Here is a 57671-nt window from a genome sequence, read left to right as displayed (position 1 = left end):
AAATTTCACTTGAGCAAATTCAACGAAACTTGAAAGAACATGTAATTAATCCTGTTGTTCCAAAAGAATTAATTGATGAAAATACAAAATACTTTATTAACCCAACTGGTCGTTTCGTTATTGGTGGACCTCAAGGTGATGCAGGATTAACAGGTCGTAAAATCATTGTTGACACGTATGGTGGATACGCTCGCCATGGTGGTGGTGCATTCTCTGGTAAGGATGCAACAAAAGTTGACCGTTCTGCTGCATATGCTGCACGTTATGTTGCGAAAAACATCGTTGCATCTGGTTTAGCTGACAAGTGTGAAGTTCAGTTAGCTTATGCAATTGGAGTAGCACAACCAGTTTCAATTTCAGTTGATACATTTGGTACTGGAAAAGTTTCTGAGGAAGTTTTAGTAGATGTTGTTAGCAACAACTTCGATCTTCGTCCTGCTGGAATTATTAAAATGCTTGATCTAAGACGTCCGATTTACAAGCAAACTGCTGCATACGGACACTTTGGTCGTAATGATTTAGATCTTCCATGGGAAAGAACTGACAAGGCAGATATTCTAAGCAAGCAAGCTTTACAATAATAATGAAAAAAGGTCTGATGCACTAGGTGCATCAGACCTTTTTTTTGTATTTTTCTATAAAACATTAAAAGAGCTTTAAACTTTATTTAAGAAATTATAATGTTTATCCGGGATTTATATTGTGAATAATTAATGAAGTTTACTTTTACAATGATATCAAGTTAACATTTATACGTTATGATATAAGCAGGATAAATGGAGGTTGACATAGATGAGAAAATTCTTGTTTGTTACTTTTTTAGCTGTGTTGTTAAGTGGATGTCAAGAATCAGATGAACATAATAGACAAAGTGAGGCAACAAAAGCTGAAACAGAAGATATAGAGGTGAAAGCACCTAAAGTCGAAATTATATCTAAGGAGCATGTTTCTCGTAATGAAGATATTTCGATCGTAGCGAATGTATATTATGGAGAAGAATTAGTTGATGATGCAGAAGTAACGTTTGAGATAAAAGATGAAGAAAAGAAATCTGAAAAGGTAGAAGCGGATTTTATAGGTGATGGTCAATATAAAATAACGTATCAATTTTTAGAAAATGGCCTTTATAATGTGACTGCACATACAAATGTCAAAAGCTATCATACGATGCCAACAAAGGCAATTCAGGTTGGTGAAGGTGGTGCAAATGAATCCACAAATCAAGAAGGAAATACTAGTCATCATGAAGAACATGATGACCAAGGTGAACATCAACATAGTTCAGTCAAAATTATGACAGAGGATTTAGCTGAATTTACGGTAAACAAAGAAGAAGAATTATTTACAATGATAAATAAAGGTAATGATCCTTTAATAGATGCTACAGTTCGCTTTGAGATATGGAAGGAAGGAAACGATCATCATCATTATGTTGATGCAATTGAATCAACAACGAAAGGATCTTATATTTCCAATTTTACTTTTGATGAAGTAGGACTGTATCATATTATTGTTCATGTTGAGAAAGCAGAAATACATGATCATGTTGAGGTTAAAGTGAATGTACAATAAAATGGTGTAAAGAAATATGTATATGTTCTATTTGCTTTTTGTTATGGAATATTACTTCTAGAATTGGAGACCTAGGTCTCTTTTTTTATTTCGCTTTTTTACAACCTTTCATATATGCACATGAAAGGTTGTAAAAATAGCTTTATAAATACTGGTTAATATTCCATTGTTTACAATTTTTTTACTTATCAACTACCAAAAAATGATAAAATGGATGATATTGATAAAATTTTTTTAGTGGAGGAAACGACATATGAATTCATTATTTAATAAACCAAAAGGGTTTGGAGAAATTCTCGATCATACCTTTCGTCTGAGTAAGCAGCGTTTTTCAGATTTCTTTCTTATACTCCTTATTTTAGTAGGACCAATCTATGTTGTTCAAGCTGTTGTTCAATTATTATTCGGAACAAGTTTTTTTAGAGAAACAGGGACTGGCTCAAACTGGTTTGAGCAAGTACTCTCAAGTTTCGAACAAGGTACATATGAATATACTGACACATCTGGAAATCTTGGTGCGGATATTAGTTTAATAGTAGTAAGTTTAATTAGTTTAATATTTTTACCTATAGCTCAAGCAGCTATTATTCTAGCTGTTAACCATATTCGAAAAGATGAAGAATACACAGTAGGGTCAGTGATTAAAGGAGCTTTTTCAAGATTTTGGCCATTGATTGGTAGTAGTATCCTCTTTTTCTTAATCGCTTTTTTCATGATTACTATACCTCTTGTTGTAGTCTTTATTGCTGGTTTTGTATCAGGAGCAATGAATCCGATTTTAGGAATTTTACTAGGCATAATTCTATTTTTAGCATTCGCTGTGGTAATTGCTTACCTATTAACTAGATGGAGCTTTTACTTTGGATCTGTCACATTAAAAGAAGGATCACCAGGTTTTACAAGAAGCTGGAGATTAACAAGAAAACGTGCTTGGCCTTTAATTGGTCTTTATATTATTTTTTCACTTATTACTAGCACTATTAGTGGAGCCTTTCAATTATCGTTTTCTGTTTTATTAGGAAATAGTGTTTTATTAGGGCTTATTGTTAATACAGTTTCTCTAATAACAGCTTTATTTTTTGCAGTTGGGTATGCGGTTATATACTTTGATTTAAAAGTAAGACATGATGCTGATGACTTAAAAGATTTGATTGATGAATATGAAGAACTGCAATAACAATAAGACTTCTAACATGTAAGAGGATCGGTTAATTACCTGAGGGGGGAGTCTGATGCTAAATGATGAAAAAGCAAAAAAAGAACTCCAGGAAATCTTAAATCAACGGGAATATTTGGTGTATGAAGAGAAGCCTCCTGGTTTTATTGAGAAATGGTGGAATTCGGTTGAAGATTGGTTATCTGAATGGTTAGAGGGTCTTTTTCCTACGATAGAGCCTGCTAGTGGAATTGGTGGTCAAGTTTTATTAACTTTAATTGTTATCATGATTTTGCTACTTTTAGGTGTATTTGTTTTTATCATTTTCCGAAATGGAAAACGTAAACGAGCCTTAAGGAAATATCAACCACTTCAAACAATTGATGAAATGAAATGGTCCTATCAAAAGCATCTTAGAGAGTCAGAGAGGCAGGAATTGCAGAGAGAGTTCAATTTATCAACGAGACATTTGTTCTTGGGACTTCTCCTTTATTTTCATGAAAAGGATCTATTAAAAGCGAGAATTTGGAAAACAAATTGGGAGTATTATGATGAATTAATGAAAGTAAATAAACAATGGGCTAACCAATTTTATAATCTAGCTCAATTATTTGACGAGGTTACTTATGGAGAAAGAATCATTGGGGAAGAAGAATATCATCATTTTAAGAAAATTGTTTTAAACTTAATTGAGGATGAAGAATTTCATCATCATTTATCTGAGCAAGGTGAGAGAAATGGGGTGTAAGCTTTGGCAAATGTATCTATAAAGATGAAAAATTGGGTTCTCATTCCTCTTTTTTTACTGATTATTTTATTTAGCAGTTATTTCCTTGCCTCAGGAAAGCCAGAGTATTATCAAAATTATGTTTCAAACTCACCTTCCCCTACAGGAACAAAAGCATTTTTTACTTATTTAGAAAACGAAACAAACTCTGTTACTGCTTGGACTAGACCACCTAATTTACTTCCTGCAGAGGATGAAAATCAAGTACTCGTGATGATTGAACCAGCTTTTGTGCCAAGTACAGAAGAAATGGAAGCTTATAAAAATTATATGGAAGCTGGTAATACGATTATTTTATTTAGTCAAAATCCTAAAGGTTTTTTTGATGTAAATGTTATCTTTGATCAAGAATTACTGCCAGAAGGAACAATTTATGACGACCAAGGAAATAGCTACAAGGCTGAAGTGAATTCTAGTATAACTCTTAAAGCTCATAATGAGGATAAAATTTTATTACATAGTAAATCTGACGGTGTACTAGCTTTGAAACGTTCTTTTGGTGAAGGTCAATTTATTGTTTCAACTAGTCCTGAATGGTTAATGAATAGAAATATTATCAATGATGATCATACATCTCTTATTTTGACATTGATTAATAGCATTGATGGTGAGGATTATTTTTTTGATGAATATACACATGGACAGCAAAACTCCTCTTCATTTATTGCAGTATATCCAAAATGGTTTCTAGTATTACTATTACAAGGATTAATCATAACTATCTTGTTTCTATGGTACCAAGGAAAACGATTTGGACCTATTATAGTAGCTAGAGAAGAGACTGTGAGATTTAGTGATGAGAAAATTAAAGCTATAGCTGCATGGTATCTTAGAAGTAAGAATTATCATGATTCTTTATTGATACAAGCAGATTTCGTTAAGTTACTTCTTAAGGAGAATTGGAGTATTCCATATAGTAAAGCATGGGAAGATGTATTTAGTGATTTAGAAAGAAAGTGGAAACAGCAAAGTAACAAAGAAATTAAAAATTTTCTTGATGGTTTAACTGAAGCTCTAACTAAAAAGAAGCTAACGAAACAAGAATATTTACTATGGTCTAAAAAACTTGATACCTTAAGGAAAGAGGTGGAAGAAGGATGAATTCACACTTAACATCCTTATTTGAAAAATATGAACAACGAATAGTTGGGCAAGATTTAAATCTTAAACTTTTGTTATCTTCTATTCTAGCTGGTGGACATGTGTTAATAGAAGGTGTACCAGGAACAGGTAAAACACAAATGGTTAAAACATTGGCAGGACTTTTGGGTGGAGAGTACAACCGAATTCAATTTACTCCTGATCTACTTCCTAGTGATATAACTGGAAGTACAATTTATAACATGAAGGAAGGTTCTTTTCAAACCTTGAAGGGACCGATTTTCACAAATGTACTGTTAGCTGATGAAATTAATCGAACTCCTGCTAAAACACAAGCTGCTTTGTTAGAAGCGATGGAAGAAAAGCAGGTAACCATTCAAGGTGAAACCTATCAATTATCAGAAATGTTCTTTGTCGTTGCTACACAAAACCCAATTGAATTTGAGGGAACATATCCTTTACCAGAGGCACAGCAAGATCGGTTTTTATTTAAATTATTAATAGACTTTCCAACTTTTGAAGACGAAAAGCAAGTGCTGAAACAAGTATTGGAAAATGATATGAAAAGTACGTTGAAACAAATACTCAATATGGAAACATTTTTAATGATAAGAAATGAGATCGAACAAATAACCTTGAGTGATAGTGTTCTAGATTATATTATGCAACTTGTAAGAAGAACGAGGGAGACAGATTCAATACAATTTGGAGCAAGTACTAGAGCTGCTATCTCAATAGGAAAAGCAGGAAAAGCTTGGGCGTATCTATCAGGACGAGATTATGTCACACCAGATGATATTAAAATTGTTGCAAAGCCAAGTTTAAGACATCGAATTCAATTATCTCCACATGTAGAATTGGAGGGAACAACCGTTGATCAAATTATTGAAGAACTTGTGGGGGCGACTCCTGTTCCGAGATAAAGGAATCCTACCTACAAAGAAATTGCTTGCTTTTTTCCTGATAATATCTAGCGGATTGCTCCTTCTATCAATCTGGGAAGTATCATGGGTTGTGTTAATCTTAATTAATCTGTTTTTTTTATTGCTTAGTTTAATAGATTTAGCTTTCATACCAGCTACTAAACAAATCATTGTTGAACGCAGAATTCCTGATGAAATGGAAAGAGGGATTTCTTATCCTATTTCAATCAATATAACAAATCACTCTAAACATCAAGTTAAGTTTAGAGTGATAGATGGAATTCCTCAATCCTTTCAAAAGGATTTTCCTATTATGGGATTTGTCCAAGGAGAAAGTTCAACAACTGCTTCTTACAAGGCAATTGCAAAGGTAAGAGGTATGTATGCTGTAAAAGAGATTTATATTAGATATAGAAGTTTATTGGGGCTATGGGAAAGGCAAGCCAAAACACATCAAGAACATACAGTTAAGGTCATTCCAGATTTAACGTCAACGAGAAATTATCTCGAAAGTGCACAGAAATTCTTACTACACGAAGGAATGAAGGTTCGTAAACATAAGACCGGTAGTGGGGAATTTACAAAGATTAGAAGCTTTGTAGTTGGGGATGATCCGCGTAAAATAAATTGGCGTCAGACTGCTAAATTACAAGAGGTTATGACAAATGAATATGAACCTGAACATGGAAAGTATATTACAGTTTTAATTGATTGTGGAAGAATGATGGGTGTTGAGCTTTCGAAAAGTAACAGATTAGAAAAGGCGCTAGAGGCAGCCTTAACACTTATCGCAGCGGCTCTTCAAAAAGGTGATTATGTATCTGTTCTAGCTTTTTCTAAGAACGTAAAGGTTTATGTACCACCTGCTAAAGGGATGGCACATTTACAAACAATTCTTGAGGCAGTTTACAATCTAGAAGTTGATGCTTCAGAGTCAAATTATGCTGCTGTTTTAACATATTTACAGACGGTACAAAAGAAGAGGAGCTTACTACTATTATTTAGTGATGTTCAAACCTTTCTACATGAAGAAAGTGCACTAGTTTATTTAAAACGATTACGTAAACGTCATTTGTTTTTAATGTTAGGTATCGAAGATGAATTTTTGTTGAATGAAGTGAGAGCTGTGCCATCTGATGTACAAAAAGCAATGAAAAAAAGCGTTGCTCAGCAGCAACAGCTTTTTAAGAAGCGCGAAAAAATAAAATGGGAAAAGCAAGGCCTCCAAATGGTGGAAGCAAAAGAGGAGAACCTTGCAACTGTAGCAGTTTCCAACTATATTTCAATGATGAATCAAGGGATTTTATAGATTAGTCAATTTTTTACGTTCAAGAAGTGATCTTCCGATTAAAACATAAAATACTAGTCCGAAAACAGTTAATAGAGCAACAATATATTTTGCTTCTAATGAAATAGGAGCAGGTGTGATATATCCTTCAATAATCCCAGCGATAACAAATAACGGAATGGTTCCAAGTAATAATTGTACAGAATGTTTAGCTTGTTGTTTGAGCTGATATGCTCTTGTATATGGACCAGGGACAAAAAGCTTATATCCCATTAACAAGCCTGCTCCTCCCGCAATAAAAATGGCAGTAAGCTCGATCATCCCGTGTGGAACTATATATGCCCAAAAGTCATATGCTTTATCATGCTGCCAAAACAAAGCAGCTAAAGCACCTATGATAATTCCATTGTAGATTAATAGATAAACAGTTAAAATTCCAAAGGTTATACCACCAGCAAAAGCTAATATAGCAACCTGTATATTATTTGTCATAATGGTGGCAGACATAAAAGGTGAATCTACTGCTCCATCATGATCACCTAAGCTTTCTGGATCAACTCCTTGAGCGATATCAGCAGGTAAAATGGAATAGATGTTAAGTGAATCATTTAAAACTGAAAAATAGCTTCCTACTGCTCCTAATATAAATAAAAGCATAGCAATGATCACAAACTTCCATTGCTTTAAAAATAGTCCGATAAATGTCGTACTAAAAAAATACCGAAATTGTTTAATACTTGAAGTTTGGTCTTTATACAATAAATTATGAGCTTTAGAAACAAGTCCATTTAAATATGTTGTAACATCTTCTGTAGGAAAATAAGTTTGGCTGTATGAAAGGTTTTGCGCTGTTTTTTGATATAGGCGATTAAATTGCTCGATATCATTACCAGTCAATGAACGCCTTTTTTTACTTAATAAAGAGATAAGCTGTTCAAGCTGCTTCCAGTCATCTCGATGTTGTTTCATAAACTGCTTGATATTCATCGTTCCACCTTCTTATCTAAATATATGTATATATCACTTTACCTATTTAATTATAGTGATATTATAGAAAAATAGAAACCATATTAGGGAAAAATATCCAAGAAAGTAGTGAGTATGTTGCAGCAACATGTTGATATAAAAACACCTGAATATGTTTCATTAAAATTTCAACCTGCCGGGTTAGGAAGTAGGACGGCAGCACTACTAATTGATCATCTTATTTTAACGATCGTTAGTGTGTTGATACTGATTGGAACATTTATCCTGATGTACGATATGCCTGTTGAGTTTATTTTTATGTATGAATTCTATTCCTATCCATTTGCCATTACCATCATTGTTCTTTTCGTTTTAAATTGGGGCTACTTTTTTGCGCTTGAGTTCTTTTATGGTGGAAAAACATTAGGTAAGAAAATGATAGGAATACGTGTTATTCAGGATAATGGACATAGCTTAACTTTATTATCTAGTTTTATTAGAAATTTATTAAGAATAATTGATACCCTACCAGCAAATTATTTATTGGGAATGATTATGATTTTCTTTCACTCAAAACATAAAAGAGTTGGAGATATAGTTGCGGGTACAATTGTTATTCATGAAAGAAAAGCTAAAAATAGTAAGAAGCTTTCACCAATTGAGAAGGAAATTGCTAGGAAGGGTCTGAGAAAAGAAGATCTTGTGATTGAGGAATGGGCATTAAAATCGTTAACATCAAAGGAATGGGAATTGCTCAAGGTTTATAGTAATCGTATTTTGCAATTACCAGTAGATGAAAAGATGCAATTAACAGAGAGAATTGGAAATATTGTGTTTCCCAAAATTGGTATGGATGTTATTGGGAAAACAAATGAAGAAGTTGAAAATAACTTATTGATTCTTTATTTGATTTTAAAGGATGAGTGGGAATTTGAGTTGTGATTTTTGGGACAATGCACTTTGGGGTATTGTTCTTTTGCTGAAAAAAATGCTTTTTGACTTTGTTGCTTCTGAATTTATTTGTTAGTAGTAACTGGTTCGTTACATTTCGCTGCAGACACTTGCTTTCCGCGGGGAGGAAGTCAAGCCTCCTCGGCTTCGCCTGTGGGGTCTTGACCTTTTTTCTGCACCCGCAGGAGTCAAGTGTCTTCCGCTCCATTTCACTATAAACAACAAACTCCAATAACTTCAATAACTAAGTTATTGGGGTGTTTAAAAAAAGGTGAATCATTGTGATTAATTCACTTGTTTTTTCAGATTTTCTTATTAAACATATAATGGATCCCTGCAAAAAATGATCTACTCACATTCAACCAGACGTCCCAATCCTGTTAAATATTCTAATAATTGTATATGTTGATTTCATACTTTTAAATCATTCTCCTAGCTCTATTGTCAATAAAAAATATTGTCACCATAAGTTTGTTTGCAAGTTTTTATCCAATCCTCAATCCAATCCAGTCCGGTTAATTTATCGAAAAAATAACAAGCGTGAATTCGTACGTGAATTCACGCTTGTATCTTTGTAATTTACTTTTTGCAGTGATTATTTGTCCCCGATTAATGTAATGATTTCATGAGGTATTTAAGCATATCTAAACTGATCTTTTTCTGTTATTGCGTCTTCATATTCTTTTAGCAATTCTTCGAAAATATGGTCCCATGTTTGAGTTAATGCGTATTGTCGGGCTTCTTTTTTCATATTTTCTCGTAGTGCTTTGTTTAGTAGTAATTCTGAAATACGTTCTTGGAATTCTGTGACATTTTTAGGTTCGCAAAGGTAGCCGGTTTTTTCGTGTTGGATAATATTTTTAACTCCGCCAGAATTAGATGCTATTACAGGTGTTCCAGATGCTAATGCTTCTAGTACGACATTTCCGAATGTTTCTGTTGGAGAAGGAAAAATAAACAAATCTGAGGATGCATATATTTTTGCCAGCTCAGTACCTTTCAAATACCCTGCAAAAGTCATGTTATTTGGTGCTTTTTTCTTCATCTCCTCTTTTGATGGACCATCTCCTACAATTAACCAATGTACATCATTTTTAATTGAATCAGGAAGCTGATTTGTGATATTCATTAGTGTATCAATATCTTTCTCCGGAGCTAATCTTCCTACATATGTTAAAACAAACTTTTCTTTAATCTTATAGTTATGGCGAACTTCATTATGGGAATAATTCGGATGAAATAAATTGCAGTCTACACCTCTACCCCATATACGTAGTTTAGAAAAGCCTTTTCTCTTTAATTGCTCTAACGTTTCATTAGAGGGAACAAAGATTTTGCGATGTGGTTTATGAAACCAATGCATATATTTCCATAAAACTTTTGATAAAAATTGAAGATCATAATATTCAAGGTATTGATCAAAATCAGTGTGATAAGATCCAACAATAGGGATATTTAATTTTTTAGCGTAATGTAAACCACATACTCCAATATTAAAAGGTGTTGCGACATGAATTAAATCAGGCCTGAAGCTTTGTAGCTCTGCTTTGACTTGTAGCATATTTGGTAATGCCAGCCTACATTCTGGATATAAAAAAAAAGGTAAGCTTGTGAAACGATGAATATGACTTGAAAACATTGATTCTTTTGTACTTTCAGGTGCAAAAACTCGAAATTCATAATTGTTTTTTTCTAAGTAGTCAGTAAGTCGTTTTAATGTACGTGCAACTCCATTAACATCAGGTGCAAAAGTATCTGTGAAAATAGCTATTTTCATCGAATCCCCCCGGTTACACTTATAAGTGAATCGTATTTGCAAATATGACTAATGGTTATTTAGAGCAGTTCACTCATATTGGAGCAGTATAGAATAATTCAGTTAGTATAGTGTATGTTAGAAAGCCTGAAGAGCTTCCAAGTAAACATCCAGCTAAAACATCTGAAGGGTAATGAAGTCCTAAATACATTCTTGATAAGCCTATGCTTACTCCAAGAGGAATTAATATCATAGTCAATTGAGGCATATATAAGATAAAGGGTATAATAACCGAAAAAATCGCCGTCGTATGGCCTGATGGAAAAGAATGATCCTCTAATGGATTAGCTGGGACCTTTGTTTCAATAAGTGAGATATAAGGTCTTTTACGCGGATAGAGCTTTTTAACCAATGCAACAGGAAGATGACTAATAAGTAGTGCTGTTGCACTTGCAATAGCTGTTGCTTGAATATGACCTCTAGAGAAAATAATGATGCTCAAAGTGATGGCTATTGTGGCAATGGCGCCTCCAAGATGTGTTATATTGCGAAAATAGAAATTCAATAGCTTTTGGTCATACAATTGATTTACACTTCGAAAAAGCTTGCATTCAAAATCATACATGTTGGAGATAAGCTTTGTTTTCATTGATTTAGACACTCCTTTAGTTAACCTCTCTTATACTATTTTAGTTCAGAAATATTTAGTTAATAATAAGAAATTGTAAAATATTCCTTCACATAATTTTCACAAAGTTAATGTTATTTAAATAAAAGGTTACCCTGTGTTTAATATAATCATTCACATCAATCACTACGCACAATGGGAATGTAACTCCTAGATCGATAATTGGACATTAGGAGTTTTATTCGGTATTCAAAAAAATTAACAGACCATTAAAGAATTTAGTAGTCTTTCTATAATTATGACTATTTGAAGAAAGTTATATAGAGATTTGTGAATAGATTGAGAAGGAGAGTTTATGACAATTTCATAAACAATCATGGAAATAACGTGTATGTTCATTCAGAGGGTGGTACCATTATTGGTGTGGTGATTAGTACAATTTAGTAAACGAAAGGCAATTGGATTAACCAATTGCCATGTTAATTATTACTTCGTTGTTTTCTGAAGAGATTTGTAATACTTCCCTTTTTCAACATATTCTTGACGAATACGATCCATGTCATGTAAATCATCAATTGTTAAAGTTCTAACAACTTTTGCAGGTCTTCCTAGTGCTAGTGAGTTGGGAGGAATCTTTTTACCTGGCGGAACAAGACTGCCTGCTCCAATAAAGGCTCCTTCTCCAATTTCTGCTCCGTCTAAAATAATAGAACCCATACCGATCAAAGCCTTTTCACGAATAATTGAACTGTGTAAGATTACACTATGACCAATAGTCACATCATTTTCAATAATAAGTGGTTTATTGGGACTTTGATGTAAGCAACACAGATCTTGAATATTCACTCGATCACCAATAATTGTAGGTGCTACATCACCTCTTATCACTGATTGAAACCATATGCTTGTTTCATCACCAATAACAACATCTCCAGTGATCGTTACATAATCAGCAATAAAAGCTGAATCTGATATTTTTGGGCTTTTATCTTTGTAAGGATAAATCATGTTTGTTCGTCCTTTCTTATGGGAATAATATACTCTTTATCATTATTTTTATTATAACAAAGGCTCTATAAAACTTAATAGGAGCGATTGGTAAAATGAATCAGACTTATTTTCAGGTTATTGAATAGGAGGCAGCAAAAATGTGGAAATGGGAAGCTGAAGTAGAGATAGCTAAGGGTGTAATCGTCATTGTTCATGGAGCTGCTGAACATCATGGTCGTTATAAATGGCTTGTTGAAATGTGGAGATTAGCTGGTTACCATGTCATTATGGGCGATTTACCAGGTCAAGGAACATCTACGAGAAGAAGAGGACATATTCAATCCTTTGACGAATACATTATAGAGGTTAATGAATGGATTAAAGAATCAAAAAAGTACAATCTGCCTTTATTTTTAATAGGACATAGTATGGGTGGTTTAGTTGTTATTCGTTCTTTACAGGAAAAACATCAGGAAGTAAAAGCCGTAATATTATCTTCACCTTGTTTAGGGATCTTATATAAGCCAAATAAAGCATTGGAACTTGCATCAAGAGGGTTAAATATTATTGCACCCTCTTTTAAGGTTGAGTCAAATTTAAATGTTTCAATTGCAACGAGGAATAAATCTGTGCAAGATAATGATGAAAATGATTCTTTATATGTGACAAAGGTTTCAGTTAGATGGTATCGTGAACTGATACATGCAATGGAAGAGGCACAAAAGCAGGTCGATAAATTCCAGAAAGTTCCTTTGCTACTTATGCAAGGAGGAGCGGATAAAATTGTTGATAAGTCACTTGTAAAAGAGTGGTTTAACAAAGTTGATCTTCTTGACAAAAGCTATAAAGAATGGGAAGGCTTGTATCATGAAATTTTTAGTGAGCCAGAACGCGAACAGGTATTTGAGAGAGCGAAGAACTTCTTCGATACTCATTGCTTGAATGATAGACCAAATGATCAATCTGATACTTAAAATATAAAAATTTATAAATAAGAGGTGACACCCCCTTTGACAGTACCGCAGCATCCATTAAGATTAATGACGAAAGTGTATCGTGAAATTTTTCCAATTGTTCATTTTTACATTGGCCATTGGCGAGAATATGCAGAAAAAATTCCTAATAAAGAGTTAAGAACTCAAGCAATCAATAGTATAAATGAAAAAGAATTTCACTGTGAGGGTGGAGGAATATTAGCAATTATCTCTGGTACACATAAACAGCAATGTATTGAATTTATTGTTGCTTATCAAACGATAAGTGATTATTTAGATAACTTATGTGATCGAAGTACATCCTTGGATCCAGAGGATTTCAGAATGCTGCATCAATCTATGCTTGATGCTTTAACCTGCGGAGCCCCTTGTAAAAATTATTACCAATACAGAGAAGATCAAGATGATGGTGGGTATTTACACAGTCTTGTTCAAACTTGTCAAAATGTTTTAGCTGATTTACAGCATTATCCTATCATTGCTAAGCACCTTATTGAATTATCTGGTTATTATTGTGATCTTCAAGTACATAAACATGTGAAAAAAGAAGAACGTGTACCAAGACTCGAAAATTGGTTTCAAAAACATAAATCAAATCTTCCTGACATGGAATGGTATGAATTCTCAGCATGTACTGGTTCAACATTAGGTATATTCTGTTTAGTTGCGTATGCTTTCCAGGGTGATTTTGAAGAAAAGCAGGCCTTGCAAATTAGGAATAGCTATTTCCCATATATTCAGGGATTACATATTTTACTGGATTATTTAATTGATCAAGATGAGGATGAGTTAGGTGGTGACTTGAATTTCTGCAGTTATTATTCCTCTGAATCTTCTATGATGAAAAGGCTAGAGTACTTCGTGGAAAAAGCCGATGACCACTTAAAGGGGATACCACATGAAAATTTCCACAAATTGATTAACCGAGGATTATTGGGTGTTTATTTATCTGACGATAAAGTAGCTACACATAAGGATCGTAATAAACTTGCTAAAAAGCTAATTAGACTTGGTGGAATGACTACTTATTTCTTTTATTTTAATGGAAGAGCCTATAGAGCATTTCAAAAGTTGAATTGGAAAAAAAGCTCTTAATAGTTTTTAAAATTTAGTTTGTGTTTGATGAGAAAATTTAAAAAGGTTTTATCTTTACACCCCTAAAAGTTAGAGTGATCTAATTTTTAGGGGGATTTTTTGTTACATGATTAACATTTTTCTATGGCAACGATATATGGTGGGTTATTCTGTTTGTTTAAAAATTGATATTGAATAACATGCGCAACTTGTGGATCAATTGAAGTGACGTAATTCATCAATTCATCTCGTTCTAGTTTTCCTTCAGTATGACCATGATAGATCACGATAACAATGATGCCCTCTCGCTTCATAAGCTTTAATAACTGCTCAATAGCTGATTTTGTTGTATCAGGTAAAGTAACAATTGAGGGGTCACCACCTGGTAAATATCCAAGGTTGAAGATTGCTCCCGAGACTTCGCCAGCAAGATGGTGAGGAATAACTGACGTAACTGTTTCATGTCCTTGTTGTACAAGAGTCACACGTTCTTTTAGCTTCTCAGTTTTTAGCCGTTCAATCGCATTAATAATAGCCTGCTTTTGTATGTCAAATCCATAAACATGTCCTTTTTCGCCTACTGTTTTCGCTAAAAAAACAGTGTCATGACCATTTCCTACAGTTGCATCTACAACAATATCCCCAGTATTAATGGAATTTTGTAATAGCTGTTTTGCAAACGGTAATATTCTCTGTAGCTTCATATTATGCTTCCCTCAGATTGTATATAATATTTTCCTTGGAAGCTGTTACGTCTTTTTAATTCAGCATCAATTGAATTTAAAACATCCCATTTATTAACACTCCACATCGGTCCAATCATTAAATCAATGGGACCATCACCTGTAATACGATGGACAATCATTTCTGGTGGAATAATTTCTAGTTGATCACATACAAGATTTACATAATCTTCTTGTGATAAAAACTCTAATTTGCCTTTTTCATATTGTTTAACCATTGGAGTTCCTTTTAATAAATGCAATAAATGGATCTTTATTCCTTGAACATCAAGTTGTGAAACAGCTTTTGCTGTTTCCATCATCATTTCATTATTTTCTAATGGTAAACCGTTAATAATATGGGAACAAATTCGAATTCCATGTTTTCTTAGCTTATTGACACCTTCTATATAGCATTGAAAGTCATGTGCTCGATTGATTAAAAGCGCAGTTCGTTCATGGACAGTTTGTAAGCCTAGCTCAACCCATAAATAAGTTCGTTCGTTTAACTCAGCTAAATATTCAATCACATCATCTGGTAAACAATCTGGTCGTGTTGCTATTGAAATACCTACAACACCTTCTTGATTTAATACCGATTCAAACTTTTCTCTTAAAACCTCTACTGGAGCGTGTGTATTTGTATAGGCTTGAAAGTAGGCCATATACTTACCATCTTTCCATTTATGATGCATTTTATTTTTAATTTCATTAAATTGAGTCACTAAATCATCAGCTCGATTACCTGCAAAATCACCAGATCCAGCTGCACTACAAAAAGTACAGCCACCATGTGCAACTGTGCCATCTCGATTAGGACAATCAAATCCACCGTCTAAAGCCACTTTAAATACTTTATGTCCAAAATGCTGTCGTAAATGATAATTCCATGTATGGTATCGTTTATTATCAGTTGCAAAAGCAAACGGAGAAGCTTGATTCATAGCAAATCCCTCCTTTTTCGTATCGCTCATGAATATTTCATCTAAATATCTTATCATGATGCCTTTTAAAAAAATAGACATTTGGATTGTTACCATTATTTAAAACACAAGTTTTTAAGAGTACTGTTCATAATAAAATATGATGAAGCTTTCATTAACTTCATATCGTTTGGAGGAGATAAAGATGGCAACAAGACAATCCGTTGACGAATATTTGCAAAGATGTACAGACGCCCTTGATTACGCTCGTGATCAATATAAAACAGGTATGAAGCAAGAACATTATAATGAGACAGAATATACAAAAGCTCTTCAACAATTAGAAGATGCGGTAAATGATATTAACCACCTTTCTTTAAGTGCGAATGATCAACAACAAGATCAGCTTTATCGCATGAGATTACAATTACAGCAAGTGCAAAATGAAATGATATTGAAGGGGGATACTGAACGATGAAAAAACGTTCCAAGCAAAATAACCCTGAGCAAAAAACGAAAAATGGAATCAATAATAAAGACTTAGAGGTTGGTCAAGATTTTGATCCTATAAAAGAAACAAAGGTTAAAAATGCCAAAAAAGGTCAACCAATAAAATCAAAGCAAAGAGTTGAAATGGAATAACATGAAAAAGGACCTTCTATGGTCCTTTTTTCGTGTTAACTCTTCTACATAAAATACTTATTGACAAATAGTTACCAACATATTATCGTACTATGTGTACTACATTATATAATACACTTAGTTCAATTTTAACTTGAGAGAAAGAAGGGAGAAACGATCATACAAATAGATCCGAGAAGTTCTACTCCCATTTATGAACAAATCATTCAACAAATGAAAGAGCTTTGTTTTAAAGGGTTATTAAAATCTGGTGACAAGCTACCATCAGTCCGGGAATTATCAACGATGATTATTGCTAATCCAAATACTGTTAGTAAGGCTTATAAGGAATTAGAAAGACAAGGCATTATTGAAACTTTACGAGGACGAGGGACATATGTTTCCGAAAATGCAAGAGTATCATTAGATGAAAGGAAGATGGAAGTGATAAAGGAACAATTAAAGCCTTTGATTATCGATGCATTTTATGCGGGTATTGATTTTAACCATATTCATGAATGGATTGATGAAATTAAGAAAGAAGTAGGGGGAGAATCCCATGCTCGAAATAAAGAATCTCACGAAAAAAATTGACAATATTGAAGTCGTAAAAGATATCAATTTAAAATTAAAGTCTGGTGAAATTTTTGGTTTACTAGGACGTAATGGATCTGGAAAAACAACATTACTACGATGTATCCAACAGATCTTGAATGTAGACCAGGGTGAAATTTTATTTGAAGATATATCGATTATAGATCATCCACTAATAAAACGTAATGTGGTTTATATGCCCGTGCAAAATCCAGCATTTGATCGCTATACATATAAACAATTAGTGAGGTTGTTACGTACCATTTATCCTGATTTTGATGTGACCTATGCTAACGAATTAGTAAATCGTTATGATTTACCAGAAAATAAAAAATACAGAGAATTATCAACAGGCTTAAAAAAGCAATTATCTTTGATTTTATCATTTTCCATCAGACCAGCTGTTATTATGCTAGATGAACCAACTGATGGAATTGATGCCGTTACAAGACATGACTTACTTCAATTAATGATTGATGAAGTGGCTAATAAAGGAACAACAATTTTAATAACATCTCATCGATTAGAAGATATTGAACGAATCTGTAATCGGATTGCCTTTTTAGAAGACAATCAGTTATCTGAAGTGATAGAAGTTGAAGACTTGAAGGATGATTATGTTAAGGTTCAACTTGCATATGACAATGATGTTGAATTAAAGATTAGAAAAAGAGGGATCCCAATTTTAGAATCAACTGGTGTATTCTACACAGTCATACTAAAACGTGATGATGAGGATAGTCATGAATTTTTAAACCTTCTTGCACCAAGAATTTGGAATGAACTTTCCGTTTCTTTAGAGGAAGTATTTATTGCAAAGTTTGGAGGAAAGAGAAGATGGTAGCGGTGGAATTGATGAAAGTGGAAATGAGGAGAAATTGGATTCAATTACTTATTACTTTTTTGATTCTATCCTTTTTCACACCTTTAAATATTTGGTCTCAACATGTGAATTATCATAGCTATGAATTTGTTGATTTTCTATATATGGAAGTAACGTTTATTTTCATCGTGTTAATCATAGCATTAGCTCTTGTTCAAATTGGCAGTGAACGAAGCAATGGCATATTGGAGTTTACTTGTTCACTACCATATTCAAGAGCTCAAATTTATTTGACGAAATGTTTTTTAGGTTTAAGTGTTATTTTAATAGGTTGGTTACTTTCTTTTACTTTAACCGGGCTTATCCTTCGGTTAAATGAAATGCAAACTACTTATTTTGTAGAATACTACTTAGATGGTTTAGGAGCTATGTTACTATTTTATGCGATCACGATTTCGGCGGGAGCATTTACTGGTACAGCTTTTGCTCAAGGATTAGTAACAATTTCGGTAAGCATTCTTCCTCTATTATTAGTTTTGCTAACTATTATTCAGCTAGATATACTTTTTAATCTCGAAATACCTCTTGATGATAAGTTAAAGAATGTGTATAGCATATCTCCAGTATCTTATCTATCTTTTGATTCTGCTCGTTATTCAGAGCTATACATACCATTTCTTTTAGCATGTTTATTTCTTATCGTTGGTTATTTTGCTTTCATAAAACACCCGATAGAACGGACCGGAGCTTTTTTTACATGGAAATCAATGAACAGACCTGTGCAAATTATTGTCATTTTTATAGGGGTTATAGGCTTTAGTGCGTTTGGTTATTTAACAGATGAACGAATGGTAGGTTATTTGATCGGCGGAGGAATTGGGGCATTTATCGGGTTTATTGTTAGTTATTATCTCATATTTAAAAAGAAAAAATAGCAAAAGTTAATTGGAGGAGAAAATATGATCGAGGTTCATCAGCTAAGCCATTCGTTTAAGGTTGGTAAAAAAGGCAGTGAAAAAGAAATCCCTGTTTTGAAGAATACTTCTCTGAAAATTAATAAAGGAGAAATTGCTTCAATAGTAGGAAGAAGTGGCTCAGGTAAATCAACTTTGCTAAATTTACTTTCAGGCTATATATCGCCTACATCAGGTGATATTTTGATCCATGATACAAATGTTACAGAATTTAATGAAAAGAATGCTTTAAGAAGAGAGATGTAAAGGTATGTTGGTCATTGCTTAGGCAATCGTTAGAAAAACATACTTAATATAAAAATGACAATCAAACCAAATCGAAAAGTAATTTGGTCTGATCGTCATTTTTCTTTAGTAAAGGGTTTTAATTTTTTTTATCGTTGCTAACGATCTCTATTTTTTAGATAATTAAATTAAAAAGAGGAATCAACATGACAATCAAAATTAGATTTTCTAAAGAAAGTGACTTTGAACAATTAATAGATATAGACCATAAAGTTTGGAATATGAAAACAACACCTACAATTATAAAATGGGATTCTCTTAATGAATTTAGTGAGAAAAACCCTGAGGGAAGTCAGCTTGTAGCTATTTTAGAAGAAAGAGTTGTTGGCTATTTAGGATTCCATTATCCAACACCATTGAAAACAAATCAGCATGTGCTAGAAATAGATATTGCTGTTGATCAACATTATCAAGGAAAAGGAATCGGTAGCAAGCTGCTTGATGAATTAATGAAAATGGCAAAGGATAAAAACATTCACAAATTGGCACTTCGTGTTCTTTCATCAAATGAAGGAGCAATAGATTTTTATAAAAAATGCGGTTTTATTGAACAAGGAAGATTAGTAAAAGAGTTTCTAATTGATGGTGAATTTGTTGATGATCTGCTTATGTACAAATTAGTAGAATAGTAAGTAAATACAGCGTTGAAAAGTCGGTAAATTCACATTATTACAACATTAAGTATCTTCATTGCAAAACAAAAGAAAAGGGGCTAATATTCTCAGAAGGATAATAAAAATGTACGGTATTAATCAAAATCGTTATTTTTATACAATATCTTTTCTAGAGGAGGAGAAATATGCCACGTTCCCTTTGGTTGCTTATAATTGGGATGATGATCAATGTGACCGGAGCCTCTTTTTTATGGCCACTTAATACAATTTATATCCATGAACATCTCGGGAAATCGTTAACTGTAGCTGGCTTTGTATTAATGCTTAATGCTGCGGCTAGTGTTATTGGTAACTTAGTTGGCGGTATTTTGTTTGATAAAATCGGTGGTTATAAATCAATACTATTAGGCATTATCATTACGCTCGTGTCTGTAATAACTCTTATGTTTTTTCACCAATGGCCTGTTTACATGTATTTACTTATACTCATAGGCTTTGGATCTGGGATTGTATTTCCTGCTACATATGCGCTTGCAGGTACAGTTTGGCCAGAAGGTGGTCGAAAATCATTTAATGCCATATATGTTGCACAAAATGTCGGAGTAGCAGCTGGAGCCTCTTTAGGTGGAATTGTTGCTTCTGTATCATTTAATTATATATTTATAGCGAATGCAGCACTGTATGCTGTCTTTTTCTTAATTGCATTCTTCGGGTATCGAAATATTGATGGAGCACAAGGTAGCCAAACTTCAATATTAGATCAAAAAGGTGTTGTCAAAAATCGCACAAAATTCACGGCTCTTGTTATTTTATGTACAGGGTACTTATTATGCTGGGTTGGATATGTGCAATGGCCTTCAACAATTTCTTCTCATACACAAAGTTTAAATATTCCTTTACACCAATATAGCTTGTTATGGACAATTAATGGTGTATTAATTGTATGTGGTCAGCCTCTTATTTCCTTATTTGTTAAGCGTTTTGCAAAAACCATTAAAAAACAGATGGTGATCGGATTTGTCATTTTTATTGGATCTTTTATTGTCGCATCATATGCTGAACAATTTACAGGATTTTTAGTTGCAATGGTGATTTTAACAATTGGTGAAATGCTTATTTGGCCTGCTGTTCCTACAATTGCAAATGATTTAGCTCCTAAAGGAAGACAAGGCTTTTATCAAGGCTTTGTGAACAGTACTGCAACTGGTGGAAGAATGATCGGACCCCTTCTTGGCGGCTTTGTTGTAGATTATTACAATATGAATCTACTTTTCTACATTATCATCGGTCTCTTAACAATTGGAATCTTCACAACCATCCTTTATGACAAAAAACTGACTGTAGCGGTAAAAGGGGATCAAACACCAAGCGAAATTGGGGTCTGACCCCTTTTTTGCTTGGTGCAGCAAATGTGGGGGAGGCGGTGGATATGGGTTAGCGAAATTTGTCGAATGATGGAATATACATGAAAGTTGAATGATTAACGTTAAAAGTTGAATGATTATCGCCAAAAGTTGAATGATTAACCTAAAAAGTTGAACGATTACTGAAAAGGACTATATATCGTAGCCAAATATATAGAAAAAACTACATCAAAAAAACTCAATTTTGGTAAATAGCAATTTAAATTGGACTTGTACTATAAATCTCACAGCAATTTATGAGAAGTTTTGTTTTTTTTCTCTTCATGTAGACGTAAACAACCAAGCTTCTTTGACCATTTCCTGCTATTTTGAGAAGTTGCTTTATGATACGATAATAGAAAAAGAGTTTGCTAGGGGTAGGTATAATGTTAAATCAACGTTTTCCATATGCGAAGGAAATTTTTGAAACAGTTATTGAAAACGCTTACGTCTGGATTGTTATTGTTGATGCTAAAGGTAAAGTTATTTATATGAATGAAAATTATTGCCGTTTTTGTGAAGTGAATAAAGATGAAGTGATCGGCCAGCATGTTACCAAAGTAATTGAAAATACAAGAATGCATATTGTGGTTGAAAGCGGAGAAGAGGAAATAGCTGATCTTCAATATATTCGTGGAAATTATATGATTGCAAATCGAATTCCGATTTTTGCAGAAAATAAGGTTGTTGGAGCTTTTGGTACTGTGATGTTTCGTGATACAAAGGAATGGCATGAAATGAACTCCCATGTACGACATCATCTTTCATCTATTCAATCATTTATTGATCAACAAGAAACCACTGGTGCCAAATATACCCTTAATGATATCCATTCTAACTCGTCTATAATGAACGAATTAAAAGATAGAGTAAAATCCATTGCAGCTACCGATAGCTCAGTGTTAATTAGAGGTGAAAGTGGGACAGGAAAGGAATTGTTTGCACACAGTATTCATTTGTTAAGTCATCGCAGTGAAAAGCCTTTTATTAAGGTCAACTGTGGAGCAATTCCAGAGCAGCTACTTGAATCAGAGCTATTTGGATATGAAGACGGTGCCTTCACCGGAGCTAAGAAAGGCGGCAAAAAGGGGAAGTTTCAACTAGCAAATGGGGGAACTATTTTTCTTGATGAAATTGGTGACATGAGTGCACATATGCAGGTGAAATTACTTCGTGTACTTCAAGAAAAAGAGGTTGAACCTGTAGGATCATCTAAAACAATTCCATTGGATGTTAGAGTCATTACGGCAACTAATCGTCCTTTAGAAGTACTTATGGAAAGCAATAGTTTTCGTAGTGATTTATATTACAGAATTAGCGTGATTCCTCTGTTTATCCCTCCACTTCGGGAAAGGCTGGAAGATCTTGAAACTCTTGTGCGGCATTTTATAAAAAAAGTTTCATTACGAACAGGTAAACGAATTTCACTCATTCATGAAGATGTGATGAATACCTTTCAGCATTATCACTGGCAAGGGAATATTCGTGAGTTAGAAAATATAATCGAAGCTGCAATTCATCTGGCGAAATCTGATGTTATTACGCTTGAAAGCATACCAGATTACATAAAAGAAAAAACTATTTTTCAGACAAAAGCAACTTCATTAAAAGAAATGTTAATTGAGGCGGAAAAGAATATTTTACTATCAACATTAAAGAAATTCGAAGGAGATAAAAGAAAAGCTGCAAAAGCTCTTGGAATCAGTAAATCTAGCATGTATGACAAAATTCAAAAGCATCATATAACTTAATTCATTCCAGAAAATCGGAAAACAGTCCAGAAATATGGACTGTTCTTTTTTATGTTGCTGTATAAGACATTACTGATCATGGACAAGTTATCATTTTTGAACCAATTCCAGTAATTCGGAAAAAACCTGTTTCATATGTGTCTATTTTCTTAAAGATTAACAGCATAATAGATGTTGGCACATATCTTGCAATTATATTCATGTATAAGAAAGGAGGAAGAATATGAAACACATTTTTCAATCATTTCACGAAGCAGTTCAAGATGTTCAAAATGGATCAACAATTATGGTAGGTGGATTTGGACTTTGTGGAATTCCTGAAAACTTAATTTTGGCCTTAGTTGAAACAGGAGTAAAAGATCTGACTGTTATCTCCAATAATTGTGGTGTTGATGATTGGGGACTTGGCTTACTTTTGAAAAATAGACAAATAAAAAAGATGATTGCATCCTACGTTGGTGAAAATAAAGAGTTTGAAAGACAAGTGCTAGCAAATGAAATTGAGGTGGAGCTAATACCACAAGGCACGTTAGCAGAAAGAATTCGAGCAGGTGGTGCAGGTATACCGGCATTTTATACGCCTGCAGGTGTTGGTACGCAAATTGCTGAAGGTAGAGAAGTTCGAACGTTTGATGGAAAAGAATATTTATTAGAAACAGCACTAACTGCAGATGTTAGTTTTGTCAGAGCATGGCGAGGAGATCGTCTGGGAAATCTTCAATACAACAAAACAGCTCAAAACTTTAATCCTATGATTGCAGCGGCTGGAAAAATAACAATTGCTGAAATCGAGGAAATGAAGGAGATAGGGGAAATGGCTCCACAACATGTTCATACACCAAGTATATATGTGCAGCATCTGATTGTTGGGGAACAAATAAAACGAATTGAAAGGCTAACAGTTCGACAGGAGGAGCTACTATGAGTAAAGGTACTATTCGCGAAATCATTGCAAGACGTGCTGAACAGGAAATTGAAAGCGGTTACTATGTGAATTTAGGTATTGGTATGCCTACATTAGTAGCAAATTATATTCAGCCTGATAAATTTGTTGTTTTACAGTCTGAAAATGGTTTGCTTGGTATTGGTCCTTATCCAACACAAGAAGAAGTTGATGCAGATTTAATTAATGCAGGTAAAGAAACGGTTACAGCAATTCCTGGTTCAAGTTTTTTTAATAGTGCAGAGTCATTTGCGATGATTCGGGGAGGACATATTGATTTAGCAATATTAGGTGGAATGGAAGTTTCAGAGAGTGGTGATTTAGCAAATTGGATGATACCAGGAAAGATGATTAAAGGAATGGGTGGTGCCATGGATTTAGTTCATGGTGCAAAGAAGATTGTAGTCATTATGGAACATGTTTCAAAAAATGGTCAACCTAAAATTGTTAAACAATGTAGTCTGCCATTAACAGGAAAAGGTGTTGTAGACAGAATTATTACTGATCGAGCTGTGATTGATATAAGAAATAATGGAATGTTCTTAAGCGAGGTATTGGAAGGTTATACAATTGAGGATGTTTTAAAATCGACTGCTGCTAACTTAATAGTTTGTGAGAATGTTAAAGTTTCGTCTTCTTCTTAAGAAAATAGTCAAACAAAGGGGGATTTAACATGTTTAGTATGATCGGCTTAATAGGCGGTTTAGCACTTTTAATTTTTCTAACGATGAGGGGAATGAATTTATTAGTAGCTGGACCGTTGTGTGCTTTGTTTGTTGCGGTGCTTAGTGGGCTACCGCTTTTTCCTCAATTAGTTGGTGAAGGGGAAGCTAACTTTGTAGGAAACTATATGACAGGCTTTTCAGGATTTATCGCTTCATGGTACTTAATGTTTTTACTAGGAGCAATCTTTGGAAAAGTTATGGAGGACAGCGGTGCAGCTGATAGTGTTTCTAAGTGGATTGTTAGTAAGTTAGGAATGAAAAGAGCGGTTTTAGCAATCATTATTGCTTGTGCTGTTTTAACTTATGGTGGAGTTAGCTTGTTTGTTGTAGCGTTTTCTGTTTACCCGATGGCAGTTAGTTTATTTAGAGAAGCGAACTTGCCAAGAAGATTTATTCCAGCAGCATTGGCGTTTGGTTCAGTGACTTTTACGATGACATCAGCTGGATCACCAGAAATTCAAAACTGGATTCCAATTGAATATTTAGGAACATCTCCATATGCAGGCTGGGAAGTAAGTTTAATTGTTGCTGTTTTTATGATGGTATTTGGTTATTGGTGGCTAGGTAAAATGATTAAAAAAGCTATTTCACGAGGAGAAAGCTTTATTGCAAGAGAAAATGATCCTGTAAATGAAGATAAAGCATTACCACATCCTTTAACAGGATTAGTGCCATTAGTAGTTGTTCTTATTATTTCATTTGTATTTCATGACTCCCTCCAGCAATCTGCTTTAATTATCGCATTGCTTGGTGGCGTGATTGCTACTTATTTATTAAATCGTAAATATTTCAAATCATTTTGGAACGCGGTTTCTGAAGGTACACTTGGTGCGTTATTAGCTTTAGGAAATACTGCTGCTGTTGTTGGTTTCGGGGGAGTAGCAAAGGCAGTACCAGCATTTGAGGTTGCGGTAAATGCCATGACAAGTATACCAGGAAGTCCACTTATAGGTGGAGCAATAGCCGTAAGTGTTATAGCCGGTATGACTGGATCAGCTTCTGGAGGTCAAGCAATTGCTTTACCTTTACTCGCTCCTCATTACATGGATATGGGCGTTAATACTGAAGCATTACATCGTGTAGTAGCGATATCTTCTGGTGCGTTAGATTCGCTACCACATAATGGTTATGTTGTAACAACTGTTCGGGCAATTTGTGGTGAATCACATCAAGATGCCTATAACCCAGTAGGGGCAGTCACAGTCATTGTTCCTCTTTTAGGAGTTATATTAGCGATTATTTTATTTTCTTTAGGATTAGGGATATAAAGAAATCTATAGATTCGGAGGTTATTAACGATGGTTTCAAATCAAGTTGTATTAGTTACAGGTGCGGCAGGAGGAATTGGCTTTGAACTAGCAAAAGCATTTGCAAGTGAAGGTGCCATAGTCGTTTTGACCGATTTAAATGAAGCTAAAGTAATAGAAAGTGCAAGAAAAATTCAAAATGAAGGTAATCAAGCTCTAGGATTAAAGTGTGATGTGACAAAGGAGCAAGAGATCATTCAAGTGATTAACACAACGATAGAAGAGTATGGAAGAATTGATACACTTATAAACAATGCAGGCTTACAGCATGTTGCACATATTGAAGATTTCCCAACAGAAAAGTTTGAGTTACTAACAAAAGTGATGCTTGTCGCACCCTTTATTACGACAAAATATGTTTTTCCAATTATGAAAAAGCAGAAATTTGGAAGGATTTTAAATATAGCATCCATTAATGGATTAATTGGGTTTGCTGGAAAAGCGGCTTATAATAGTGCAAAACATGGTGTTATTGGTTTAACAAAAGTAGCTGCGTTAGAAGGAGCAGAGCATGGAATCACTGTGAATTCACTTTGTCCGGGGTATGTTGATACCCCACTTGTACGAAATCAACTTCAAGATTTGGCAAAAACAAGGAATGTTCCTATAGAAGATGTTCTTGAAGAAGTATTATATCCTCTAATTCCACAAAAAAGATTGTTAGCAGCACAAGAGATAGCTGATTATGCTTTATTTTTAGCAAGCAATAAAGCAAAAGGTGTAACAGGTCAGGCAATTGTTATGGATGGTGGGTATACAGTACAATAGAACATTTAACACAAAGCGACTTGTGCTTTTCACGAGTCACTTTGTGTTATTTTCTATTCTGAACAAGTCGTAATTAAGTTACGCCTTTCTAATTGACTTGCATATCCCGACAAATTTATATAAAATAACCTTAACATGTATACGATATGAACGGAGAGAAGGAATAGTAATTAGCAAAAATTGTTTCAGAGAATTGACGGGTGGTGCAAGTCAATCAATTTTGCTTATGAACTCGCCTTTGAGTTACAAATGTGAAAGCCAAAATGGTGAAGTAATGTTTGTCGTCTATCCACGTTACGGATGTCAAAGTGGACATATAATCATTATGTCAATGTTGGGTGGTACCACGGGATTTAAACCTCTCGTCCCTTGTTTGGGATGTGGGGTTTTTTCTTTGTAGTACTAAAATTCTTTTTTAAATTGGCTATATTAAAGCTTGATGTTATTTTTAGCACTTTGTTGATTGGAGTGTAAGGCATGAGACTCCTGCGGGAGAAGCGTGTCGTAGGGAGAGAACCCACAGGCGCTTGCGCCGAGGAGGCTCCCGGACCGCCCGCGGAAAGCGAATGCCTGTAACGGAAATCAACAACAAATTTTAACAGCACCTTTAAATTAGAAGCACTTTGTCCCGTTCAAATTAAATTTATTTTTATATCAACATAAACATACATAGCATTAAGGAGGAAAACAAATGAGCTTCAATCACCAAGATATTGAGAAAAAATGGCAAGATTACTGGCTTTCTAACAAAACGTTTAAAACAACAGAGGATGCAGAAAAACCAAAGTTTTATGCACTTGATATGTTTCCATATCCTTCAGGTGCAGGTCTTCATGTAGGACATCCTGAAGGCTATACAGCTACAGATATTTTATCTCGTATGAAGCGTATGCAAGGCTTTAATGTTCTTCATCCAATGGGGTGGGATGCATTCGGTTTACCAGCTGAACAATATGCACTTGATACTGGGAATGACCCTGCAGAATTTACAGAGCAAAACATTAATAATTTCAGAAGACAAATTCAAGCACTAGGGTTTTCTTATGACTGGGATCGTGAAGTAAATACAACTGATCCTGAGTATTACAAATGGACACAATGGATCTTTTTACAACTTTATAAAAAGGGCTTAGCATATGTAGATGAAGTGCCTGTAAACTGGTGTCCTGCACTTGGAACCGTTTTAGCAAATGAAGAAGTAATAGACGGAAAAAGTGAGCGTGGTGGACATCCTGTTGAACGCCGTCCAATGAAACAATGGATGTTGAGAATAACTGCTTATGCAGATCGTTTACTTGAAGATCTTGAAGATGTGGATTGGCCTGAAAGCATTAAAGATATGCAACGCAATTGGATCGGACGTTCAGAAGGAGCTCATGTTACATTTGAAATTGAAAAGCATGATGAGAACTTTACCGTGTTTACAACACGTCCGGATACATTATTTGGTGCAACTTATGCTGTTTTAGCACCAGAGCATTCTTTTATTGATAAAATTACGACTCCTGAGCAAAAAGATGCTGTAGCAGCTTATATTGATGAAGTGAAGCACAAAAGTGACCTTGAGCGTACTGAGCTTTCGAAAGAGAAATCAGGTGTTTTTACTGGAGCTTATGCAATCAATCCTGTTAATGGTGAAAAAATGCCAATATGGATTGCTGACTACGTACTTGTAACTTATGGCACAGGTGCAATTATGGCTGTTCCTGCACATGATGAACGTGATTATGAATTCGCTGTGAAGTTTGATCTTCCAATTAAAGAAGTTGTTAGTGGTGGCGATGTAACAAAAGAGGCTTATACAGGCGATGGAGAGCATGTAAACTCTGATTTCTTAAATGGACTAGCTAAACAAGAAGCGATTGAAAAGGCGATATCTTGGCTTGAGGAAAATGGTAAAGGTGAAAAGAAAGTCACTTACCGTCTTCGTGATTGGTTATTTAGCCGTCAACGTTATTGGGGTGAGCCAATTCCAATTATCCATTGGGAAGATGGCACAATGTCTGCTGTTCCAGAAGAAGAGCTGCCACTTGTTTTACCGAAAACTACTGAAATCAGACCTTCAGGAACTGGGGAATCACCACTTGCGATCATTTCTGATTTCGTAAATGTTGTTGATCCAGAAACAGGTAAAAAAGGTCGCCGTGAAACAAATACAATGCCACAATGGGCAGGAAGCTGCTGGTACTACTTACGTTATATTGATCCAAAAAACAGTGAAGCACTTGCAGATGATGCAAAATTAAAGCAATGGTTACCAGTAGATATTTATATTGGTGGAGCAGAACATGCTGTTCTTCACTTACTTTATGCACGCTTCTGGCATAAGTTCTTATATGATATCGGTGTTGTTCCTACAAAAGAGCCATTCCAAAAATTATTTAACCAAGGTATGATTCTTGGAGAAAATAATGAAAAAATGAGTAAATCTAAAGGTAATGTTGTCAACCCAGACGAAATTGTTGAATCACATGGTGCAGATACATTACGTATGTATGAAATGTTTATGGGACCTTTAGAAGCTTCAATTGCATGGTCTACAACTGGTCTTGATGGATCAAGACGTTTCTTAGATCGAATTTGGCGTTTATTTATTGAAGACAGCGGTCAGATAAGTCCAAAGGTTGTTGATGAAGCAAATGAGGATCTTGAGCGAGTTTACCATCAAACAGTGAAAAAAGTGACAGAAGATTTAGAGGGACTTCGTTTTAACACAGCTATTTCTCAATTAATGGTATTTATTAATGACGCTTATAAAGCAACAACACTACCTAAAGAGTATGTTGAAGGTTTTGTGAAATTAGTTTCGCCAATTGCTCCTCACTTAGCAGAGGAATTATGGAGTAAGCTTGGTCATAGCACAACAATTACTTATGAAGCATGGCCTGCTTTTGATGAAGCAAAATTAGTTGAAAATGAAGTGGAAATTGTTGTACAAGTTAACGGAAAAGTCCGTGCTAAGCTTCTTGTTGCAAAAGATGTAACAAAGAATCAACTAGAACAAATTGCTCTAGAAGATGATCGTGTAAAAGAGCAAGTAGAAGGAAAAACAATTCGCAAAGTGATTGCTGTTCCTGGAAAACTTGTTAATATTGTTGCAAATTAAAAATTTCAATTAGCAGCTCGTAAGGTGAAACTATCTTGCGAGCTGTTTTTGTTAGATCTTTTTGAGTATTCTAATGCCTTGCTTACTGGTACTACATCGTATACATTTGTTATAATGCATATATTAAAATTGAAGGGGTGTAACACAATGTACGAAATTAAAGAGATTTCTCCTGAGGAAATTCAACAAAAGCTTGAAAAAGGTGAGAAAATTGAATTAATAGATGTTCGAGAAGATGAAGAGGTTGAAGCAGGAATGATTCCTCAAGCAAGACATATTCGAATGAATGACATACCAGATCAAATAGACGCAATTGATAAAGAAAAAGAAACAATTTTTATTTGTCGCTCTGGTGCTCGTAGTGGGAATGTTTGTGCATATTTACAAGATAAAGGCTATAACGTTGTGAACATGGCTGGCGGTATGCTTGATTATAACGGAGAAACAAAACCAAAAAGTCAGATAGGTTAAAATATGATTTAATTGTCAAATAATTAATTGTACATATTTGAGCTAGAGATTAAAACCATAGTCTGTATTAGCAATTTCCCTTACCTACACACTAAGGAAAAAATAGAACAAATACAAAAAAAGATTACCTATCCCATTTGGAAAAGGTAGTCTTCTTTTGTATTTGTTTGTTTGCTTAAAGAGTTTTGCTTGTGATTCTATTAAAATAGGATAGTGTAATGCTGCGAAATGGAACGATACTCTTATATCTGAGTTGTATTAAAATAACCCTTTGGATTAGCTTTCACGATAAATAATAAGTGCAGAAAAACAGTAAAGCTGATCTCCTTCATCATCTGTTGTAACAGCAACACTGTATTTTATATCTTGAACCTGTCCTTCACTCAAATCTGCTAAAAAAATATTTAACCCTTCTTCTAAGTCTTTCTCATGTTCTTCATCAAATAAAGCAACCTTTAACATCTATTCACATCCTTTACATGAAAAAATGTATCAATATACTATATTTGATTAATGAACTTAATATGACCAGAAATTATAATGAGGGTTAATCAGTTTGTGAATAAATAGCAGCATTCATTCCGGCAAGACGACCAGTTACTAAAGCTGATGTAATATTATAGCCACCTGTATAGCCATGGATATCTAGAATTTCTCCACAGAAATAAAGACCAGCTTTGAATTTTGATGACATTTCACGTGGATGTATTTCTTTTACAGAAACACCACCACCAGTCACGAATGCTTTTTCAAGTGATAATGTTCCATGAACATTAAATTGAAATTGCTTACAATCCTTCACAAATGATCGGAGCTTTTCATTTGAAAGATTATCGTATGTTACTAGTGTATCAATATCATTTTTTTCTAATAAATATAGTAAATATCTTTCTGGTAAAAGGCCTTTTAGGACATTTTTAATTGCCTTTTTTGCATCTTGCTTTAAATCCTTGACAATCGATTGAAACAGTTGTTCTTCGTTTATTGAAGGAACAGCATCAATACTAACTGTAATAGCATTTGTTTTAAATTTTTTCATCGCTTTTACAACATATTGACTACATCTTAAAACTGCTGGACCTGAAATTCCAAAATGGGTAAAAATCATATCCATTTTATGAGTAATAATAGGCTTTCCTTTTGGATTTAAAACACTTAAGGCAACATCCCTTAAAGAAAGACCTTGCAGCGTTTTATCTTGAATAAAACGTTCATTTGATGTAAGTGGTACTTCAGTTGGAAAAAGTTCAGCAATTGAATGTCCCGCCTTCTCAGCCCAAGCATAACCATCTCCGGTACTTCCTGTATGTGGTACACTTTTTCCACCAACTGCTAGTACAACTGCCTTTGTTCGTATTGCTTCACCACTAACAAGCTTTACAGTTTGTACTTTTTCTTCATCATAAATCACATCTTTAACTGGCTCATTTGTACGAATGGTTACATTTAATCGCTGTAATTCACTTAGTAACGCATCGACTACTGATTGAGCTTTATCACTCACTGGAAACATTCGTCCATGATCTTCCTCTTTTAGCTGAATACCTAGATTTTCAAAGAATTTAATAATATCTTCATTACTAAATTCAGAGAAAGCACTGTATAAAAACCTTCCGTTACCAGGTATATGTTTGATGATTTCATCTATTGGTAAACGGTTTGTCACATTGCAGCGCCCTCCACCAGAGATAGCAAGCTTTCTTCCAAGTTTATTTCCTTTGTCTAAAAGAAGAACTTTTGCTTTTTTTTCTCCAGCGGCAATTGCTGCCATTAATCCTGATGGTCCACCGCCTATTACAACAACATCATACTTCATTGGTTATTCACACCTTCATTTATTAAGTTTGCTTCTCATATTATACTTGAAGAAAAAGAAAAACCAAAAAAAATGTAAAATAAGACATATTTATGATAAGTGAAATCTGGTTAAGCTAAATACAAACTTATGGTATAAGCGTAGGATTATGGTAAAATAGAAAAGTTGAATCTTCATAGAGAAGAATGGTGAAGCAGAATTATGTCGAATAAACTTTTAAGAGGAACGTTTATATTAACGTTAGGTACATATGTTTCAAGAATATTAGGAATGATTTATCTTATTCCTTTTGCTGCAATGGTTGGAACAACTGGTGGTGGTTTGTTTCAAACTGGTTACGCACAATATACAATCTTTTTGAGTATTGCAACTGCGGGATTTCCTGCAGCTATTTCAAAATTTGTATCTAAATATAATTCAATGGGAGATTACCAAACAAGTCGAAGGATGTTTAAATCTGGTATTGTGGTGATGTTAGCTACCGGCTTTATTGCTTTTGCTCTTTTATATGCATTTGCACCTATGTTAGCTATAAGTGCTCTTGCAGATGAGAATCTCAATGGCGTGACAGTAGATGATGCGATTTTTGTTATTCGAATGGTCAGTATTGCTCTTATAATAGTTCCATTAATGAGTCTCATTCGAGGTTTTTTTCAAGGACATCAATCGATGGGACCAACAGCTGTTTCACAGGTAGTTGAACAATTAGTACGAATCGTATTTTTATTAACATCAACTTATTTAATACTCAATGTGTTAAATGGTGATCTTGTTTTAGCGATAGGTTATGCAACATTTGCTGCATTTGTAGGAGCGATAGGTGGGCTACTAGTTCTATTAGTATATTGGATACGTCGAAAGCACTCACTTTTAGCGATGCAGACTGAAGCTGTTGAGTCAGAGCCAATACCAATTGGAACGTTGTTTAAAGAAGTCTTTCGATATGCTGGTCCCTTTGTTTTTGTGGGCTTAGCAATCCCGATCTATAATTATATAGATACAAATACATTTAACCGTGCCATGTTGAGTGTAGGAAATGAAAAATCCTATACATTAGATATGTATACAGTTTTACTCCTGTACGTTCCAAAATTAGTTATGATTCCAGTATCACTAGCAACAGCATTCGGTTTAACGTTAATTCCAACAATAACAGAATCATTTACTAGTAATAATCGAGCTTTGCTTCATAAGCAAATAAATCAGACGTTACAAATCATTATGTTTTTAGTTTTACCAGCAGTTGTCGGATTATCTGTTTTAGCAGGTCCTGCGTACAATATCTTTTATGCAGGTACATCTGAAGAAATAGGTAAACATATTTTAATGTGGTATGCACCAATCGCATTACTATTTTCACTTTTTACAGTTAATGCTGCAATTTTACAAGGAATAAATAAACAAAAGCTGGCTGTTATTAGTTTGATCATAGGAATAATTGTAAAGCTTGCTCTAAATTCTACACTTATTCAATTGTTTGAAGGTGTTGGATCAATTTTGGCAACAGCTGCAGGCTATTCTGTATCCTTATTATATGGTTTTGCAATGATTAAGCGGCATGCGGGCTTTTCGTTTAAATTATTAATAAAACGATCAGTGTTAATTATTATGTTATCAATATTTATGGGTCTGGCTGTGTCTGTTTCTCAATCTGTTTTAAGTATATTTATTAACTATGCTGATGGTAGGATGCAATCTGTTATTATAGGTGGTTGTTCGGTTTTATTAGGTGCAGCAATTTATTTATACTTAGCTTATCGCTCACATCTACTTGAGAAACTATTAGGAAACAAGCTAAAACGTTTCTTTCCTAAAGCAAAATCAGTTGAGTAGATTGAAACATCTGAATTTCGGATAAAATAAAGATAATTATATAATGCGCGAACTCGGCATGCAGCCGAGTTTTTTTCTAAGGATATATAGGGGGTAAGGAAATGAGAATTGATAAATTATTAGCGAATTCTGGATTTGGCACTCGTAAAGAAGTGAAGAAAATGTTGAAAACAGGTGTTGTAAAAGTGGATGGTGTGGCAATAAAGGATCCAAAAACTCAAGTGGATCCAGATGCACAGACAGTTACTGTTAATGAAGATAGAGTTGAATATAAGGAGTTTGTGTATTTATTAATGAATAAACCTGCGGGGTATCTTTCGGCTACAGAGGATGAAGTACAAGAAACAGTTATCGATTTGCTTCAAATGGAGGATGCTGTTTGTCAGCCATTTCCTGTAGGGCGTCTTGATAAAGATACAGAAGGCTTATTGTTATTAACAAATGATGGTCATCTGTCACATCAACTACTGTCACCAAAAAAACATGTGCCTAAAACTTACTTTGCTGACATATTAGGGGAAGTAACCAATGAAGATATAGAATCATTCAGACGAGGTGTCGAGCTTGATGATGGGTATGTTACAAAACCTGCTATACTTGAAATTCTGACATCTGGAGACTCATCAACGATCCATGTCACGATTACTGAAGGGAAATATCATCAAGTAAAAAGAATGTTTGAATCTGTAGGGAAAAAGGTTACGTATTTAAAAAGAATTTCTATGGGACCTATTTCTTTGGATGAAGATGAATTGAAAACAGGGGAATATCGCGAATTAACAGAAGATGAACTAGAATCCTTAAGAAACGCTCAACCTATTGATGTTACGAACGAGCAGTAACTAGAAATTTCATACCAAAAAAAGAGGAACCTTTTACGAGAAGGTTCCTTTTATGTATAGTTTAATTAATTTTTAATAATAAGATATTACGAAGACATTTTAACTTTTTTATTTGTAGTTGACCATTTACCTCTTGTTGGGCTGTGAACCAAATCGTTGTATGCTAATACATTTAGATCACGTTGAATCGTTCTAGGAGTTATACCAAATTCGTCAACGAGTTGTTGTGTTGTCACAGTTCCTCGTTCATTAATAAACATGTAGACTGATTTGATTCTGGTTAGCATACGGTTTGTTGAAGGTTTCAAAAAACCACTCCTTATCGTTTGATCGCACTGGCTATGCCTACTACAACCTTTCGATGACTGCAACTTCAGATGTCACTTCATACATATGTTATTAAGTGGTAAAACGTTACAACAATATTTTACACGATTTCGACACAAATAATCCAGAGAAATGTTTCAATTTACGAAATATTTACATTTTTAATACTTTTTAAGTCAATTATATTGATTATTATTATCCTTAAGGAAGTCCAATTTTAAAAATAAAGCTGGTGTTGAAATAAGAGTTAATGATAATAAACGAAGACTTTTAATACCACTAACTAATTATGTAAGCACGCGCGTACTTAATATAATAAATTTATATGACTCCTATTCTGAATACTATGACAATTAATTTGTTTTTCTTGAATATTTTTATGAATCTTTTTTTCTATTGTTATCGTATAAAGAAAGAAGGAGTGAAAATGGATGAATATGTTAACTGTTAAAATAAATGAAGCAGGATATGAAGAAAAACAATCAATTATAAAGGACATTGACTTTTCTTTATCAAGTGGTGAGTTGATTGGAATTATCGGACCAAATGGTGCTGGGAAAAGCACAACGATTAAAACAATATTAGGAGTTTTAGAATATGTTAATGGTGAAGTTATGTGGAAAAAAGGAAGTGTATATGCATATATCCCTGAAAAGCCGATATTTTATGAACATTTAACATTGTGGGAGCATTTAGATTTATTAGCATCCATTAATGGAATTGACGATACAACGCTTATCCAAAGAAGCAGTGAATTTCTTGAAGCTTTTAAAATGGAAAAAGTGAAGCATGAAATGCCAGCAACTTTTTCAAAGGGAATGCAGCAAAAAGTAATGATCATACAAGCCCTTTTACTAAAGCCTGATGTTTATATAATTGATGAACCATTTATTGGCTTAGATCCTAGTGCGATTAAAAGGTTTTTAGAAATAATGGAGCAAGAAAGAAAAAGAGGAGCAAGCATATTAATGTCTACACATGTTCTTGATACGGCTGAGAGGATTTGTGATCGCTTTATCCTCATTTCAGATGGAACAGTTGTAGCAGAGGGAACTTTAGATAAAATACAGCTAGCAAGTGGAGTACCTGATTCATCTCTTCTAGACTGTTTCCACATCATAGCTGAAGGAAGATCTTAGAGATGAATGGAAAACAATTGTGGATAAAACGTGCAAAGCTAGATTTGCGTTATCAATCTAACATTCTTCTATCTGTTTTTGATTGGACTATTATAGTTTATCTGCTTATTCCTTCTCTTGTATTTGGAGGTATTGCTTATCATTCCTTTTGGTACTCACTTCCAATATGGTTAAGTAATGTTCCGATATTCGTTTATTTCTTAGGCTGTTATCTATTATCATGGCAAGGATTAATTCGTACATATATGGATGAAGCGGATCAGCTATATTTAATACAACACACCTCGAAAATGGTGGAGCTAAGATATATAAGTGCCCTATATTCTATTTGTATAATCTTATTTAAATGGCTGTGTATTTACTTGCTTTTGTTACCACTAACAAATCATTTTGATACATTAAAATTAAGTCATTATGTTCAGCTTATTATTTATTTCTTTAGCTTAAATATGTTAATCATGACCTATAAACAAGCCATATATCATTTAAGTACTCTTAAGAAAGTGTTTATAGATATTTTCTCGCTTTTGCTATTAGCATGTGTTTCTTATTTCGCTGTGCGATCACAATTAAATAACATGAATTTCCCTATAGTAGTATCTGTTCTATTTCTTTTCTTATCTCTTTGGCAAATAAAGGTTTATCAAGGTCAATATAAAACTTTTTATACTGATGTAGAAAAGGAGCAAGAGAATAAAGGGAAGTTAATCAGATTTTTGTTTGCGGTAAATCCTGAAATAAACGTACCAAGGGTAAAAAAGCTTAAAAAGAAATCATGGCTATTATGGCGTAATTCTACAAGGATTTTTAGTGACCGTAATCCTGTAAATGGTGTTACGGAGCTTTTTATCAAGGAGTTTTTACGAGGAAAATCAAATGTAATTAATTATCTGCAGCTTATTTCCATTACATGTACGATGGTTTTATTAACACCAATATGGTTAAAATGGCTTACTTTTATAGCCTTTTGGTTTTTCTTTAAAGAATGGCTTATTTTACTATTTAAAGAAATAATCAAGCAAAATCCATATTTATCTAAAGATTATGGTAAGGAGGACTATGTGTTTCTTTCACAAAAGAAATGTGAAAAATTAATTGTGCTACCTGCTATTTTATTTGTTTTATTCTTAACCATTCTTTCAACAGTATTTTCATTTCTGATATAGCAACCATATTGATTGTAAAAGATGGTGAAGGTACAGCTTAGTTCTAAAGAGAATAATTCAAAATAACTTGAAAAGACCATATTCATTTTGAATAGTGTTTCATCTTGTGGTACTCTTTTGCATATATATAAATAGATATAAGTGGCTAACGGAGGGAATTGTTTTTGATTATATTAAAAAGTAAACGTGAAATAGATTTAATGCACAAAGCTGGGCAGCTATTAGCAAAGTGTCATAAAGAGATAGCTAAAATGATAAAGCCTGGTGTTACAACGCTAGAGATTGATAAATTTGTTGATGAGTATTTAGCTCAACATGGTGCTACTCCTGAACAAAAAGGATATAAAGGTTATGAATATGCAACTTGTGCATCAATTAATGATGAAATTTGCCATGGATTCCCAAGAAATACACCACTGCAGAACGGCGATATTGTGACAATTGATATGGTTGTTAACTTAAATGGCGCACTAGCAGATTCAGCTTGGTCATATGCTGTTGGTGAGGTTTCTGATGAAGCAACTCGTCTTTTGCATATTACAGAGGAAGCATTGAATCGTGCTGTTGCTCAATCAGTTATTGGTAATCGAATCGGAGACATCGGCTATGCAATTCAATCGTATGTTGAAGGTGAAGGGGTGTCTGTCGTAAGAGATTTTACCGGTCATGGTATTGGCAGAACGATTCATGAAGCACCAACGATCCTTCATTATGGTGAACAAAATAAAGGGGTTCGTTTAAAAGAAGGTATGGTTATTACAATTGAGCCAATGGTCAATTTGGGCGCATGGCAATCAAAAATGGATGATAACAAATGGACGGCTAGAACAATTGATGGCAAGCTATCAGCTCAATATGAACATACGATTGCCATTACAAAAGAAGGACCACTTATTTTAACAAAACAATAACATTAGAAAAGGCTGTAATCTAAATTCAGTTAAGCTGAAAGAAATAAGTTCGTTCCATTGCGCTGCAGACACTCGCTTTCCTCAATTCTAAGTAGGTGCCCGAGTGTCTTCCGCTCCATTCCACTAGTTCTTAGAAATTAGTATGCAAAATCAAAGAATCTATTGATGACAGCCAATAACAACAAATAAAAACCCGAATTATTAGGCGATTGATTAATTGTAATATCACCTAATAATTCGGGTTTATCATTTGCTTAAATACTTATGTCCCAGCCTCTTTTGTTTAATATTTGTGAATTTCTATATCTAGTAATTAATGTCCACCAATAAATGCTAGTTGTATGAAAAATAGTACAGCGAAAAGATAAACAAATGGATGAACTTCTTTCCATTTTCCTTTTGCAATTTTCATCAAAGGATATGAGATAAATCCTAAAGCAATACCTGTTGCAATACTTGAAGTGAGGGGCATACTTAAAACTACTAGAAATGCTGGAAATGCTTCATCTAGTTCTTTCCAATTAATTTCAGAAATAGCACCCATCATTAAACTTCCTACAATAATAAGTGCAGGAGCAGTAATAGCTGATATGCCAGAAACTGCACCAATTAAAGGACTAAATAATAAAGTAAAACCAAATAATATGGCAACTGTAAGTGTAGTTAACCCTGTTCTTCCGCCTGCTGCAACTCCTGCTGACGATTCAATGTATGCACTCGTTGGACTTGTTCCAAACATAGCTCCAACAGTGGTAGCTGCAGAATCAGCTAATAGAGCAGTACGTGCTTTAGGAAGCTCATTGCCTCTCATTAAACCTGCTTGTTGAGCTACACCAATCATTGTACCTGTTGTATCAAATATAGTAACTAATAAGAAAGAAAACACAACGGCATATAAGCCATGTGAAATAACATCACCAATTGCAGTGAATGGATTTGCTACAATTAAGCCTTCTGGTAAGCTCGGTAAAGCGAAGAACCCTTGTGTAAAAACAAGTTGCCCGGTGAAAAAAGCAATTAACGCTGTGATCACCATACCGATAAAAAGAGCACCATGAACATTTAAGCTCATTAATACTAATGTTACTGCAAGTCCAATTAAAGCTAGTACAACTGATGGAGAATGAAGATCACCTAATGCAACTAAGTTGTTAGGATCAGATGTTACAATACCAGTTAAGCGGAGGCCAATAAATGCAATGAAAAGTCCAATTCCTGCTGTGATACCATGCTTTAAATTACTGGGAATGGCTTCTATTAATTTTTTACGAAATGGTGTTAAAGATAAAATAACAAATAAAATACCAGCAATAAATACTGCTGAAAATGCTGTAGCATAAGTAATATTTTCATTTGCCCCTACTACGGAATAAGCAAAATATGCATTTAAACCCATTCCAGGAGCGATCGCAATGGGATAGTTTGCTGATAAAGCCATCCAGAGAGTACCAATAATTGTTGCAATAATTGTAGCTGTAAATACTTGATCAAATGGTACTCCAGCATCAGCCAGAATAATCGGATTAACGACAACAATATAAACCATTGTTAAGAAGGTCGTAATTCCCGCTATGATTTCAGTACGAGCATTTGTGTTGTTTTCTGCTAATTTGAACATGTGAACCCCCTGTGTTTTTACGAACATTGATGAAAACCTTTATAATAATATTCGTTTTTAGGCGTTTTTGCAAGTGGTTTTTTAAAATTAGAGGTGTAAAAGTATATTTTTTTATTTTTCTTTCATATTAATTTTATGTAGTATTGAGAGTAGAAATAGTTTCTCTCTTTTATCTACTGTAAGTGTCTGGTATGTTAGTAAAGGACTGAAAGATTTGTACTACTAGGAGGTATACATAATGAATTGGAATCAAGAAGTAGAAATAAGAAAAGAAGACTTAATAAAAGACACACAATCATTTTTAAAAATAAAAAGTGTTTTAGATGAAGACTCAATAAGTGATGGTGCACCATTTGGAAGAGGAATAAATGAGGCTTTTACACATTTATTGCAATTAGGTGAAAAAGAAGGATTTCAAACAAAAAACCTTAATGGATATGCTGGTCATATTGAATTACAGGGAAGTGGGGAAGAAATTGTTGGCGTACTTTGCCACGTGGATGTTGTTCCAGAAGGTGATGGGTGGACAAGTGATCCTTACGGGGCAGAGATAAGAGATGGTAAAATCTTTGCTAGAGGAGCAATGGACGATAAGGGACCAACTATTGCTGCATTTTATGCAATGAAGATCGTAAAAGAGCTTGGTTTACCTCTTACAAAGAATGTAAGAATGATTATAGGTACTGATGAGGAAAGTGATTGGCGTTGTGTTGAGCATTATTTTAAACATGAAAAAATGCCTGAACTTGGATTTGCACCAGATGCAGATTTTCCAATTATCTTTGCGGAAAAGGGGATTATAGATCTAACGTTAAAACAAGAATCTATTAATAACATTGGTACTAGTGATAGTGATTATGTTCTTAAGTCATTTAAATCAGGAAGAAGATTTAATATGGTTCCTGATTTAGCGAAAGCAGTAATTAAGAACTGTGATGAATTCAACTCTATCAAGGGTGCTTTTCAAACATATATTGAAAAAGAGAATGTTAAAGGTCACTGTGAAAGTAATAACGATGTTTTGCATCTAGAAATTGAAGGTGTTTCTGCACATGCTATGGAACCAAATAATGGTGTAAATGCTGGATTATTGCTAGCTGCATTTTTATCGCAGTATGAATTAGATTCAAAAGGTAGCCATTATATTAAAACAATAGTGGACAATTTTTCTAATGATACACGAGGTGAAAAATTGAACCTTGCCATTGTAGATGAAATAAGTGGTGAATTAACTGTTAATGCAGGAGTTATGTCTTATCAGGAAAATCAGTTAGGCACAATTGGAGTAAATATCCGTTATCCTGTAACAGGTGACTCAGATCGAATAAATGAAGGTTTTTCGAAGGTGAAAGGCTTCAAAGTAGATGCATTTTCAGACTCGAAGCCACATCATGTAGAGGAAAGCAATCCATTAATTCAAACACTGAAAAAGGTTTATGAAGAACAAACAGGTGAAAAAGCTGAATTAATCGCTATTGGTGGCGGAACATATGCAAGATCATTAGAAGCAGGTGTTGCATTTGGTCCGTTGTTTCCCGGAAGACCAGATGTTGCTCACCAAAAGGATGAATATATCATAGTAGAAGATCTGTTAAAAGCAACAGCAATCTATGCACAAGCTATTTATGAGCTTGCAAAATAAAAACAGTATTGTTAGTGAAAATGTGGTAGGATAAATATGGAATTTAATAAAGGTAACTCAAAAGAACTCTTCTCTTTAAAAATCTTCTACTTAAAGTAGGTTATTTGGAGAAAGTTTTTTGAGTGTACCTTTTCTTTTTGTTTTTTGGCTATGTTACAGCTTAATGTTGAATGTTAGCACTTTGTTAATTGATGCAAATGCATGTAACGGAAATCAACATTAATGTTTTAACAATGCCTATCTTTTAAAAAGCTATTTTAGAAAGAAGGAACATCATGGGTTATTCATTACCACAGCAAGAAGCTAGAGCTATTAATACGAATTTTTATTTGTATTACTTTTTTATCTTTTTTGGCTTTGGTTCTCTTTTTCCACTATTATCAGTTTACTTAAACGATGTGATTGGTTTAACAGGAAGTCAGATTGGAACAATTATGTCTTTAAGCCCTGTTATTATGATTCTAGTTCAGCCTCTTTGGGGTGTATTAAGTGATATGACTCAGCGGCCAACTTATTTGCTAACCATTGCGTTAATTTTCACTGCAATTTTTGGCTTGATTTATTCATATGTCGCTAGTTATTCATGGATTATCATTATTGCTATTCTCCTAGCGATAACACAAAGTGCTCTTATTCCTTTATCAGATAGTATTGCCATGAACTATGTTCAAAAAACGAAGGCTCAATATGGTTCTATACGCCTTTGGGGAGCAGTAGGGTTTGCTGTATCCGTTTTAATTGTTGGTTGGATTTCAGATTTAACTAATTTGTCTATTATTTTTTATGGTTTCTCTATCACATTAGTCATTGCGTGTGTATTTGCTTGGAGATTGCCGAAAGAAAATCAATCAATGAAGATTAGTATAAAAGATGGCTTAAAAGAGCTTTCAAATGTACCAAAGTATTTTATTTTTCTGTTTGTCACATTTTTAGTATTAGGACCTATATTAGCTAACAATATCTATTTTGGTATATTAATTTCAGAAGTTGGTGGAGGATTAACTGGAATTGGTATTGCTTTTCTCCTTGCTGCTGGAAGTGAAGCGCCCTTTATGAAAGTAGCCGGAAGAATGATTGCTAAGTTAGGTATCATTAGAATCATTATTTTAGCAACGATTGTTTCAGCACTTCGATGGTTTTTATATTTTATTGAACCACCTTTATATGTTATTTATCTTTCAACTATTGCCCAAGGATTTTCCGTAGGCTTATTCATACCTGGTGCTATTCAGTATGTAAAGGATATAGCTCCGAAAAAAGTAGGTGCAACAGCTATTTCACTATATTCAGCTATTGGAAATGGGTTAGGAAATTGGTTTTGTACATTTGTAGGAGGGTTAATAATGGAAGGTTATACCGTCATGCATGTGTATTTATTTTTTGGCTGCTTGTCAACATTAGCTATTCCTGTGTTAGTTTGGTTTCAGTATAGTAAAAAAACATAAGATTTTTTCTCTTTGGTTTCAGTGCATCCAAAGAATACATCTAAATGTAAAAGGAGAGAAATTATATTTTCTCTCCTTAAGTGTGGAAACTTATTTCCTACTCAAATGCAAATACATCACTCGATAAATAACGTTCACCTGTGTCACATACGATGCAGACAACAACATCATTTGGTGTTAGACGCTTCGCTACCTCAATTGCAGCATAACATGCAGCACCTGATGATGGACCAACTAATAGACCTTCCTCACGCGCTAGTTTTCTTGTTATATCATATGCTTGCTCATCTTCTATTTTGAAAATTTCATCATAGACATTTTGGTTTAAAATCGATGGAATAAAGCCTGGACTTGTCCCAACTAACTTATGCATTCCAGGTTTACCACCTGATAGAACTGGTGATCCAGCTGGTTCTACAACATGAACAGATAAATCTTTATAGTGCTCTTTTAAAGCTTCACCTGTACCAGTAATAGTCCCTCCTGTCCCAGCGGTTGCAATAAAGGCTGAAAGAGGTTTTCCTATCTCATCCATTGCATCAATGATTTCTTTAGCTGTTGTCAAACGGTGTGCATCAGGATTTGCACTGTTGTCAAATTGCATTGGCATAAATGCATTTGGTATTTCCTTCGTTAACTGCTCTGCTTTTTTTATTGAACCTGGCATCTTTTCATCACCAGGTGTTAACACAACTTCAGCTCCATATGCCTTTAAAAGATTAATTCGCTCTAAAGTCATAGTATCTGGCATAACGAGTATCGCTTTATATCCACGTGCAGCTGCATTCATCGCAATCCCAATTCCAGTATTTCCACTTGTTGGTTCAATAATCGTTGAATTTGGCTTTAATAAACCTTGTTTCTCAGCTTCTATAATCATATTATAAGCAGCACGATCTTTTACACTTCCACTAGGATTGAAAAATTCTAATTTTAAGTAGATGGCTGCACCTTCTTTTGGATTAATTCGATTTAATTTAACTAAAGGTGTATTTCCAATTAATTCTGCAACATTATTTACAACTTTCATACCTTCACATCCCTTTTTATTTCTTGCTCTTAAACCTTTTGTTGATTTCTGCTAAACGCTAAAAATCAATCTACAGGTTATCATAAGCCATTTCTTTATTAAATACTTTTGTAACCAGTCTTATTAAAGTATTTCTATATAATGTTGAACCTATCAATAAAATTATATTATACCAAAACATAATTTCATATAAAAATACTAGGATTAGCCATTAGTTATGTGTTTATTTGTAGTATCATTAGAATCTATTTCTTATACTTTTAATACACAGGTAGGTGGGATAAAATATAGTAATAAATAGCGGTAATTGTTAACGGTTGATTTTAAATCTAGAAAGCACCATTTTAAAATCTAGTGGTGGATACGTATCGGTAACATTATGATGTCTTTTAACAACAAAAGCCTTAAGAAAAGGGGTTTAGTTTATGCAAAAACAAAATAACACTCATTTTTTTATTGCAGTTCCAATAGATGAGTACAATAAAGAAATCATAAACAAATGGATTTTGATTAATAAAGAAAATTTACCATTCAAATCATGGGTTCATCCAGAGGACTACCATATTACATTAGCATTTTTAGGACATGTAGAAGAAACAGAAAAGCTGGAGAAACTAAAGTTAATCTTACACGAAACTACTTCAGTTTATTCACCTTTCCAGATGCATATAAAAGGAATTGATACATTTGGAAAAAAGGAACACCCTAGAATTTTATGGATTTCTTTAGAAGAATCTGAAGCTTTAGCTGATTTGCAGCAAAAAGTATATAATGTTTGTAAAGATATTGGAATTCATCTTGATTCAAAACCATTTCGCCCACATATTACAATTGCACGAAAATGGATATCGGAAGATAACTTCATTAAACCGATAGATCATGAAGAGCATTTTAAAAAAGATACAAATTCCTTATATGTTGAACAAATAAACCTCTATCAAACACATCTCAATAGAGCACCAAAGTATGAAGTTAAAGACAATTTCCCTTTTCTAAACAAGGAGAAAAGGGAATGAATATATTTAAAATTTCATTTCAAGTTATTCTGCTGTATGGAATCTATCTAATAGGTGTATTTATTCAAAATGTAAGCCAAATTCCTGTGCCAGGAAGTATTATAGGAATGCTATTTCTATTTACTGCACTGCACTTTAAATTTATAAAAAGAAAATGGTTTTCACTGGGAGGCGCTTTTTTACTAAAGCATTTACCTTTATTATTTATCCCAGCGACTGTAGGGGTTATTGATTATCTTGAGCTATTTAAGGGAAAAGGCTTATTAACAATAGCTATTGCCTTTATAAGTACTTTTATTGTGATGGCTGCGTCTTCTTTAATTAGTGATTTTATTTTAACTAAAGGTGAAGAAAAGAAAAAGGATAGAGGACTGTCAGTATGAAGATCATTGTTGGTATTTTCTTTATTATTATGACCATTTCTTTATATGCGTTAATGAAAAAAGTGTATGTTCACTTTAAATACCCGATTCTTGTCCCAATTTTTACGGCCAGCTTTATTGCAGTTTGTTTTTTACTTGTTTTAAAAATACCTTATACAAGTTATATGTACGGTGGAAAGTGGATTGATGGACTTTTGGGTCCAGCGGTTGTAGCTTTAGCTATTCCATTATATGATCATCGGAAGCTGATAAAAAGTAATGTAGTCAGTATCTTTATTAGTGTATTTATAGGATCGTTCATTGGAGTGATAAGTGGAGTCATATTGAGTTTGATAGTTGGCGTTAATAAGGAGTTATTGTACTCAATTGCGCCTAAGTCTGTGACTACTCCCATTGCGATGGAAATAAGTGAATTACTTGGTGGTACGCCAGCTATGGCTGCTGTTTACGTTATGGTAGCTGGTATTTCGGGAGCTATGATTGGTCCTTATGTATTAAAAACGCTGAAAATAAAGAATTCCATCTCAAGAGGAATTGGATTTGGTACTGCTTCACATGGTATAGGAACAGCAAGAGCGCTTGAAATAGGAAGTGTAGAAGGGGCGGTCAGTTCTATTGCATTAACTATAAGTGCAATTTTCACTAGCATTTTATGTCCTGTTATTTTATCTTTCATCAACTAAAAAAAATCACAACTATATTTATGAGTAACGCTCTTTTCTGAAAGGTTGTTGCAACCTGAACTTATTATTTCTTCTGTAAGGTTAAAAAAGGGCTTGTAACCTTCATTATTGAAATAAAAGAAGATTACAAAACAGCCTAATTAGATTATTTATTGTTTTATAGAACCTGAGGAGTTGAAAATCGATTGGCACAATTAATTAAGCTATATGATTATATTTCACGATATGAAATTGATGCTTATCGCTATCCAAGTCAATTTATCCGTTTGAAAAGACATCAATGGGATAAGGTATCAAAAGCATGGGAAAACAATATGTTTCACACAGTAATGAAAGTTAGTGAAATCCAAATAGAGCAAGAAGAAGAAAAACAAACATTTCTACAAAAAGTGAAAAATCGGTTTTCAAAAGATGAGGTAGAGATAGAAAAGCAAGAAATAAAGCCACTAGTTAATGAAACAGCTCTAGATGACGAAGAATTGCAGTTTCAGTTTACAACAATCCCAAAAACAGTGGATGATTTGAAACATTTATTTTTAGATTATATCTTTCGGTTTCAAATAAGATGGGCAAGCTCAACAATAAGAGAAAAATCTTCTGTTGATAAAGCAATTTATAGAGATAAATTACTTCCTTATTTCATAAAACGCCTTCCTGATCAGTTTTTATTACTATATCGGCCAATTTTCAAGTTGAAAAATGCACCTGTAGAATTAGAAATTATACTTATTGGTACTTCAGAAATATATTGTCTGTCATTTGTTGAGCAACTAGATGAAGCTATTTTTACAGGTTCAAAGGAGAAGTTTTGGAGTGTGAGGAAAGGTGAAAATGAAAAGAAGTTTTTAAACCCGCTCATTAGCCTAAATCGGACGGGTACAGTTGTAACAAAACTTCTTTCTTCACAAGGCGTAGATCTTCCTGTAAAAAAATTAATTATTAGTCGAAATGGATATATAGATTATCCGTTTGCTCCTTTCGATATTACTATATTAGATAAACGCACATATGAAAGCTGGTTTCAAAGACTACGACAATCTTCTGCACCACTTAAACATGCTCAGTTAAAAGCAGCACAGGTGTTATTGTCTCATTGTCTAACAAATTCCTACTATCGATCAGAATGGGATGAATCTAATTGATTCCTCGAGGAGGGGCATTTTGTAAGGCTCTTACGTTAGAGCCTTGACAACCCTTATATAAAGAAAAGAGCTTCTATAAAACTAGAACATAATAGGTTAACATACATAAAATAATATGGATAATGGAGCCATAACATGAATGGATTATTTTTTATTATTAATATAAAAGCTGGTCATGGTAAATCATTGAAGACATGGAGAAAGGTGAAAAAAGAGCTTGAGAAGAATAAAGTTTCTTATCGCTCCTTTTATACTGAATATGCAGGACATGCAGAGGTTCTTGTTAGACAAATTGCAGCTATCCAAAACTATCGATTAAAAACCATTATTGGTATTGGTGGGGATGGAACCATCAATGAAATAATTAATGGTTTAACTCCAGTAAATAAAATTCAAATAGGTTTTATTTATGCAGGAAGTGGAAAGGATTCTTCTAGAGGAACGAAACTCCCGAGTAATTCAATTAAGGCAGTTAAATATTTAAGACAACAATTTACAAAGCCATTAGCATCTATGGACCTTGGAGATTTTCATTTAGAAAGAAAAGGTTCAAGCAGAACATTTATTAATCGTCTCGGGATTGGATTAAATGCTGAACTAGTTGATACAAAAGCCAAAACCATAACAAACACAAATAAATCTTTTTTAATAAAGCGGATTAAGTTTATGACAAGCTTAATTAAGGTACTATTGAATTATCAACCTTTTACCATACACATGACAATAGATGGAGAGCTAATTAGTTACGAAAATGTATGGTTTATTACCATTTCAAATCGTCCTAATACACAATGGAATATGCTTCTTTCACCTAATGCTAATTCAAATGATGGATATATAGATGTAGCTGTTGTAAGTGATATTAATAGATATCAACTTTTTTTTCTTTTATTGACACCAATTTTCAGTAAGAAGTTAAAGGGAAAAGCTGTGAAGGAGATCATTTGTCAAGAAGTAGCTGCACGTTCTGAAGGGAATATTCTGTTACATGCCGATGGTGATGTTGTAGGGGAGTGCCCAGTAAAAATATCTGTAAAAAAGTCACATGCTTCAATTATTATTTAGGGACGTTATAGTATATTTTTAATTTAGTAGGCTTTGGTAAAACTAAAGGTGTAGGTTGAGTTAATGCATGTGAGCTGAAACAATAAAAATTAACCAAACCAAAATTAAAGAGCGTTTCAATCCACTTTTCATCTAATTAAGCTATATAGAGCTCTATTTTTCATAAATAAAAACTCTCGTCTGGAGGGCATAACATGTTAAGTATAAATAGGTCATTTGAAGCGTTCTTAGATACGATGGATGAAATAACGATTCTTATCCCAATCGATCACGATTGTGAAGATAAGACCTTCTATCTTAAGTTAGAGGATTATAGTGAAGCATTATTAATTAAAGAAAAAGTATTTATAGAAAGCTATATAAAATATATATGCAAGCCAGACTGCGATATTGAGTTTGGTAAAACATACATTATTGTTGATGGTGACGGATGCGAAACAGATCTGCAAATAGGAGCTGTTATTCGTTTAAATGAATTTGACAATATGTTTGCTTATGAGGGTCAGGATCTAGGTGTTACCTATTTCAATGAGAAAATAATGTGTAAAGTATGGGCTCCCACTGCAACACAAGTAAAACTTAGGCTTTATGATCAAAACATTAACGAGTATGGAACATATGAGATGGTAAGATGTGAAAAAGGAACCTGGTCGATCACTCTTGAAGGTGATTACGAAAAAAGCTATTATACGTTTCTTACCTGTATAAATTTAATGTGGAATGAAGTCATTGATCCTTATGCAAAAGCTGTATCAATAAATGGATTATATGGTGTAATTATTAATAAAGAAAAAACAGCTACTCAAAAAATAAGTACCCCTCTCCTCAAAAATAAAACAGACGCAATTATTTATGAAGCTCACATAAGAGATTTTTCAATTCATCCTGATAGTGGAATAGTGAATAAAGGACAATACGACGGCTGGTTAGAAACAGAAACACACAATAGTTTAGGTGATTCAACAGGTCTATCCTATTTGTCAGAGCTAGGTGTTACTCATATTGAGTTATTACCGATAAATGATTATGAAGAAGTAGATGAAACAAATCCACTAGATTCGTATAACTGGGGTTATAATCCTCTACACTTTTTTGCACCAGAAGGCAGCTATTCACAAAATCCAAAAGATCCTTATAAACGAATTATCGAGGTTAAAAGGCTCATCCAAAAGCTTCACGAATATGGTTTTAAAGTTATTATAGACGTTGTATACAATCATGTTTATTCCAAGGAAAATTCATCTTTTGAGAAGCTACTACCAGGATATTACTTTAGACATGATGAAAATGGATTTGCTTCAAATGGAACAGGCGTAGGAAATGATCTTGCTTCAGAACGAAGCATGGTAAGAAAGTTTATTCTTGATTGTGCCCAATATTGGTTAGAAGAATATGATGTCGATGGCTTTCGTTTTGATTTGATGGGGATTATGGATATTGAGACAATGAAAGAGTTGCAGAGTAGAATTTTATCGATAAAAAAAGATGCATTTTTACTAGGAGAAGGCTGGGATTTAAATACACCATTAGCAGGTGATAAGAAAGCAACGATTGACAATGCGAATACAATTCCTGAAATTAGCTTTTTCAATGATCAATTCAGAGATGTAATAAAAGGCAGTACATTTAGTGTGGATGATTGTGGATTTGTTTACACGAATTTAGAAAAATATGAACAAATGAAAAATATAATAAGTGGGTCTGCAAATATGTTTTTAGATCCTCATCAGTCAATAAATTACGTTGAATCACATGATAACCATACAATGTGGGATCGTTTCCAGTTGTACGCGCCTGACGAGGATAACAAGCTACGAGAAGCAAGACATCGATTAGCAACTAGTATCGTGCTTCTTTCGCAAGGAGTTCCTTTTATCCATGCAGCACAAGAATTCTTTAGAACAAAACAAGGTGTTGAAAATAGCTATAACTCATCAGACGATATAAATATGATCAATTGGAAAGAGCGTTCTATCCATAAAGAAAATATTGAATATGTTAAAGAGTTAATACAGTTGAGAAAGCTTCATGGAGCTTTCCGTTTACCATCTTCTTCTTTAATCAAAGAGCATTTATTATTTGATGATCAGAAGCCGGAATTAATTTGTTACCTTTTAAAAGATGTAAAAACACTAGGTCCATGGAATTTCTTGTATGTTGTTCACAATAACCATCCAAATGCTTCTTATTCAATAGAGCTTCCTTTTGTAGAAGGATGGAAAGAAATAGTTAATCCTCATAAGGTAGTAATAAATGATCCATCACCAGTAAATAATCAGGTGGATATACGAGATTTAGGAACGTATGTTTTCTGTAAAAAGTAGGATTTCGACTTTTACTTGACGACCGTCATAATTAGGAGATAAAATTTAATATGATAGCTATAGTGTACGTTCTATAATCACTATCAGCTATCTTTTTTATTTTTTGCTCTGTTAAACTTATTCGGTTGATTTTAGCTCCTTTAACAGTAAAGGCAAGATTATGATGAACTGTAACATATTCTTATTTATCAGCAAAAATAATTTAAAACAATGTAAGGCTTATCAAAGCTTTTAATAGAATGTTGTTGTACTTTTTATTAAAGAAAGTTACTATAAATTTTATGCTGAATTTGCGGATGTATTTTAAAGTCAATATATATAAATTGGTAAGTAATATGAATAAGTTTTTTTACTTGATGTTTTAGAGTCTAGTTCAAGCGTCTTATGTGACTGTGAAATATAGAGTATTTATTAATTCTTGTGGTTGGAATAAAGATGCTTGTGCTTTTCAAATACTTATATGAAATGTTGGGTTGAAATTGAAGGTGAACTGGTTGGAAGAAGTATTAGGTAGCGAGTGGAAAATCACACCTGCTGGTGGTGCAACAGGTGATGCATATTTTGCAACAAAAGATGAACAGCAGCTTTTTCTAAAGCGTAACAGTTCTCCGTTTTTAGCTGTGCTTTCGGCAGAAGGTATTGTTCCAAAATTAATGTGGACGAAGCGGATGGAAAATGGAGATGTTATTACAGCCCAACATCGTCTTATTGGGAGAGAATTAAAAGCAGTAGATATGCATGGTCAGCATGTTGCTGAGCTTCTTCGTAAAATACATCGCTCTAAAGAGTTATTAGATATGTTAAGAAGATTAGGAAAGCAACCGCTAACTCCTAACTCCATAATTGAAGATATACAGCAAGCGGTTGTTTTTGAGAAAATCGAAACCCCAGAAATTAGGGATGCGATTGATTTATTAATTGAGCAGCTTCCAGATGTACAATGTAATGACCAGGTTGTTTGTCATTGTGATGTTAATCATAATAATTGGTTAATATCTGAGGATAATCAGCTTTACCTAATCGATTGGGATGGAGCAATGATTGCTGACCCGGCTATTGATATAGGTATATTATTATATTGGTATATAGATGAAGCAGATTGGGAAGCATGGCTTTCAGCTTACGGATTAGAGCTTAATTTAAACCTGAGAACGAGAATTTATTGGTATGTTCTGTTACAAGCCATAACATCTTTTTTATGGTATCATGCAAAAAATAATAACAAAGAAATGAATAATTGGGTTGAACATATTTCAATCATTATCAATAAGATCAAAAGCAGTTCTCAGGAATAAGTGTTAATATCTTCAACCCATTGAGATAGTTGTTCTTGATGTGATTGGATATGTTGATCTAATTCAGTAGAGTTTTTCCCTGATTGACTATAAGTATAAATATCTTCAAGCATATTTTTCACATTAGGATTTGTGTTAGAGTTTACCATAAGGGATTTGATGACTCTTTCAAGTTGTTCACACTCTGCTACAGTTCCACAGCATTCGCTTTGATGCTCTGATAATATATCTTTTAGTAAATTTACTTGATCATGATATTGAATTGGCAAAATAAACACTCCTTTTCATAAAACATATAACTATAATTTGTCATTACTTGAGTAAAAATATACAGGTATAAATAGATGATATAAAAACTAGGAGGTTGACTTTATAGTCAGCCTCCTAGTTTTTAGCCTGCCTGCAATAAAGTTAGGTAAAATTGCCACAAACTAAAAATTCATTTTACACTTTTTCATACTTGATAACATGTACCATTCATGGTATCTTTTAGAACGATAATAAATCGATAGAGGTGTCTTCATGCGTTTACGTCATAAACCTTGGGCAAATGATTTTATTACAGAACATTCTCAATATGCTATTTCAAATCCAGAGCAATATAAAGGAAAATGGCATGAGATATTCGGTAATCATAACCCAATTCATATTGAAGTTGGTACTGGTAAAGGACAATTTTTAGCGGGTATGTCAAAGCAAAATCCAGACATTAATTATATAGGAATTGAGCTTTTTGACAGTGTTATTGTAGCAGCAGTTCAAAAAGCAGTAGATTTACAACTTGAAAATTTCAAATTGTTAAATGTTAATGCAAAGGATTTATCGGAGTATTTTGATGGAAATGAAATTCATCGAGTATATTTAAATTTTTCAGATCCATGGCCTAAAGTTCGTCATGCAAAAAGACGTCTAACGTATAAGGATTTCTTATCTTTATATGAAAAGATATTAATAAAAGGTGGAGAAATACACTTTAAGACTGATAACCAGGGATTGTTTGAGTATTCTTTAATTAGCTTCTCAGAATACGGTTTACAGCTGAAATATCTAAGTTTAGATCTGCATAATAGTGATTTCGAAGGAAATATTATGACTGAGTATGAAGAAAAGTTCTCAGGAAAAGGTCAAAGAATTTATCGAGTTGAAGCAAAATACATGAATGAAGATATATAAAAGTAAGCTAGAGAAAACAGTGATATTCACTGTTTTTTTGTTGTTAATTTCTGAAATGGAATGATTTCCGTGACCACCCTCATTAAAGATTATTCTCAATAGTTCCTTCAAAGAAATCAAACTTAGAACTAAAAGGTCAATGCTTATGTTGAATTTACATAATGAGACCTAACTTCTCCTTTCCATCATAGAATATAGTTATGATAAGATAATAATGGGAGGGATTTATGTGGAAATACTTCAAATTGGTCAAACAAAAATATCATGGTTAGATGGTGGGGTAACATTTCTTGATGGTGGTGCAATGTTTGGTGTTGTGCCGAAACCGCTATGGTCTAAAAAATATCCGGTCAATGATAAAAATCAAATTGAATTACGAACTGATCCTATGCTTGTGCAAAAAAACGGACTTAATATTTTAATAGAAACAGGTGTTGGTTCTGGAAAGTTTGATGAAAAGCAACTTAGAAATTATGGGGTAAGAGCAGAATCAATGGTTGAAAAATCATTAAAGAAGTTAGGTTTGGAAACAAATGATGTTGATATTATTCTTATGACACATATGCACTTTGACCATGCATGTGGATTAACAAAGTGGGAAAATGATAAGTTAATATCTGTTTTTCCGAATGCAAAAATTATCACCTCTTTTATTGAGTGGGAAGAAATGAGAAATCCGAATATCCGATCACGTAATACATATTGGAAAGAAAATTGGGAAGCAATTCAACATCAAGTTGAAACATTTGAAACTTCGATCAAGGTTATAGAAGGTATTGAAATGCATCATACTGGTGGCCATAGTGATGGTCATAGCGTAGTTATCCTTCAAGATGAGAAAGATACTGTTGTCCATATGGCTGATTTAATGCCAACACATGCACATAAAAACCCTCTGTGGGTTCTAGCTTATGATGATTACCCAATGACATCCATTGAAAATAAACAAAAATGGCTGGAGTTTGGGGAATCCCAAAATGCCTGGTTTATATTTTATCATGATGCATTTTACCGGGCAATAAAATGGGATAAAGAAGGTAATGTTTTGGAAAAGATAGAGCGTATTAGATCTTAAATATAAAGACAAAAGGGATGTAAAGTAAACATCCCCTTTGTTAAAAACTTTTATTATCCTTTATTAATATCGTAATATTTAGTTGGCTAAGAAAAAGACAAGAAGCAACTTTACAACTTTTTACTTAAGCAAATAGTTTTTTTGAATTTTAATGAAGCTGTTCAACGTGTACAATAACTCCAGTGTAGATATCAATATAAGCTTCATATTGCTCAAGTTGATTATCTACAGAGCGAGAAATACCAGCTTTATAAACTTCATATATTAAATGTTCATTAGAGTAGATTTCTGGGATTGTGTAAATCCAAGATCCATCAATTGGTCCTTTTTCTTTAAAGGCTTTTTTTACGATTGCAAGTGCCTTATCAGAAGAGATTTTCGATTGCTCCACTCGTTTTTTTACTAAATATGTACTTGTAATACCAAGTCCTAAGCCTAATAAAAAATATTTACCTTTCATTTTGTCACCCCTTAGTTTCGATCATCGTATAAAATTTATACAGGATTGTGTTTGTGCGTATATTTTTACAGTTTACATTATATCATGTTCAGATAAATCAATTGCATTCCAATGTTAGCAAAGCTAGAAAGTAGTTTATATAAGATCTTACCTAATATACATATTTGAAATGAGGGTTAATATGAATAAAGAAACTTTAGACATGTTTAAAACATTAACTGAATTACCGGGTGCACCGGGTAATGAGCATCAAGTAAGGGATTTTATGAAGCAAGAGCTTGCACAGCTGTCAGATGAAATCATACAGGATAAATTAGGGAGTATATTTGGCGTAAGGAGAGGTAACACAGGAGATCCAAAAATTATGGTAGCAGGACATATGGATGAAGTAGGTTTTATGGTTACTGCGATAACTGATAATGGGATGATACGCTTTCAACCACTTGGTGGCTGGTGGAGCCAGGTTTTATTAGCTCAAAGAGTACAAATTATTACAGATAATGGTCCAGTTATAGGTGTAATTGGCTCAATTCCACCGCATCTGTTAAGCGAAAGTCAACGTTCAAAGCCAATGGAAATAAAAAATATGTTAATTGATATTGGTGCAGACGATAAAGAAAATGCTAGAGAAATAGGAATAAAACCAGGTCAACAAATAGTGCCAGTATGTGATTTTACACCTTTAGCTAATCCGAAGAAGATATTAGCTAAAGCATGGGATAATCGTTATGGCTGTGGGTTAGCAATTGAATTATTAAAGGAATTAAAAGGTGAGACGTTACCACATACTCTCTATTCTGGAGCAACTGTACAAGAAGAGGTAGGTCTACGAGGAGCTCAAACAGCTGCAAATTTAATCAATCCGGATCTGTTTTTTGCATTAGATGCAGGACCTGCTAATGATATGAATGGAGATAAAAAGGAATTTGGCCATTTAGGAAAAGGTGCAGTACTTAGAATTCTAGATAGATCGATGGTAACTCATCGAGGGTTAAGAGAATTTGTCCTTGATTTAGCTAAGACACATAATATTCCATACCAATATTTTGTTTCACAGGGTGGAACAGATGCAGGAAGAGTACATGTTTCAAATCAAGGTGTTCCATCAATAGTGATTGGTGTTACGTCTCGCTATATACATACATCTGGCTCAATTATGCATGTTGAGGATTATGCAGCAGCTAAAGAGCTATTGGTACGTCTTGTAAGATCTTGTGATGCAACAACAGTAAAAACGATCAAGGATAATTCTTAACTGATTTTACTACAAAATAGCAAGTATTAGCGTTTGATAATAGAGTCAGATAGGAGTAGGAAATTTGATTATAGCAATTGGAACGAAGAACCCAACCAAAATCAATGCAGTTACAAATGCATTTACCCAATATGTTAAAGGTGAGTTTATCTCTGTAAATGTTTCTTCTAACGTTTCTGATCAGCCTCTATCTGACGAAGAAACGATGTTAGGTGCAATTAATCGTGCTAGAAATGCACGTGAAGCAGAGAAAGCAAATATAGGTGTCGGCTTAGAAGGTGGTCTTGTGAAAACTGAAATTGGTTACTTTTTATGCAATTGGGGTGCACTTGTTGATGATAGCTTACAGCCTGTTGTTGCTGGTGGAGCAAGAATTATTATTCCAAATGAAATAGGAGATCAAGTTTTTGCTGGTCAAGAATTAGGTGATGTTATGGATAGCTATGTAAAGAAGCATAATGTTCGTCAAAATGAAGGAGCAATTGGTATTTTCACTAATGGTTTAGTTGATCGTACACAAATGTTTTCTGAGTTATCCACTTTATTAATTGGTCAATATTTATACAAAAATAGATAGTAGTAACACCCCCCTTTCTAAAGATAGTCAATGAGAAAGGGTTTTTTTTATTTTTTGGACGTAAGAAAGGGGATTCCGCATGCAAAAGAAAGATCATGGTCGACAATGATGTTAGAATGGTCGGCAAAGTGTAATGAATGGTTTGTTGTATATGTCAAGCTAACAATGTACAATTTTGATCGTTTGTGAATGTATAAGGATTGATCAATTTTTCTAAGTGATCTTTAATTCTGAAAGAAGGTCCAAAAATATTTACGGCTGTTGCGTGGTGTAGAACACAATCTAATATTGCATTTGCTAATTTAGTATCCTGGCAGATCGCATCCCATTCTTTAAAGCTAATATTTGTAGTTAAAATAGTACTTTTCTTTTCATATCTTAAATCAATTAGCTCAAAAAGTAGTTTGGTATCTTCATTGTCAATTGGAAGGTAACTAATTTCATATTTAATAATGTTATACATTCCATAGATAGTGCTTTAATCGAGATTCTAACCGGTTTTCTAGCTTTGCCTTTTTAAGTTCAAGATTAATAAAATAGAATAGGTACTTATGTTCTTCATCAGCTCTATGAAGAACTTTAACTCGGGCTTTCCTCTCGCTAATGTCTTTCATTCATTCATCAGCTCTATGACGACCATTTACTCAGGCATGTCCTCCACATCGACCCTATGACTGTAAGGGAAGAATGCAGCGTGAAAAGACTGAAGAAAGTTACACATGAAAGCTATGAATCAGGAACGTCAATAAGCCTGGCAATGTTAAGGTTTTAACAAAGCCAAGCCATTATATTTCCTTTAAGATGACACTTATAAAGGATCAGATCGTTGAGGTAGCCACTCGGATAAAAAAGAAGGTAATCCCTTATCGGTTGCGAGTGTAGTATGTCCTCCATTTACAAGAGAAAATGTTTTATCATTACTTGAAACAAAATCAATTACACGAATATTTTGCTCTTTTACGACAAGCTGATCTAAGTCTGTGGAGATAACAAGCAAATTTGCATGTATATTTTTTAGATCTGCTTTTTTATCATGAATATAAAGTTCACCATTTATTAACTTATTCTCTTTTCCTAATTCATTGATGAGTTCTTTCATAGCAGCTCCTGTAAAAGGAATATGTTCAGATGTCCACTTATTTAGACGTTTCCATTTGTCTACGTATTCGTCATCATATGCTTTATTTAGTAAGGAAAGGTATGGTGTGAAATAGATGGGACTTGTAACCATTCTCAT

At 33.8% G+C, this 57671-nt stretch carries 57 protein-coding genes, 1 pseudogene and 1 other annotated feature (2 of these 59 only partly in view); of the genes and pseudogenes, 43 read left to right on the top strand and 15 right to left on the bottom strand.

Annotated features, from left to right (window positions below; translation table 11 throughout):
• The 7 genes from metK to FS935_RS14735 form a co-directional block, all read left to right on the top strand.
• Nucleotides 1–581, top strand: partial view of a methionine adenosyltransferase gene (metK, locus tag FS935_RS14765; RefSeq protein WP_146949408.1) — the 3' portion only. 616 nt of this gene lie to the left of the window's left edge; the window shows 581 of its 1197 coding nt (coding positions 617–1197); its start codon lies off the left edge, out of view; it ends in the stop codon at nt 579–581.
• 211 nt (nt 582–792) lie between these two features.
• Complete coding sequence (locus FS935_RS14760) at nt 793–1572, top strand: FixH family protein (RefSeq protein WP_146949407.1); 780 nt, start codon at nt 793–795, stop codon at nt 1570–1572.
• A gap of 253 nt (nt 1573–1825) precedes the next feature.
• Nucleotides 1826–2749, top strand: coding sequence for a DUF8558 domain-containing protein (locus tag FS935_RS14755; protein ID WP_146949406.1), 924 nt, complete (start codon nt 1826–1828; stop codon nt 2747–2749).
• A gap of 55 nt (nt 2750–2804) precedes the next feature.
• The gene (locus tag FS935_RS14750) at nt 2805–3476 is read left to right on the top strand and encodes a DUF4129 domain-containing protein (RefSeq protein ID WP_146949405.1); all 672 of its coding nucleotides are present in this window, start codon (nt 2805–2807) and stop codon (nt 3474–3476) included.
• 3 nt (nt 3477–3479) lie between these two features.
• Nucleotides 3480–4616, top strand: coding sequence for a DUF4350 domain-containing protein (locus FS935_RS14745; RefSeq protein WP_240050917.1), 1137 nt, complete (start codon nt 3480–3482; stop codon nt 4614–4616).
• Nucleotides 4613–5539, top strand: coding sequence for an AAA family ATPase (locus FS935_RS14740; protein WP_146949404.1), 927 nt, complete (start codon nt 4613–4615; stop codon nt 5537–5539). Before FS935_RS14745 ends, FS935_RS14740 begins: the two co-directional genes overlap by 4 nt.
• A complete protein-coding gene (locus tag FS935_RS14735) occupies nt 5490–6848 on the top strand; it encodes a DUF58 domain-containing protein (protein WP_146949403.1) in 1359 nt (452 codons plus the stop codon). Before FS935_RS14740 ends, FS935_RS14735 begins: the two co-directional genes overlap by 50 nt.
• Here FS935_RS14735 and FS935_RS14730 read toward each other — a convergent pair.
• Nucleotides 6843–7814, bottom strand: coding sequence for a stage II sporulation protein M (locus tag FS935_RS14730; protein ID WP_146949402.1), 972 nt, complete (start codon nt 7812–7814; stop codon nt 6843–6845). The two genes, FS935_RS14735 and FS935_RS14730, sit on opposite strands and share 6 nt — an antisense overlap.
• A gap of 114 nt (nt 7815–7928) precedes the next feature.
• On the opposite strand from FS935_RS14730, the gene FS935_RS14725 reads away from it, so the two are divergent.
• Nucleotides 7929–8735, top strand: a complete 807-nt coding sequence (locus tag FS935_RS14725; RefSeq protein WP_146949401.1) for an RDD family protein — start codon at nt 7929–7931, stop codon at nt 8733–8735.
• A gap of 643 nt (nt 8736–9378) precedes the next feature.
• On the opposite strand, the gene FS935_RS14720 is transcribed toward FS935_RS14725, so the two are convergent.
• The 3 genes from FS935_RS14720 to FS935_RS14710 form a co-directional block, all read right to left on the bottom strand.
• A complete protein-coding gene (locus FS935_RS14720) occupies nt 9379–10521 on the bottom strand; it encodes a glycosyltransferase family 4 protein (RefSeq protein WP_146949400.1) in 1143 nt (380 codons plus the stop codon).
• A gap of 73 nt (nt 10522–10594) precedes the next feature.
• The gene (locus tag FS935_RS14715; RefSeq protein WP_146949399.1) at nt 10595–11149 is read right to left on the bottom strand and encodes a phosphatase PAP2 family protein; all 555 of its coding nucleotides are present in this window, start codon (nt 11147–11149) and stop codon (nt 10595–10597) included.
• 465 nt (nt 11150–11614) lie between these two features.
• Nucleotides 11615–12136 carry a gamma carbonic anhydrase gene (locus FS935_RS14710; RefSeq protein ID WP_146949398.1) on the bottom strand — a complete coding sequence of 174 codons (522 nt, stop codon included), beginning with the start codon at nt 12134–12136 and terminating at the stop codon, nt 11615–11617.
• A 140-nt stretch (nt 12137–12276) separates the two neighbouring features.
• Between FS935_RS14710 and FS935_RS14705 the strand changes: the two genes are divergently transcribed.
• Nucleotides 12277–13092, top strand: coding sequence for an alpha/beta hydrolase (locus FS935_RS14705; RefSeq protein ID WP_146949397.1), 816 nt, complete (start codon nt 12277–12279; stop codon nt 13090–13092).
• 36 nt (nt 13093–13128) lie between these two features.
• Nucleotides 13129–14208, top strand: coding sequence for a tetraprenyl-beta-curcumene synthase (tbcS, locus tag FS935_RS14700; protein ID WP_146949396.1), 1080 nt, complete (start codon nt 13129–13131; stop codon nt 14206–14208).
• Nucleotides 14209–14318: 110 nt separating this feature from the next.
• Here tbcS and mnmM read toward each other — a convergent pair whose 3' ends face one another.
• Both mnmM and mnmL read right to left on the bottom strand, forming a co-directional pair.
• Nucleotides 14319–14891 (bottom strand): tRNA 5-(aminomethyl)-2-thiouridylate-methyltransferase MnmM, encoded by a 573-nt coding sequence (mnmM, locus tag FS935_RS14695; RefSeq protein WP_146949395.1) that lies wholly within the window; start codon nt 14889–14891, stop codon nt 14319–14321.
• Nucleotides 14888–15853 (bottom strand): tRNA modification radical SAM protein MnmL/YtqA, encoded by a 966-nt coding sequence (gene mnmL, locus FS935_RS14690; protein ID WP_146949394.1) that lies wholly within the window; start codon nt 15851–15853, stop codon nt 14888–14890. The genes mnmM and mnmL overlap by 4 nt, the downstream gene beginning before the upstream one ends.
• Nucleotides 15854–16037: 184 nt before the next feature.
• On the opposite strand from mnmL, the gene FS935_RS14685 reads away from it, so the two are divergent.
• The 15 genes from FS935_RS14685 to FS935_RS14615 all read left to right on the top strand — a co-directional run bounded on the left by FS935_RS14685 (nt 16038) and on the right by FS935_RS14615 (nt 30217).
• On the top strand, nt 16038–16310 hold the full coding sequence (locus FS935_RS14685) for a YtzC family protein (protein WP_146949393.1): 273 nt from the start codon (nt 16038–16040) through the stop codon (nt 16308–16310).
• Nucleotides 16307–16474 (top strand): glycogen biosynthesis protein GlgD, encoded by a 168-nt coding sequence (locus tag FS935_RS14680; protein ID WP_146949392.1) that lies wholly within the window; start codon nt 16307–16309, stop codon nt 16472–16474. Before FS935_RS14685 ends, FS935_RS14680 begins: the two co-directional genes overlap by 4 nt.
• Nucleotides 16475–16630: 156 nt before the next feature.
• A complete protein-coding gene (locus tag FS935_RS14675) occupies nt 16631–17047 on the top strand; it encodes a GntR family transcriptional regulator (RefSeq protein ID WP_146949391.1) in 417 nt (138 codons plus the stop codon).
• Nucleotides 17013–17891, top strand: a complete 879-nt coding sequence (locus tag FS935_RS14670; protein WP_146949390.1) for an ABC transporter ATP-binding protein — start codon at nt 17013–17015, stop codon at nt 17889–17891. The genes FS935_RS14675 and FS935_RS14670 overlap by 35 nt, the downstream gene beginning before the upstream one ends.
• Nucleotides 17885–18805, top strand: a complete 921-nt coding sequence (locus tag FS935_RS14665; protein WP_146949389.1) for an ABC transporter permease — start codon at nt 17885–17887, stop codon at nt 18803–18805. Before FS935_RS14670 ends, FS935_RS14665 begins: the two co-directional genes overlap by 7 nt.
• A gap of 24 nt (nt 18806–18829) precedes the next feature.
• Entirely contained in the window at nt 18830–19090 is a 261-nt protein-coding gene (locus FS935_RS14660; RefSeq protein ID WP_146949388.1) for an ATP-binding cassette domain-containing protein, read from the top strand.
• A gap of 185 nt (nt 19091–19275) precedes the next feature.
• Nucleotides 19276–19758, top strand: coding sequence for a GNAT family N-acetyltransferase (locus FS935_RS14655; protein ID WP_146949387.1), 483 nt, complete (start codon nt 19276–19278; stop codon nt 19756–19758).
• A 170-nt stretch (nt 19759–19928) separates the two neighbouring features.
• Nucleotides 19929–21128, top strand: coding sequence for an MDR family MFS transporter (locus FS935_RS14650; RefSeq protein WP_146949386.1), 1200 nt, complete (start codon nt 19929–19931; stop codon nt 21126–21128).
• A gap of 404 nt (nt 21129–21532) precedes the next feature.
• Nucleotides 21533–22897, top strand: a complete 1365-nt coding sequence (locus tag FS935_RS14645) for a sigma-54 interaction domain-containing protein (protein ID WP_146949385.1) — start codon at nt 21533–21535, stop codon at nt 22895–22897.
• Between the two features lie 223 nt (nt 22898–23120).
• Entirely contained in the window at nt 23121–23822 is a 702-nt protein-coding gene (locus tag FS935_RS14640) for a CoA transferase subunit A (protein WP_146949384.1), read from the top strand.
• Nucleotides 23819–24484: a 3-oxoacid CoA-transferase subunit B gene (locus FS935_RS14635; RefSeq protein ID WP_146949383.1), complete on the top strand. Its 666-nt coding sequence runs from the start codon at nt 23819–23821 to the stop codon at nt 24482–24484. The genes FS935_RS14640 and FS935_RS14635 overlap by 4 nt, the downstream gene beginning before the upstream one ends.
• 29 nt (nt 24485–24513) lie before the next feature.
• Nucleotides 24514–25833, top strand: coding sequence for a GntP family permease (locus FS935_RS14630; protein ID WP_168714487.1), 1320 nt, complete (start codon nt 24514–24516; stop codon nt 25831–25833).
• 30 nt (nt 25834–25863) lie between these two features.
• Nucleotides 25864–26640, top strand: coding sequence for a 3-hydroxybutyrate dehydrogenase (locus FS935_RS14625; protein WP_146949382.1), 777 nt, complete (start codon nt 25864–25866; stop codon nt 26638–26640).
• 144 nt (nt 26641–26784) lie between these two features.
• Nucleotides 26785–27013 (top strand) — a binding site (T-box leader).
• Nucleotides 27014–27331: 318 nt separating this feature from the next.
• Entirely contained in the window at nt 27332–29746 is a 2415-nt protein-coding gene (leuS, locus tag FS935_RS14620) for a leucine--tRNA ligase (protein ID WP_146949381.1), read from the top strand.
• A 147-nt stretch (nt 29747–29893) separates the two neighbouring features.
• Entirely contained in the window at nt 29894–30217 is a 324-nt protein-coding gene (locus tag FS935_RS14615; RefSeq protein ID WP_146949380.1) for a rhodanese-like domain-containing protein, read from the top strand.
• A 276-nt stretch (nt 30218–30493) separates the two neighbouring features.
• Here FS935_RS14615 and FS935_RS14610 read toward each other — a convergent pair whose 3' ends face one another.
• Both FS935_RS14610 and FS935_RS14605 read right to left on the bottom strand, forming a co-directional pair.
• The gene (locus FS935_RS14610; RefSeq protein ID WP_146949379.1) at nt 30494–30679 is read right to left on the bottom strand and encodes a sporulation protein Cse60; all 186 of its coding nucleotides are present in this window, start codon (nt 30677–30679) and stop codon (nt 30494–30496) included.
• An 85-nt stretch (nt 30680–30764) separates the two neighbouring features.
• Nucleotides 30765–32033: a BaiN/RdsA family NAD(P)/FAD-dependent oxidoreductase gene (locus FS935_RS14605; protein ID WP_146949378.1), complete on the bottom strand. Its 1269-nt coding sequence runs from the start codon at nt 32031–32033 to the stop codon at nt 30765–30767.
• Between the two features lie 201 nt (nt 32034–32234).
• Here FS935_RS14605 and FS935_RS14600 point away from each other — a divergent pair, with 201 nt between their 5' ends.
• Together FS935_RS14600 and FS935_RS14595 are read left to right on the top strand one after the other, a co-directional pair.
• On the top strand, nt 32235–33866 hold the full coding sequence (locus tag FS935_RS14600; protein ID WP_146949377.1) for a putative polysaccharide biosynthesis protein: 1632 nt from the start codon (nt 32235–32237) through the stop codon (nt 33864–33866).
• Nucleotides 33867–33967: 101 nt separating this feature from the next.
• Entirely contained in the window at nt 33968–34708 is a 741-nt protein-coding gene (locus FS935_RS14595) for a pseudouridine synthase (protein WP_146949376.1), read from the top strand.
• Nucleotides 34709–34794: 86 nt separating this feature from the next.
• On the opposite strand, the gene FS935_RS14590 is transcribed toward FS935_RS14595, so the two are convergent.
• Nucleotides 34795–35016, bottom strand: a complete 222-nt coding sequence (locus tag FS935_RS14590) for a DeoR family transcriptional regulator (protein ID WP_146949375.1) — start codon at nt 35014–35016, stop codon at nt 34795–34797.
• A gap of 450 nt (nt 35017–35466) precedes the next feature.
• Here FS935_RS14590 and FS935_RS14585 point away from each other — a divergent pair, with 450 nt between their 5' ends.
• The 3 genes from FS935_RS14585 (at nt 35467) to map (ending at nt 38251) form a co-directional block, all read left to right on the top strand.
• Entirely contained in the window at nt 35467–36174 is a 708-nt protein-coding gene (locus FS935_RS14585; RefSeq protein ID WP_146949374.1) for an ABC transporter ATP-binding protein, read from the top strand.
• A 2-nt stretch (nt 36175–36176) separates the two neighbouring features.
• Nucleotides 36177–37340, top strand: a complete 1164-nt coding sequence (locus FS935_RS14580) for an ABC transporter permease (protein WP_146949373.1) — start codon at nt 36177–36179, stop codon at nt 37338–37340.
• 164 nt (nt 37341–37504) lie between these two features.
• A complete protein-coding gene (gene map, locus FS935_RS14575; RefSeq protein ID WP_146949372.1) occupies nt 37505–38251 on the top strand; it encodes a type I methionyl aminopeptidase in 747 nt (248 codons plus the stop codon).
• 313 nt (nt 38252–38564) lie between these two features.
• Here the strand turns inward: map and FS935_RS14570 are convergent, their stop codons facing one another.
• Nucleotides 38565–39869: an NCS2 family permease gene (locus FS935_RS14570; RefSeq protein ID WP_146949371.1), complete on the bottom strand. Its 1305-nt coding sequence runs from the start codon at nt 39867–39869 to the stop codon at nt 38565–38567.
• Nucleotides 39870–40107: 238 nt separating this feature from the next.
• Here FS935_RS14570 and pepV point away from each other — a divergent pair, with 238 nt between their 5' ends.
• Both pepV and FS935_RS14560 read left to right on the top strand, forming a co-directional pair.
• Nucleotides 40108–41511 (top strand): dipeptidase PepV, encoded by a 1404-nt coding sequence (gene pepV / locus FS935_RS14565; protein WP_146949370.1) that lies wholly within the window; start codon nt 40108–40110, stop codon nt 41509–41511.
• 275 nt (nt 41512–41786) lie between these two features.
• Nucleotides 41787–42956 (top strand): MFS transporter, encoded by a 1170-nt coding sequence (locus tag FS935_RS14560; RefSeq protein ID WP_146949369.1) that lies wholly within the window; start codon nt 41787–41789, stop codon nt 42954–42956.
• A 97-nt stretch (nt 42957–43053) separates the two neighbouring features.
• Here the strand turns inward: FS935_RS14560 and cysK are convergent, their stop codons facing one another.
• A complete protein-coding gene (cysK, locus tag FS935_RS14555) occupies nt 43054–43986 on the bottom strand; it encodes a cysteine synthase A (protein WP_146949368.1) in 933 nt (310 codons plus the stop codon).
• Nucleotides 43987–44411: 425 nt separating this feature from the next.
• Here cysK and thpR point away from each other — a divergent pair, with 425 nt between their 5' ends.
• The 7 genes from thpR to FS935_RS14520 all read left to right on the top strand — a co-directional run bounded on the left by thpR (nt 44412) and on the right by FS935_RS14520 (nt 51894).
• A complete protein-coding gene (thpR, locus tag FS935_RS14550; RefSeq protein ID WP_146949367.1) occupies nt 44412–45002 on the top strand; it encodes an RNA 2',3'-cyclic phosphodiesterase in 591 nt (196 codons plus the stop codon).
• Entirely contained in the window at nt 44999–45385 is a 387-nt protein-coding gene (locus tag FS935_RS14545) for a CidA/LrgA family protein (protein ID WP_146949366.1), read from the top strand. Before thpR ends, FS935_RS14545 begins: the two co-directional genes overlap by 4 nt.
• Nucleotides 45382–46068, top strand: coding sequence for an LrgB family protein (locus tag FS935_RS14540; protein ID WP_146949365.1), 687 nt, complete (start codon nt 45382–45384; stop codon nt 46066–46068). The genes FS935_RS14545 and FS935_RS14540 overlap by 4 nt, the downstream gene beginning before the upstream one ends.
• A gap of 185 nt (nt 46069–46253) precedes the next feature.
• Complete coding sequence (locus FS935_RS14535; RefSeq protein WP_146949364.1) at nt 46254–47210, top strand: NERD domain-containing protein; 957 nt, start codon at nt 46254–46256, stop codon at nt 47208–47210.
• A gap of 135 nt (nt 47211–47345) precedes the next feature.
• Nucleotides 47346–48275 (top strand): diacylglycerol/lipid kinase family protein, encoded by a 930-nt coding sequence (locus FS935_RS14530; RefSeq protein ID WP_146949363.1) that lies wholly within the window; start codon nt 47346–47348, stop codon nt 48273–48275.
• A gap of 194 nt (nt 48276–48469) precedes the next feature.
• Entirely contained in the window at nt 48470–50599 is a 2130-nt protein-coding gene (gene pulA / locus FS935_RS14525; protein ID WP_146949362.1) for a type I pullulanase, read from the top strand.
• Between the two features lie 485 nt (nt 50600–51084).
• The gene (locus FS935_RS14520) at nt 51085–51894 is read left to right on the top strand and encodes a phosphotransferase family protein (RefSeq protein ID WP_146949361.1); all 810 of its coding nucleotides are present in this window, start codon (nt 51085–51087) and stop codon (nt 51892–51894) included.
• Here the strand turns inward: FS935_RS14520 and FS935_RS14515 are convergent.
• The gene (locus tag FS935_RS14515; protein ID WP_146949360.1) at nt 51885–52163 is read right to left on the bottom strand and encodes a YtzH-like family protein; all 279 of its coding nucleotides are present in this window, start codon (nt 52161–52163) and stop codon (nt 51885–51887) included. The two genes, FS935_RS14520 and FS935_RS14515, sit on opposite strands and share 10 nt — an antisense overlap.
• 253 nt (nt 52164–52416) lie before the next feature.
• Here FS935_RS14515 and trmB point away from each other — a divergent pair, with 253 nt between their 5' ends.
• Together trmB and FS935_RS14505 are read left to right on the top strand one after the other, a co-directional pair.
• A complete protein-coding gene (gene trmB / locus FS935_RS14510; RefSeq protein WP_146949359.1) occupies nt 52417–53067 on the top strand; it encodes a tRNA (guanosine(46)-N7)-methyltransferase TrmB in 651 nt (216 codons plus the stop codon).
• A 229-nt stretch (nt 53068–53296) separates the two neighbouring features.
• Nucleotides 53297–54142, top strand: a complete 846-nt coding sequence (locus tag FS935_RS14505; RefSeq protein ID WP_146949358.1) for a YtnP family quorum-quenching lactonase — start codon at nt 53297–53299, stop codon at nt 54140–54142.
• Between the two features lie 148 nt (nt 54143–54290).
• On the opposite strand, the gene FS935_RS14500 is transcribed toward FS935_RS14505, so the two are convergent.
• Complete coding sequence (locus FS935_RS14500; protein ID WP_146949357.1) at nt 54291–54602, bottom strand: PepSY domain-containing protein; 312 nt, start codon at nt 54600–54602, stop codon at nt 54291–54293.
• Between the two features lie 181 nt (nt 54603–54783).
• Between FS935_RS14500 and FS935_RS14495 the strand changes: the two genes are divergently transcribed.
• Both FS935_RS14495 and FS935_RS14490 read left to right on the top strand, forming a co-directional pair.
• Nucleotides 54784–55857: a M42 family metallopeptidase gene (locus FS935_RS14495; RefSeq protein WP_146949356.1), complete on the top strand. Its 1074-nt coding sequence runs from the start codon at nt 54784–54786 to the stop codon at nt 55855–55857.
• A gap of 64 nt (nt 55858–55921) precedes the next feature.
• Complete coding sequence (locus FS935_RS14490) at nt 55922–56434, top strand: DUF84 family protein (RefSeq protein ID WP_146949355.1); 513 nt, start codon at nt 55922–55924, stop codon at nt 56432–56434.
• Between the two features lie 154 nt (nt 56435–56588).
• On the opposite strand, the pseudogene FS935_RS14485 reads toward FS935_RS14490, so the two are convergent.
• Nucleotides 56589–56955, bottom strand: a pseudogene (locus tag FS935_RS14485) (ATP-binding protein); the annotation flags it as partial.
• 287 nt (nt 56956–57242) lie between these two features.
• Nucleotides 57243–57671 carry the final stretch of an alpha/beta fold hydrolase gene (locus FS935_RS14480; RefSeq protein ID WP_240050916.1) on the bottom strand. 627 nt of this gene lie beyond the right edge of the window, so the window shows 429 of its 1056 coding nt (coding positions 628–1056); its start codon lies beyond the right edge, outside the window — the gene reads right to left on this strand; the stop codon is at nt 57243–57245.

This window comes from Metabacillus litoralis (assembly GCF_007994985.1).
Taxonomy (GTDB): Bacteria; Bacillota; Bacilli; order Bacillales; family Bacillaceae; genus Metabacillus; species Metabacillus litoralis.
This window is presented reverse-complemented; position numbering and strand designations above follow the sequence as displayed.

What these genes read in the sequence shown, in the direction of transcription:
- FS935_RS14760 (WP_146949407.1), top strand. Translation starts at nt 793, where the DNA reads ATGAGAAAATTCTTGTTTGTTACTTTTTTAGCTGTGTTGTTAAGTGGA.
- FS935_RS14755 (WP_146949406.1), top strand. Translation starts at nt 1,826, where the DNA reads ATGAATTCATTATTTAATAAACCAAAAGGGTTTGGAGAAATTCTCGAT.
- FS935_RS14750 (WP_146949405.1), top strand. Translation starts at nt 2,805, where the DNA reads ATGCTAAATGATGAAAAAGCAAAAAAAGAACTCCAGGAAATCTTAAAT.
- FS935_RS14740 (WP_146949404.1), top strand. Translation starts at nt 4,613, where the DNA reads ATGAATTCACACTTAACATCCTTATTTGAAAAATATGAACAACGAATA.
- FS935_RS14730 (WP_146949402.1), bottom strand. Translation starts at nt 7,814, where the DNA reads ATGAATATCAAGCAGTTTATGAAACAACATCGAGATGACTGGAAGCAG.
- FS935_RS14725 (WP_146949401.1), top strand. Translation starts at nt 7,929, where the DNA reads ATGTTGCAGCAACATGTTGATATAAAAACACCTGAATATGTTTCATTA.
- FS935_RS14720 (WP_146949400.1), bottom strand. Translation starts at nt 10,521, where the DNA reads ATGAAAATAGCTATTTTCACAGATACTTTTGCACCTGATGTTAATGGA.
- FS935_RS14715 (WP_146949399.1), bottom strand. Translation starts at nt 11,149, where the DNA reads ATGAAAACAAAGCTTATCTCCAACATGTATGATTTTGAATGCAAGCTT.
- FS935_RS14710 (WP_146949398.1), bottom strand. Translation starts at nt 12,136, where the DNA reads ATGATTTATCCTTACAAAGATAAAAGCCCAAAAATATCAGATTCAGCT.
- FS935_RS14705 (WP_146949397.1), top strand. Translation starts at nt 12,277, where the DNA reads ATGTGGAAATGGGAAGCTGAAGTAGAGATAGCTAAGGGTGTAATCGTC.
- mnmM (WP_146949395.1), bottom strand. Translation starts at nt 14,891, where the DNA reads ATGAAGCTACAGAGAATATTACCGTTTGCAAAACAGCTATTACAAAAT.
- mnmL (WP_146949394.1), bottom strand. Translation starts at nt 15,853, where the DNA reads ATGAATCAAGCTTCTCCGTTTGCTTTTGCAACTGATAATAAACGATAC.
- FS935_RS14685 (WP_146949393.1), top strand. Translation starts at nt 16,038, where the DNA reads ATGGCAACAAGACAATCCGTTGACGAATATTTGCAAAGATGTACAGAC.
- FS935_RS14680 (WP_146949392.1), top strand. Translation starts at nt 16,307, where the DNA reads ATGAAAAAACGTTCCAAGCAAAATAACCCTGAGCAAAAAACGAAAAAT.
- FS935_RS14670 (WP_146949390.1), top strand. Translation starts at nt 17,013, where the DNA reads ATGCTCGAAATAAAGAATCTCACGAAAAAAATTGACAATATTGAAGTC.
- FS935_RS14665 (WP_146949389.1), top strand. Translation starts at nt 17,885, where the DNA reads ATGGTAGCGGTGGAATTGATGAAAGTGGAAATGAGGAGAAATTGGATT.
- FS935_RS14660 (WP_146949388.1), top strand. Translation starts at nt 18,830, where the DNA reads ATGATCGAGGTTCATCAGCTAAGCCATTCGTTTAAGGTTGGTAAAAAA.
- FS935_RS14655 (WP_146949387.1), top strand. Translation starts at nt 19,276, where the DNA reads ATGACAATCAAAATTAGATTTTCTAAAGAAAGTGACTTTGAACAATTA.
- FS935_RS14650 (WP_146949386.1), top strand. Translation starts at nt 19,929, where the DNA reads ATGCCACGTTCCCTTTGGTTGCTTATAATTGGGATGATGATCAATGTG.
- FS935_RS14645 (WP_146949385.1), top strand. Translation starts at nt 21,533, where the DNA reads ATGTTAAATCAACGTTTTCCATATGCGAAGGAAATTTTTGAAACAGTT.
- FS935_RS14640 (WP_146949384.1), top strand. Translation starts at nt 23,121, where the DNA reads ATGAAACACATTTTTCAATCATTTCACGAAGCAGTTCAAGATGTTCAA.
- FS935_RS14635 (WP_146949383.1), top strand. Translation starts at nt 23,819, where the DNA reads ATGAGTAAAGGTACTATTCGCGAAATCATTGCAAGACGTGCTGAACAG.
- FS935_RS14630 (WP_168714487.1), top strand. Translation starts at nt 24,514, where the DNA reads ATGTTTAGTATGATCGGCTTAATAGGCGGTTTAGCACTTTTAATTTTT.
- FS935_RS14625 (WP_146949382.1), top strand. Translation starts at nt 25,864, where the DNA reads ATGGTTTCAAATCAAGTTGTATTAGTTACAGGTGCGGCAGGAGGAATT.
- leuS (WP_146949381.1), top strand. Translation starts at nt 27,332, where the DNA reads ATGAGCTTCAATCACCAAGATATTGAGAAAAAATGGCAAGATTACTGG.
- FS935_RS14615 (WP_146949380.1), top strand. Translation starts at nt 29,894, where the DNA reads ATGTACGAAATTAAAGAGATTTCTCCTGAGGAAATTCAACAAAAGCTT.
- FS935_RS14610 (WP_146949379.1), bottom strand. Translation starts at nt 30,679, where the DNA reads ATGTTAAAGGTTGCTTTATTTGATGAAGAACATGAGAAAGACTTAGAA.
- FS935_RS14605 (WP_146949378.1), bottom strand. Translation starts at nt 32,033, where the DNA reads ATGAAGTATGATGTTGTTGTAATAGGCGGTGGACCATCAGGATTAATG.
- FS935_RS14600 (WP_146949377.1), top strand. Translation starts at nt 32,235, where the DNA reads ATGTCGAATAAACTTTTAAGAGGAACGTTTATATTAACGTTAGGTACA.
- FS935_RS14595 (WP_146949376.1), top strand. Translation starts at nt 33,968, where the DNA reads ATGAGAATTGATAAATTATTAGCGAATTCTGGATTTGGCACTCGTAAA.
- FS935_RS14585 (WP_146949374.1), top strand. Translation starts at nt 35,467, where the DNA reads ATGAATATGTTAACTGTTAAAATAAATGAAGCAGGATATGAAGAAAAA.
- FS935_RS14580 (WP_146949373.1), top strand. Translation starts at nt 36,177, where the DNA reads ATGAATGGAAAACAATTGTGGATAAAACGTGCAAAGCTAGATTTGCGT.
- FS935_RS14570 (WP_146949371.1), bottom strand. Translation starts at nt 39,869, where the DNA reads ATGTTCAAATTAGCAGAAAACAACACAAATGCTCGTACTGAAATCATA.
- pepV (WP_146949370.1), top strand. Translation starts at nt 40,108, where the DNA reads ATGAATTGGAATCAAGAAGTAGAAATAAGAAAAGAAGACTTAATAAAA.
- FS935_RS14560 (WP_146949369.1), top strand. Translation starts at nt 41,787, where the DNA reads ATGGGTTATTCATTACCACAGCAAGAAGCTAGAGCTATTAATACGAAT.
- cysK (WP_146949368.1), bottom strand. Translation starts at nt 43,986, where the DNA reads ATGAAAGTTGTAAATAATGTTGCAGAATTAATTGGAAATACACCTTTA.
- thpR (WP_146949367.1), top strand. Translation starts at nt 44,412, where the DNA reads ATGCAAAAACAAAATAACACTCATTTTTTTATTGCAGTTCCAATAGAT.
- FS935_RS14545 (WP_146949366.1), top strand. Translation starts at nt 44,999, where the DNA reads ATGAATATATTTAAAATTTCATTTCAAGTTATTCTGCTGTATGGAATC.
- FS935_RS14540 (WP_146949365.1), top strand. Translation starts at nt 45,382, where the DNA reads ATGAAGATCATTGTTGGTATTTTCTTTATTATTATGACCATTTCTTTA.
- FS935_RS14530 (WP_146949363.1), top strand. Translation starts at nt 47,346, where the DNA reads ATGAATGGATTATTTTTTATTATTAATATAAAAGCTGGTCATGGTAAA.
- pulA (WP_146949362.1), top strand. Translation starts at nt 48,470, where the DNA reads ATGTTAAGTATAAATAGGTCATTTGAAGCGTTCTTAGATACGATGGAT.
- trmB (WP_146949359.1), top strand. Translation starts at nt 52,417, where the DNA reads ATGCGTTTACGTCATAAACCTTGGGCAAATGATTTTATTACAGAACAT.
- FS935_RS14500 (WP_146949357.1), bottom strand. Translation starts at nt 54,602, where the DNA reads ATGAAAGGTAAATATTTTTTATTAGGCTTAGGACTTGGTATTACAAGT.
- FS935_RS14495 (WP_146949356.1), top strand. Translation starts at nt 54,784, where the DNA reads ATGAATAAAGAAACTTTAGACATGTTTAAAACATTAACTGAATTACCG.